This is a genomic window from Fructobacillus sp. ESL1117 (assembly GCF_058508565.1).
In genome coordinates this window covers 1300207-1357877 of sequence record NZ_CP196385.1, presented here as the reverse complement: position 1 = coordinate 1357877, position 57671 = coordinate 1300207, and the positions used below count along the sequence as shown (strand labels likewise).

Sequence of the window (57671 nt, the reverse complement as noted above, 5' to 3'; positions counted from 1 at the left end):
AAGAAGCTCAGTTGTGGGCTTCTTCTATTGAATCGGGTGTTATTGAATCAAAAAAAATAAATACGAAGATATGTTGTTATCTGATTATTTTGAAAACTGGGTCGATACTTACAAAAATGATTTGGAAAGTTCAACCGTGTACCAATACAAAAATACACTAGATAATATCAAAAAGTATTTACCACATGCTTTGTTGATTAATTTTATTCGTTCAGATTTTCAAAACTTTATTAACGAATTTGGTGAAACACATTCAAAAGAAACAGTTGCGAAGCGAAAAAATCACATCAGTTAGTCGCTAAAAGATGCATATGCTGAAGGTATTATCGACAAAGACCCGACTATAAGAATTAAATTGGTTGGTCTAAATGGAAAGTCAGAAGAAGAAAAATTTCTCGAAACAGATGAATTGATTAAATTAAATAATTATGTATTAGGAAAATTAGTTGAATTTCCGCATGCACGTTCCTATCTGGCTATTTATATATCTATTCACACTGGAATGAGAATTGGTGAAATAAGAGCACTTGAGTCATCTGATGTTGATTTTCAGAACAAAACAATTTCAGTCAATAAAGCATTGGATCAATACGGCCATGTTAAATCAACCCAAACAGAATATAGTAATCGTGTGATTACCGTTGATGACGATTTGTTAAATAAATTGAAAAGCATCAAAGGGAGCATTGCTAATATTAGTAACTATGGTGCTAGTAAGACACTCAAAGAAGCTATCAAAAAATTAAACATTAAAGATATTACATTCCACGCCTTGAGACATTCACATGGTAGCTTATTATTATCAAAAGGCGTTGATCTTAAATATGTCTCTAAACGTCTAGGGCACAAAAATATATCGACCACAATCGATATTTTTACTCACCTTTTGGATTCACAAAGAAAAGCAGAAGATGAAAAAGCTCTAAATATTATAAGTTCGTTTTTTTACTAAAAAAGTGTCACTCAAAAATAAAAAAAACGGCTAAAAACGTCCTAAAACGTCTGAAGAGTAAATATTAAAAAACAAAGAAAAACCGCTCTACACCAACCTTTAAGGCTGATATAGAGCGGTTTAACGAATGTTCCAATAAATGGCATAAATGCCGACTAGCGGACTCAAACCGCTGACCCCCTCATTACTAGTGAGGTGCTCTATCAACTGAGCTAAGTCGGCAAAATCAGTACCTAAATATCATATCAAAATATTTTGAATACTTCAACAATATTTTTTTTAAATATTGTGATACGGATGACAGGAATCGAACCTGCACGGATTACTCCACTGGAACCTAAATCCAGCGCGTCTGCCAATTCCGCCACATCCGCAAATCTTGACTTACCAGGCTAACTCCCGGTCTTAAACAACCGACAGACGCTTTGGCAACCATTTAATAATACTGGATTTCTTTCTCATCGTCAAGTAAAACTTTAGAAAAAACATTACTTTTTCAAAAGCACGACTACTGAGAATAACCAGAAATCTCGCCCTTTCAAAAAGCGCCACAGACAAAGTCTGTGGCGCTGATTTTTCAATAACTATTCATCAAATGTCTTCTTCGTTAATTCCGAAACCGACTGCTCTTTTCGTTGCGTCAGATGCAATTTATAAGCATACAGGATAATCGTTCGAACAATGGCATAGACCGGCACAACAATAATCATACCAACAATTCCCCAAAGGTTTCCTGCCCCTAGCAAGAGCAGCATCACCGTCAGCGGATGCATCTTCAAACTCTTACCAATTAGGGCCGGATAAATGATTGAACCGTTAACCTGCTGGACAATCGCCATCGTAATCACGATTCCAATGACCATCTTCCAAGAAAGTGACAGAGCAACAAAGATGGCCGGCACAACCCCAATAAAGGGTCCCACATAAGGAACAATATTCGCTACTCCGGCAATAAAACCAAGAAGCCAAATATATGGCAAGCCGGTCATCCAGTAACCAATACTCATCGCAAAACCAACAAAGACCATCTGAATGGCCTGACCTGAAATATAGCGTTCAATAGTCTTATCAAGTTGTCCGCCGAGTTCAAAGACATCCTGCGCCTTGCTCTTCGGGAAGAAATTTTTGACCGTTGGCAAAAAGTGATCCGCATCGTTTAGCATATAAAAGAGGATGATCGGTACCAGCAAAACATTGATAGTAAAAGAAGTTGCTCCCGCAATCACTGCTTGAAGAGTCCCAGCAGTAATTGAGAGAACCGAAGTCCCATATTTGGTTACAGATGTCCTAATATCAGTATCTGAAACCGAGATATTCATGCGTTTAAACCAAGGCTCCTTGACCATCTCATTCACCAGATCCTGTACATGCCTGATAAATGAAGGAATGGCATTAATCATATTCGTGATTTCATTTAAAATCAGTGGAACAAAAATAATGAAGGCCCCGCCAATAACAAATAAGAACAGGGCAAAAGTAATCCAGACTGCCAAAAATCGGGGCATCTGCCAGTTTTTGATTCTGATTTTTTCAATTAGCTTTAAAATTGGCTTCAAAACATAGTAAAAGAAGCCAGCGACCAATAACGGCATAAAAACCGTGTTGGCAAAGACTGCAATCGGATGCATTAAAAAGTCAAAACGAAAGACTAAGAAAATTAAGCAGGCTAAGGCCAGTGCCTCGATTGTCCAAAAAAAGATGGTCTTTAATTTATCATTTGGAAACATCATCAATCTCCCTTAATTGATCTAATAGTTTATATTGTACCTTCGGCAAGGCTAGTCCCTCTTGCTCTACTGGCGAGAGAAAAGCCATGTTGGTGGGTAGGTTTTGCTGCTTTTTAACTGGCAGATCGACTAACCAAATTTCCCAGCGTCGGTGGGAAAAGACGTGCACAACCGGTTTTAAGGTCAGCTGCTTCCCTGCTAATTCTTCGATTGATTCAACTTGCTTCAGTGGCAAGGTCCAAAAATTAGCGAGCAGACCGGTTTTTGGTCGGTGTTCATACAACAACCGGCCCTGAGCATCATAGGCCACTTGAGCTTGATAAATTTGTCGCAACGGCTTTTTCTTTTTTGTTTTGACCGGATACTGGTCCTCAACCCCATCACGAAAGGCCGCATTATACTTTTTGACAGGCGAATGCAGGGTGTCCGGATTATCCGTTTTCATATAAGTTGTACCCAAGTCCATAATTGCCTGATTAAAGTCACCAGGCCTTTCTGGGTCAACGATTGGTTCAATTGCTTGATAAAAAACCTTGCGGGTTTTTGGTTGAGCAATATCATCATCAATCTTCAGCAACCGGGAAAAAACTCGAAAAAAGTTTCCGTCAATGGCTGGCACTACCTGATCAAAGGCAATTGAGGCAATCGCTGCCGCTGTGTAAGGGCCAACCCCAGGTAAATTCTGAAGGTCGTCGGATGACTCTGGCCATTGGCCCTGCAAGTCATTAACTACATACTTAGCCGCCTTATGCAGGTTTCTAGCCCGAGAGTAATAACCGAGCCCTTCCCAAAGTTTTAACACTAAATCTTCATCGGCAGCAGCCAAATCAGCCACCGTTGGTAAAGCTTCCATAAAGCGGTTAAAATAGGTAATGACCGTATCCACTCTGGTCTGTTGGAGCATTAACTCCGAAACTAAAATTCGATAAGGATCTGTGTTTTGTCGCCAAGGCAAAGCCGCTCGACCTTCTTGGTCATACCAGGCAAGCAAGTCTTTGCGAAAGGCATTGATTGTCGTTTGATTCCAATTCTCCATAACCATTATTATAGCACTTGAAAACCAATCTCTTATCAGGTATAATTGTTTTCTGTACGATACATTTATTTTATCTAATATAAGGAGTTACACCATGGCAGTTAAGACACCATTGAATTCATTTGCCCGCGGCCGTAAGGTCGGACACGACTCTTCTAAGAAGAAGCGTCAGGCTGCTGTTGCTCAATTGCAACAATGGGCTAAGGGAAAGACAACTGAAATCCCTAACACAAGCACTAAGTAAGGAAAACTAGCATTCAGCTAGTTTTTTTCTTTATTTTTTCATAAATCTGAAGAAAACTCCTTGTCTTGCCTGGTGTCCATGCTTATACTAAGTCTTGAGCAATCACTTTTTTGGAGACCAAACCTATGATTATTTCCGTCGAAAATAAACAACGCCGCCGAGCAGTCTTTGCCGCCCTGCTCTTTATCGTTCTGGCCGTTTTAATTGGCACCAATGCGTCTTTTTTGTCTGAAATGAATGAATCAGTTCGCTTCTTTATGACTGGGATTCAAACGAGTTACGGTAATGCCATTATGTCGGCTGCAACCTTCTTAGGTTCCCCACTCATGTGTCTAATTTATGCCGTTCTCTTAGCAAGCGTCTTACTATTGGCAAACTTAAAAATTCCAGCATTTTGGGTAATCTTTACCGCCTTTGGTCAAGTGATTTTAGCCCAAATCATCAAGTTCTTGATTCATGCACCGCGGCCCGTTGGTCATCTCTTAACAGATACCGGCTACTCATTTCCGTCACAGCACGTCGTTGCCATTTGGTCAATCGTTTTTATCCTGTTCTTGTTGGTAACACCAAACATTAATTCGATGATTTTACGAATTTTGCTTGACTGGCTTTTAATTACTCTTGCGCTGATGGTGATGCTCTCACGGCTTTATTTTTCTTCGCAATTTGTTTCAGACGTCGTTGCCGGCTACCTATTGGCTTACGCTTGGGTCGTCCTCTGTGCTAGCCTTTATCCGGCAGTTGCAACAACATTGAAAAAAAGCTTTTGGCGTTTCAAGGAACAAGAAATTTAACATTGAACAGGCTCGGTCACTAGTGACTGAGTCTTTTTTATTTGTCATTCAAACATGACCAACTAAAAAATCAGCTTTCCGCCAAACAAAAAATGCCTACTGCACAAAGCAGTAGGCATTCTATTTTATTAGCAGTTTAGTCTTCCTTGTAATCCTCGTCAGACATGGCTTCGACTTGTCCCAACAAGTAACCATTCCCAACCCCTGAGAAAAAGTCGTGGTTTGATGTTGAAGTTGAAATACCATTCATAACAACCGGATTAACCTGGTCAGCGTTGTCTGGGAACAACGGTTCCTGTCCTAAGTTCATCAAGGCCTTGTTCGCGTTATAGCGCAAGAAAACCAAAACGTCGTCGCTCCAACCAATTTGATCGTAAATTTCGTGAGTAAACTTTTCTTCGTTGTCGTACAAGTCATACAACAAGTCATACATCCAAGTCTTCATCTCTTCTTGTTCCGCTTCTGAAAGCTTATTAAAGCCGATTTGGAACTTGTAACCGATGTAAGTACCATGAACAGACTCATCACGCAAAATCAGCTTAATAATTTCGGCAACGTTGAGCATGCGGTTGTGGCCCAAGTAGTACAAAGGCGTGTAGAAACCTGAATAGAACAAGAAAGTTTCCAAGAAGACCGAAGCAACCTTCTTTTGCAATGGTGTGCCATTTTGGTAAACATCATTAATCTTGTTGGCCTTGTACTGCAAAAATTCATCGTGATCAGCCCATTCAAAGGTCGCATCGATTTCAGACTTATCGTTCAACGTTTCAAAGATAGAAGAATATGACTTAGCATGAACAGATTCCATAAATTGGATATTGTTCAAAACCGCTTCTTCTTTTTGGTTAACAGCATCGCGACGCAATGAAGCCATTCCATCTTGTGACTGTAAAGTATCCAAGGTTGTCAAACCACCGAAGACCAAGTTGTAAACCCGGCGTTCCGTATCATTCAAATCACCACGCCAGTTGCGCAAGTCGTTTGAAATTGGGACACGGGTGTCTAACCAGAATTGTTGGGTCAACTTTTCCCAGGTAGCCTTGTCCAAGGCGTCTTCAATATCGTTCCAGTTAATGGCAGTATATGAGCCGTTATTCACGTGTTCAACCATGTTATTCTCCTAATGTTTCCGTGATGCTTTGGTAAATTTTTTCTGCGTCATAAGAAGTCCCACGTAACTCGTAGTCTCCAATCACCGGCACCTGATACGTTTTAGCGTAGCGCTTAGCGGTCAAAATATATTGATCGTTAAAGTTACGGTTCCCCGATCCAACTACTCCCTTTATCAGGGTAGCATTGTCTTTAAAATCAATATAGTCCGCTAGGGCATTCGTAAAGATTTCAACAACCGCAGGACCGGTGCCAGTCCCGCCCGTCAAGTAGGTTGGTACAATTGCTACAAAAGGTTGGTGTTCCTCTTCATAATCGGTTTCATCACCAACCACTTTCGCGTCAATCGCGTCACCCTTTTCTTCAGCAACTGCTTGCAGTTTATTAATAAACGACTGGGTATTACCCTCAATGCTGGCATATAAGAGTCGGTATGTTGCCATCGACCTTTCCTTTCTAAACAGCATAGGCTGCTTGTCAGAGCTTTGAATCAGAATTATTTGATAATTTTTGAACAAAGCCCATGCAACGTATTCAATTTAACAGCTGGGTTGACAGCCGTCAACCCCTAAATATGTACGACTGAGCAGTGCTCAATCATTTGTGAACCCGGTAAACAAGACCAGGCCAACAATTGAACACTTATTCACAATCGCATTTTGCTAGAAAAATTTTCTAGCTTAAATTCTTGTAAGCGTATCCAATTAGAATTAAACCGTCATTAAATTGAGCAAGACTCACATTCGTTGATGCCAGCCTCTTGGTTATCATCCGTATATGTTCGGACATAATACAAAGACTTGATTCCCTGCTTGTACGCATAATTACGCAACTTGGACAAATCGCGCGTGGTCATCTTTTCTGTTCGACCATTCTTCCAGTCATACAGGCCTTCCGGAATGGTTGAACGCATAAAGAATGTCAAAGACATTCCCTGGTCGACGTGAGGCTGAGCGGCTGCATAGATATCAATTACCTTTTTCATGTTCGTGTCATAGGCAGAAACATAGTAAGGTAACGTCTCATTTGACAGGCCAGGTGCTGGATAGTAAACCTTCCCAATCATTCCTTCCTGTCGTTCCTCAATTTTGTTAACGATTGGCAACAAAGAGGCCGTGGTGTTATTAACGTATGAGATTGAACCGGTTGGTGCTACCGCGTGACGGTAAGCGTTGTACAAGCCGTTCTTTTGAACTTGATCACGCAATTCCACCCAATCTTCCTTCGTTGGCACGGGAAGATTGGCAAACAAGGCTTTCACCTTATCCGTTTTTGGACCCCAATCTTGACCTACATACTTTTCAAAGTATGTGCCGTCAGCATATGCTGATTTATCAAAGTCTTTAAAGGTTTCTTGGCGGTCCAAGGCAATATTCATCGAAGCCTTCAATGAATAAAAGTTTAATGTCATGAAGAAGACCTTGGTAAAGTCCAGAGATTCTTCGTCACCATACATCATCTTGTTCTGAGCAAAAAAGGCTGCCAGACCCATGGCGCCCAAACCAACAGCGTGGTTTTGTTGGTTACCATTTTGCACGGATGGGACCACATTCAAATCAGACTGCTCGGAAACAAAGGACAAAGCTCGGATCATCGCATCAACAGAGCCGGCAAAATCGTCCGTTTTCATCATATTGACGATGTTGATTGAACCCAAGTTACATGAGATATCTTCACCTAACGTTGTATATTCTTGTTCATCGTCAATGGTTGAAGGTGTTTGCACCTGCAAAATTTCAGAACAAAGGTTGGATGAAATGACCTTTCCGGCAACTGGATTGGCGCGGTTAACTGTATCGATATTAATGATGTAAGGATAACCAGATTCTTGCTGAAGCTTTGAAATTTCTTCTTCAACCGTCCGGGCAGGAATCATCTTCTTCGTGATCTTGTCGTTCTTCAACATGTTGTCATATTCAGCTGTAATATCAACATAATTGAATGGCATGCCGTACTCACGTTCGACATCAACTGGTGAGAACAAGGCCATTTCTTGACCCTTTTCAATCAAGTCGTAGTACTTATCGGGCACAATCAAGCCCAATGATAGAGTCTTCACGCGGACCTTTTCGTCGGCGTTTTCCTTCTTGGTTGCCAAGAAGGTCATCAAATCAGGGTGGAAGATGTTCAGATAAACAACTCCGGCTCCCTGACGGGCCCCAACCTGTGATGAAAAAGTAAAGGAATCTTCCAATAACTTCATCACTGGCACAATACCACCAGCAGAATTTGCAATGCCCATTACTGGCGCGCCGGCTTCACGAAGGTTTGACAAGTTAATGCCAACTCCCCCACCCATCTTTGACAACTGCAAAGCAGAATTGATTGTTCGGCCGATAGAGTTCATGTCATCGCTTGTTTGCAAAACGAAACAAGAAACCAATTCACCTCGACGAGCACGACCAGCATTCAAGAATGATGGTGTTGCTGGTTGGTAGCGTTGGTGAATCATTTCGTTGGCCAAGGCCATTGCTAAGTCCTCGTCGCCGTTAGCATAAAACAAAGCATTCAAAGCCACGCGGTCTAAGTAAGACTCAACGTAGTAAGCCTTATCATTCGTCTTTTGTGCATATTGGTTGTAGAACTTAAAGGCCGCCATAAAGGAACTAAAGTGGAAGTCTTGTTCCTCTAAGAAGGCATACATCTTATTGATGAAGGCCATGTCATATTTTTTGACCAGGTCCTTATCCAAAAAGTCGTTTTCAATCAACCAGTCATAATGAGCTTTAACAGAGTCAAACCGTTTTAAGTTTGGTTCAACATTTTCCTTCATAAAGGCTGCCAAAGCTTCCTGATCCTTGTTCAACTGAATCTGGTTGTCCTTTGGAATATTGATTTCGTTATTTAAATCAAAATAGGTGACCTGGGTGAGGTCAAGGTCCAATAATGACATATAATTCTCCTCGTTTTTTATAATTTGTTCGTTTCCTCTGTAAGAAGAAAAATTCCGCATAGACCAATCAGGACTAAGCGGAAAAAATTCGTGACGCTAAAAAACTTAGGCCGTCAAAGACTTCAAGGCATCAGGCTGAAAACCAGAGAAGGCTTCCTGACCAGCAATTTGAACAACGGGTGTCTGCTTAAAGCCAGCATCCTTCAATTGAGCAAGATACTCTGGTTGTTCTTCGATATTAATTTCTTCGTAGCCAACCCCCATGCTGTCGAGGTAGCGTTTTGTCATTTTGCACTGTACACAATTATTTTTGGTAAAGACCGTTACTTGAGCCATACTTTTTGCTCCCACTTTCTTTTATATTTTTCAAGCAATTCCCTGTTGCACCCGCATTTACAAACACTAACAAGCAATTGAGCTAATTACTAGTTTAGCCGATTTTCCTTAGAGTTCAAGGCCTAAAACTGTCCGCACAAACATTTGTTCGCCCGAAGGCCTTTCTAATAGGCTTTTGATTTTGCATATTTTTTAATTCACAATATTCACTGTCTTTTTGAAAGTGCAATCTAATCACTTTTGTTCCGACACATACGTTTACTTGAGCCCATATTAACGCCTTTTTTTGTTCAACACCAAGAATTTCGCTTGTGAAATCAGTCTGGGCGAGAACACTAGACCAATTCTAACGTTAATAAAGATTATCTTCTTTGCTTCATAAAGTTTGCTATAATGGAGGAAATATCTAAATTATATAAGTGAGGTAATAACTGTGGATTCTGGTCCCTCGTTCTTGTTGAATGCGTTCGTCATCATCTTTATTTTGTTGTTGGCGGTTTTGTTTACACTAACGGAATATTCTCTTGTTAAGGTGCGTTTGTCTGCCTTGGAGGCCCTTCAGGCTGATCGCGAAAAGCCATCAAAAAACATTGCACACGCCATTCATATGGTGTCACACCTAACGGAGTTCTTATCGACTGCTCAAGTCGGAATTACATTAACATCATTGATTTTAGGTTGGATTGGTGAGGAAACCGTTGCCGATTTGATTTTAGCAACCCATATCCTGCCAGCTGACTATGCCAAGCCTGTCGCTTCTGTTGCGGCCATCGTTATCTTTACGATTATTCACGCCGTCTTCACCGACTTGGTGCCAAAAAACATTGCCATTCAAGAACCAATCAAGGTCTTGTTGTTAATTGTGCGTCCAGTCCGCTTCTTTCATGTTGCCCTCTTCCCATTCATTTGGATTCTAGATCACTTATCAAATTGGTTAACCCATTTGATTGGTTTCCAGGTCACTAATGATGATGATATCTATTCACAGACGGAAATTCTTTCCTTGTCAAAGAGTGCTGCTGAAGCTGGTGAATTGGATACCGAAGATTTGACCTTTATGCAACGAGCCTTTGAAATGAATGATAAGGTCGCTGCTGACGTCATGATCGATCGCACATCAATGGATGTTATCGATGTTCATGACACGATTGCCAAGGGGCTAGATGAGTATTTGCAAAAGCGTCACTCTCGTTTCCCAGTTGTCGCTGACAACGATAAAGACAAGGTTTTAGGTTATGTTTTTAACTACGACCTTGTTCGCCAAAATCGAATTTCTGGGAAAAACCCCGTTGCTCAGATTATGCGTGACATTCCTGCCGTCCCTGAAAACATGGACCTACACGATGTCATGGATGAAATGACCATTAAGCGGTCGCCAATTGCCGTGGTCGTCGATGAATACGGTGGTACAGCCGGAATCATTACTGATAAAGACATCTATGAAGAACTGTTTGGTTCTGTTCGGGATGAAATCAACGATGAATCCGATGAATACATCGAAAAGCTTGGAAATCAACGCTACAAGGTTTCTGGTAAGACGACCTTGTACGATTTCCAACGTTACTTCCAAATTCATGTGAAGGAATTTGACGACGATGAGGCCGTTACCTTGACCGGTTACGTTTTGAAACGCGATCCTGATTTCCGAACTGGCGACTCCTTACGCATTGACAACTATCAAATTACGGCACTTGATTACGAAAATGCCTTTATCCCTGAATTTGCCGTCAAAGAGCTTGAAACCAAACCGGAACCTGACAACACAGATTCTGATGATGAGGATAACAAAAGCACTTCTGAAAGCAAACCGTCCATGTCTGAAAAAGACCGTGAGCGCTTAAAGTTTCAGCTTAAGGGTAAAGATAACGACCCCGAATAATGTTTAAAAAGTCGACGAATTTTCGCCGGCTTTTTTAATTAAAAAATCAGTCCGAAAGGTCAGCAAAGCATTTGGCTCGCCTGCCTTTCGTGGTACACTAGAAACAAGAAATCTTCCAACAAAAGAAGAAAAAATAGATTTGAAGGAGTCTTATTTCATGGCAGGAATTGATGTTTATATGGTCCGCCACGGCCAAACTTACTTTAACCTTTTACGCCGTTTCCAAGGATTTTCCGACGCACCGTTAACGGATGCTGGCATCCAAGATGGACACAAAGCCGGTCAACGCCTCGCCAAGATTCACTTTGATGGTGCTTACTCTTCTGATTTAACACGGGCCATCCACACTGCTCGCTATGCCTTGAGTGAAAATCAAGCACAGTCACCAGTTGAGCCAACTACTCTGCCCAACTTCCGTGAAGAAAATTTTGGTTCTTATGAAGGACGCGACTCTCAGGTTACATTAACTGACCTGAATGCTCGGGTTCCAAAAGTCTATAATGCTTATGCCGACATGGTTGGAGACCTCGGTATGCCGGCTGTAATGGATATTTTCCATGATGCAGACCCCTACCACCTAGCCGAATCCTACCAAGAATTTGTCAACCGCATTGAGGCTGGCTTTCAAGACCTTAAAAGTCGCCACCAAGACGGCGATAAGGTTCTGCTTGTTTCCCATGGGACAACAATTCGGGCAATCGCCGATTACTTTGGTCACCCTGAAATGGCTGCCCAATCGGTGCATAACGGTGCCGTCATGCACCTGCGCCTAAGCGATGAAGGTGCCGATATTTTGGCCTTCAACGACATCACGACCATTTTTGACTAAAACATTTCTTATTCGATTATTCCCAGACCGCTACTGAAAACAGGGCGGTTTTATTTCACAGAAAGGCCTGTGTATGCCTAAAACCTTTAAAGAAACATCACAAAAACCAAGCCGACCTGTCCTTTTGGCCGGCCTACGCACAGATCAAAAACAAAACCTAGAATATGAGTTAACAGAGTTGGAAAACTTGGCCTTAGCCAATAACTTACAACCAGTTGAAACCTTTCTCCAATCCTTGGACCGTCCCAATCCAGCTACTTACTTCGGTAAGGGTAAGGTAGATGAGCTCAAGATGGCTGTTGAAACCTATGAGGCTGATTTAATCGTCACCAATGATGAGTTATCCCCATCACAAATCAGAAATTTAGAAGCCGAAACTGGTGCAACAGTTGTTGACCGGACTGGCTTAATCCTTGATATTTTTGCCGAACGAGCTCAAACTAAGGTGGCTAAACTGCAAGTTCAACTAGCCCGCCTACAATATCAGCTCCCCCGGTTACGGACTTCAATGTCTGTTTCATTAGACCAGCAGACTGGGGCCGGTGGAGCCGGTTTTACAAGCCGTGGTTCCGGTGAAACAAAGCTTGAACAATCCCGTCGGCGACTGACCAACGAAATGGTCGCCATCAAGAAGGAGTTGGCAGAATTACAAAAGGATGCCTCAACGCAAGCCAAGCAACGGCAGGAATCAGAACTACCAACTGTTGCCCTGGTTGGTTATACCAATGCCGGTAAATCAACATTAATGAACCAACTCTTAGCCCGTTTCGGCCAAGGCGCCGGTAGTGACCAAAGCAAGCAAGTTTTCGAAAAAGACATGCTCTTTGCCACCCTAAACACCACCATCCGCCAGTTGACACTCCCCGATAAGACACAATTCCTGCTTTCAGATACCGTTGGTTTTGTTTCCAAGTTACCCCACCACTTGGTCGCTGCCTTTGAGTCAACTTTGCAAGAAGCCGCTCAAGCCGATTTACTCTTGCAAGTAGTCGATATTTCTGACGCCCATTATCAAGACATGATGACGACAACAAAGGAAACACTGACCCGTCTGGGCATCACAGATAAGCCGATGATTACCATCTATAACAAGGCGGATGTAGCCGAAATGGCCTTTCCACTAGTCGATGGTGATCAGTCGATTACCATTTCTGCCCGAGACCGAACTTCGCAAGACGAGGTTTTGACGCTTATTAAGAAGACGCTCTTTGCCAACATGGCTGAAGTCAGCCTCCACGTGCCCTTTGCAGACTCAAAAATTGTGGCTGAAATCTTAGACAAGCATGCCCTTTTAGCGCAAGACTTCAACGAATCCGGGACAACCATTCGTGTTTCCTTGAAACCAAAAGAAATCGAACAATACAAACAATACCTAGACTAAAAAAACGGCCTGACAATGACGTCAGGCCGTTTTTTAGCTGTTTGTTGCAAGTAGGCCTAAATTAATGATTTAATTTAGAAATCAGTATTAAGTAACTAAAAATAGCATACCCCTGCAAAGCCTATTTAAGCTTTTCTTTTATCTCCAAGAGGAGGCTGCGGCAAAAAATAGATACTACTAGTGAGAACAAAAATACGAACAGCAGCACCACAAATCAGACCTAACTGATAGCTAGGACTTCCATGTAAATTCTTAAAGACCCCAAAGCTAAAAAAGTACAATAGTGCAAATAGAATCAGTACCAAAGCCCAACGGTTTTTTAACAGATTGACCGGATGTTTAATTGTTGTGTACATCGCTACAATAGCTGAAATTCCCATAATCATTAATCCAATGCGAATTGCCGTTGCCAATTGAAAATAGTTGTTCATCACTGAAAGCCCCAGAAAAATAATATTAACAATATAGGAAACGGCATACAGTTTCTTTTGCCGATTAAACTGACTGTCAATCACTTCATAATGTTGAATCAATTCCATATCCTCTTTCAATAATTCATCCAAAGAAACGGCAAACTGATTACTAATTGCCACAATTTCGGCTATTCCTGGATAACTTTTCCCATTTTCCCAATTCGAGATCGTTTGCCTGGTTAAATGTAACTGTTCTCCTAATTGCTCTTGAGTCATCTTCGCAGACTCTCGTACCATCTTTATTTTTTCACCAATTAACATGCTATACTAATCTCCTTTGTTTACAATATAACGAGACACCGTCAAATTTTCTAGCAATTCTTTTTAACATTTTCTCCGTTCACCATGTCAAAAACTTTTTGCATCGAAAATAAGGCGTCAGTAGCCTAGCTAATCGCCCTTCATCAACCGACTACCGCTAAATAACCATAATGATTGTAATGATTGGTCCATACAAAAAGGACTAACAAGAGTCTTCTTGTTAGTCCTTTTGATCATGATTGCCCCTGCTGGGATCGAACCAGCGCATGGAGGTACCAAAAACCTCTGCCTTACCACTTGGCCAAGGGGCAGTCGTTAAGCAGTGGCTGTCACAAGGGCAGCAATGGGAGCGGTAGGATTCGAACCTACGAACCCGAAGGAACGGAGTTACAGTCCGTCGCGTTTAGCCAGACTTCGCTACACTCCCGTATATCTTTACGACCATAATAGTATACCAAGGTGACATGATTTGCGCAAGCTTTTTCTTTGCTTTCACTGGCCAAAAAATTGCTCAATTTGTTCCACTGGTTACCTCAGAAGTGTCTGACCAACTTGTCAGTTGCCACCAATACAACCAATATTAGTCACTATCTGACATGCCCACTAAAAAAATTCACTCTTCAAAAAATCGTTTTCTTGATAGGCTCAGCAAAGTCATCCGTTGACAATAACAATCAAATAACTAAGATTATTTTTTTGATGCTCGTCTCTCACCTTCTACTAACAGAGATCAGAAAAAAGCGGTATCGAACTCCGTCACAGTGTGGCTGTTGTTCGCAGCAAATGGCAGTCAAAAAAGCCAGTCCTTAAGGACTGGCTTCTGAGCATTACTAATTTTTAAGCAGAAAAATCAAAAATTCTTACTTGTGCTTGTTACCTGGGAAAACCCAGTTCCACTTACCAAAGATTTTCATCATGGCTGGCACAAAGAGCAAACGGACGATAAAGGCATCAAAGAAAATTCCAAATGAAAGTGCCAAACCAACTGATTTGATTGTTGGGTCAGGATCCAAAGCAAATGACCCGAAGACAGCAATCATAATCAATGCGGCCGTCACAACGATTGGACCTGATGACTGCATCGCCACCGTCACTGCCCGGTCGTTATCACCGGTCTTTGCATATTCTTCCCGGGCACGTGAGACCATAAAGACCTCATAATCCATTGCCAGACCGAAAATCAAGGCCGTTGCAATGATTGGCAAGAAAGAAATAATTGGTGCCCCCTTAGCAACACCGAAGAGTCCCTTCATAAAGCCTTCTTGGATGACCAACGTTGTAAAGCCAAAGGATGCCAACAATGACAAACCAAAGCCAACCATGGCCACCGCAGGCACGATAAATGAACGGAAAACAACCATTAATAAGATGAAAGCCAAAACAATAATCGTAAACGCAAAGAGTGGTGTGGCATCGTTAAGCTTCTTGGTGATATCCAAGTTCACGGCATTAATTCCTGTCATGGTAATCTGCGCAGAGTACTTTGACTCCGTGGTGGCAGAGTAATCCTTGATCTTATTAACCAAATCAGTCGTTTGCTTAGCCGCTGATCCCTTAGTTGGAATCACGACCATCATGGCATACTTGCCATCAGCACTAACTTGGTAAGGCTTAGATGCCTGAGCAATAATCGCTTGCTTAATTTGTGCAGCAGCTTGATCCTGTTGAGCTTGGGTTGGTGCCTGGCCTGTTGCTTGGGCTTGGGCCATCATCTTTTGCTGAGCTTCTTGGGTCAATTGCGTCTGCAATGTTGCCGCCTTTTGCTGGTCTACCGTCAATGGGGTCATCATCTTGACCCCATTCAGATCGCTAATATGTTTAGCAATCTTGACCAAGTTCGCTTCGTTGTTCGCTTGACCCTTATCAGTATCCAGCTTAACGACAGCAATCAAAGGTGAGTTAACTCCCTCCCCAAACTTATCAGAAATCATGTCATAGGCCTGACGCTCTGTTCGATTATCAGGCAGTGAGCCGTTATAAGGCATTCCCAAGCGCATGTTTTGCGCTGGTAGGGCAATTGCAGCCAAGGCCAAGATTGCTAGAATTGAAACTGTCCAAGGGTGGCCAGTAATCAATTTTGTAATCTTGGATGGGTGCTGAGCCATATGGTCAACAGTCTTATTATTGGGCTTAACGAACTTCGCACAAACGGCAATCAAGGCTGGCAAGAATGTCAATGCTGAAACAACTGCCACAGCAACGGCGGCAGCGGTTGCCAAGCCCATCGTTGTTACAAACTCAATCCCCGCAAAGGCCAAACCACAAACGGCAATAATCACTGTCACACCAGCGAAAATAACTGAACTACCAGCCTCAGACAGGGCCAAACCAAGCGCCGTCTTCTTATCGCCATTGGTATCAGCCAAATCAGTCCGATACCGGTTCAAGATAAAGAGTGAGTAGTCAATACCGACCGCCAATGACAACATCACTGCCAACGTTTGACTAACACTGGCCAATGTAATGACGTTTGTTCCGATAGTAATCAATAATATCCCGGAAATTAAGCCGACAAGCGCTGAAATAATTGGCATTCCAGCCGTCACAAAGGACCGGAACAAGACTAACAAGAGGACGAAGGCAATCGCAATTCCAATTAATTCGGACTTGCCTCCCAATTCCATCGGAGTAACCTTTACTGATCCGGTAAAGGCAACCTTGGTGTTGGAACTCTTCACCTTGTCGTTAAAGGTCTTCTTCACACCGTCGATGGCGTCTTGAGAAACGTTGGTTGAATCGGCCTTAAAGGTGATATCAACATATGTCGTCGTCTTATCAGCACTAATCACTCCCGTTGTATAGGGGTTTGAAATCGACTTAATGTCTGAAGAATACTTCTTTTGTAGCTGATCAATAGCAGAAGCCACTTCGGTCTTCGTATTGTCGTCAGCAACACCAGTCTTCTTATTCTGAATAACGGCCTTCATGGTTCCGCTATTCGGGTTCATCTTAAACTCTTTTTCAAGAGTACTTTGAATGTTGGTTGATGGAATACCAGTAATTGTTAAATTCGTGGTGTAATGAGAACCAAGTCCCACGGCCCCACCAATTAAAACAGCCACGGCAACCAACCAAACCAGGAAAGTTTTGAACTTATTTTCATAAATCCATTCCCCTAGACGTTTGAGCATGATGCTCCTCCTTTTAATGAATCATTGTCTATATTTTAGTCGTGATAAGTATATTATGAAAGGGATAAAATTGTTATACTGTCCCTTAGAGTGACAAATTTAAGAAAGTGTCTCATTTTCAATTCCAATGGCTAATAAAAATTACGACTTAATGCACAACCACATCATGGAAACAGCGGCTGCACTATTCGTAACCGTCCCTTTTTCCAAATTAACGATCAAGCAAATCTGTGAGGCCGCCAATATTAATCGCAACACCTTTTACAGGCACTTTGTTGATAAATATGCCCTGCTAGAGGTGATGCTCACAGAATCAATCACCCGTCTTTTTAATCAAGTAGACTTAGATGATTTTCGTCAACATCCATTTCAAGTTATCGCGACCATGAAATTTTCGGCAGAGATGTCAATCCTTGATTTTCAACTCAACGATTCATTGTTTCAGGATATTTTTGATAGTCTGATTTTTAAAATATTACAAGAATTTACCACTGACCAGGATTTTTTGTGGAGCCTTGGTAACATGTATATTATCCGTCTTTGGAACCATAGCTTAGCCAAACCGTATACGCTTCATGAGGGATACCCGATTTTTGACCAAATGTTCAATGAGAGAAAGTTCCCTGACAATCTCGACCATTAAGCAACAATACCATTCGTTGACCAAGAAAAAAGCCAGCTCACTTGAGCTGGCTTTTTCTTTATCTTTAACTTTTATCAGCAGAAAAAATTTGAAAGATGTCAGTTTTTCTTTTTATTACCCGGAAAGGCCCAGTTGGTTTTGCCAAAAATCTTCAGCATTGCTGGCACGAAGAGCAAACGGATAATAAAGGCATCAAAGAAGATACCAAAGGCTAAGGCCAAGGCCAAAGACTTGATGGTTGGACTAGAATTCAAAGCAAATGATCCAAAGACCGCCATCATAATCAAAGCTGCCGTGACCACAATTGGACCAGAATCCTGCATGGCAACGGTCACTGCTCGGTCGTTATCACCTGTTTTCAGATACTCCTCACGAGCTCGTGAAACCATAAAGACTTCGTAATCCATCGCCAAACCAAAGAGAATGGCCGTGACGATAATTGGTAAGAAGGAAAGGATGGGTGCTGCCTTGGCGACACCAAAGACTTCCTTTAAGAATCCTTCCTGAATAACCAATGTAGTAAAGCCAAAGGAAGCCAAGAGCGATAGACCAAAACCAGCCATCGCTACCGCTGGAACAATGAAAGAGCGGAAGACAACCATTAACAAGATAAAGGCCAAAACAATAATCGTGAAGACAAAGATTGGTGTCGCGTTATTCAGCTTTTTGGTAATATCCAAATTGACGGCGTTTACTCCAGTCAAGGTAATCTGAGCACCGTACTTTGCTTTCGTCGTGTTGTCTGAATAATCCTGAATCTTGTGGACTAGATTAGTTGTCTCAACTGCTTCAGACCCCTTCTTTGGAATAACGACTAACAGCGCATACTTGCCATCTGCAGAAATCTGATAAGGCTTAGTTGCCTGCGCCATAATCACTTGCTTGATTTGAGCGGCTGTCTGATCCTTTTGCGCCTGAGTTGGCAGTTGTCCAGTTGTTTGAGCCTGCAAGGCCATCTTTTGTTGGGCCTCTTGTGTCAGCTGCGTCTGCAAGGTCGCTGCCTTTTGCTGGTCAACTGACAAAGGTGACAATGTCTTTGTACCAGAGAGGCCAGTCAAATGACTGGCAATCTTGGCAACATTGGCCTCGTTAACCGCAGCTGATTGGTCGGTGTCTAATTTAACAACAGCAATCAATGGTGAATTAATCCCCTCACCAAACTTATCAGAAATCATGTCATAAGCCTGACGTTCCGTTTGCTTTTCTGGCAAAGAGCCGTTGTAAGGCATTCCCAAACGCATATTTTGCGCCGGCAAACCAATACCAATCAAAACCAATACGGCAACAATTACCACCAGCCATGGGTGGCTCGTCAAAAACTTCGTCAACTTGGCTGGGCTCTTGGCCATGTGATCGACCGTCTTGGTATTTGGTCGAATAAACTTAGCACAGGCCGCAATCAAAGCTGGCAAGAAAGTCAACGCTGACAACACGGCAATGGCCACCGCAACAGCAGCAGCAAAGCCCATGGTTGTCACGAATTCAATGCCAGCAAAGGACAAGCCACAAACAGCGATAATAACCGTCACACCGGCAAAAATAACGGACTTGCCGGCTTCTGACAAGGCATTTCCTAAGGCCAGTTTTTGGTCACCGTTTGTCTCGGCCAAATCAGTCCGGTAGCGGTTCAAGATAAAGAGCGCATAATCGATTCCAACTGCTAAGGCCAACATCACAGACAAAGTCTCAGCTACATTGGCAAGGGTTGCAAAATTCGTTCCAATGATCACGAGGAACAAGCCAGTCACCAAGCCAACCAGGGCAGAGACAATTGGCATTCCAGCAGTAATAAAGGAGCGGAATAGTACGAACAACAAGGCAAAGGCGATCACAACCCCAATGATTTCGGAAGAACCACCGATTTCAAACGGCTTTAGCTGGACGGTGCCAGTGTAAGCAACCTTTGTCCCACTGGTCTTCACTCGATCATCAAAGATAGAACGAATACCGGTAATCGTGCTATGGGACACTGATGTTGAGTTTGCTTTGAAGGTAATATCGACATAGGTAGTCGTATTATCAGAACTAACAGTATTGTTGGTATAAGGGTTGGCAATCGTCTTAATATCAGCAGCATACTTGTCCTGAACCTTGGCAATGGCCTTGGCAACATCCGCCTTGGTCTTTTCATCAGTGATCCCCTGCTGATTTTGAACGACAACCTTTAACGTACCACTGTTAGGATTCTGATGAAATTCCCGTTCCAGGGTACTTTGGATATTTGTTGATGGGACGCCACTAATCGTCAAATTTTCTGAAAAATGCGAACCGAGACCGATGGCACCGCCACCGACAACGATAATGGCCGCCAACCAAATCAGGAAGGTCTTCACTTTATTTTCATAAATCCATTCCCCAAGTTTTTTGAGCATTACTTCTCCTCCTTTTTAATCATCATGAACATTTTAGTGATTAATTTAGAAGATTTGAAGAGTCAAAAAATGTTACACTGTTTTAAAATGCAACAAAAATAAAAAAATGTTGCTTTTAGCGGGGGTGGGAAACTTTTATGGAAAATAAACGATACGATTTAATGCATCGCCACCTATTGCTGACTACTGGCGAATTGCTCCATGACATCCCCTTTTCCAAAATAAAAGTGAAGGAAATTTGTGATGCTGCAGAGGTCAATCGCAACACATTTTACCGTCATTTTGTGGATAAGTATGTACTTTTGGATGAATTATTAAATACAAGTGTTCAATCAATCTATGCGACACTCGACCTTGACCAGTTTAAAAAGTTTCCGTTTGAAACCATTAAAACCTTCCACTTTGATGGTACTATCGAAGTTTTAGAATTCCAACTACAGGACCGTGCCTTTGAGGACTTATTTTATAAGTCAATTTTTAAAGCCCTTTCCACTGTCACAACAGATCAAGAGTTACTCTGGTTAATCGGCAACCTCTACGTTGTCCAGCTATGGAATACCAGTCGCGATACTCCATATGATTTGCGTCGTGACTACCATCTTCTCGATCAAATTGTAGCCAACAAGCAGTTTCCGACAGCGAATGCTAGCAGCCATAGCAAGTAAAAAACGCCCAACAGGTACCGTTCATTTGAAAGTTAACTTTTCTTTCAGCTGAACGGCAAAACTGTTGGGTGTTTTTTTAACACCAATAGGAAATGAGAGCCAGTGTAAAAAATATAGCACCAATCAGCATAATAGCGACCACAACGATTAGTTCAATTAAAAATCTACTATAATTTTTATCGTCATCCGACATCCGGTCCCCCTACTTTGTCTATCTCAATCCATTTTTACCAGCAGATATTACTCAAAAAGTTAGCAATCACTCTTTCAATATTTTAACAATTTCTCTCAAATACAACAACAAAGTTACGTGATGAGCGAACTCGTGCAATAAACGAAAGACTTATGCCGATTAATTTTTGCCGTTCTCATGAGAATACCAGTTGCAGTTGCTAAACCAGCTTATCAGTATCAAGCTCGACTAATGCCAGACATTCTGCCAATTTTCTGACCGTTCTGGCGGTTTTTATATCTTTTAAAATGGAAACCTGCTACAATATTAGTACCGTATTGGAGTTATATCCGGCTTTTAACGCTAGCCGAGTCTCTACCGCCCGGCAAAAAGGGCGACTATCACCAAGGGTTTTTTGAGCACGCTTGGGTACTGCGTGCTTTTTTTGTTGTCTGTGGGATGGGGCTGCTCCAATATTTTTGTTTTTTTATCATAACTTTTGACCAACTGAGAATGATTGGTCAAACACAGGAGATCTCATGGAAACACCCAACCACCCCCTTCCAAAGTTTCAGGCCCTACTCTTAGGGCTGCAACACGTGCTGGCTATGTACGCCGGTTCCATCCTGGTACCACTGCTAATTGGAACGGCCTTGCACTTTAATAGTACGCAACTGGCTTACTTGATTTCAGTGGATATTTTCTGTACCGGTTTAGCAACACTCTTCCAATTGAAGCAAACTCCCATCACCGGTATCGCTTTGCCCGTTGTTTTGGGTTCATCAATTCAAGCAGTTTCACCATTAATTAACATCGGCTCAAGCCTCGGTTGGGGTGCCATGTATGGGGCCACAATCGTGGCTGGCCTTTTCGTTATCTTGATTGCCGGAACCTTCGCCCGCCTGCGCGCCTTCTTCCCACCAGTCGTTACTGGTTCATTGATTACCGTTATTGGTTTAAGTTTGATTCCAATCGCCCTGCAAAACTGGGGTGGCGGTAGCTTAACGGCCAAATCATTCGGTGAATGGCAAAACCTTCTAATTGGTTTTGTGACCATCGTTTTAACATTGCTCTTAATGAAGCTGGCAAAGGGCTTCTTAAAGGCCATTGCCGTCTTGATGGGCATTATTTTAGGAACCCTTTTTGCAGCCGTCCTCGGCCGTGTGTCATTGACACCAGTTGCTGACGCTGCCTGGTTCCACCTTCCCCAACCATTTTTCTTGGGAACACCAACTTTCTCATGGTCGGCCTCATTGACGATGATAATCATCGTCTTAACTGCTATGGTCGAAGCTACCGGCGTTTACTTTGCCTTGGCTGATTTGACTGGTAAAAAATTAGAACAAAAGGACTTGGCCCGTGGTTACCGCGCCGAAGGGTTCGCCGTTGTCCTTTCTGGAATTTTCAATACCTTCCCTTACTCCACCTTCTCACAAAACGTAGCGGTCGTTCGCCTTTCAGGTGTGAAGACCAAGCAACCCATTTACTATGCCGCTTGCTTGCTCTTGGTTTTGGGACTGTTACCAAAGTTTGGTGCCCTGGCTACCATCATTCCCTCAGCCGTTCTAGGTGGGGCCATGATGGTCATGTTCTCAACGATTGCCATTCAAGGTTTGCAAATCCTCGGTAAGGTCAACTTGAACAAGGAAGGCAACCTTTTGACGGCCGGCTTATCAATCGGTGCTGGCTTGGGCATTAGTTCAGTGCCAACCCTCTTGGCTCACTTGCCAGAGCAATTGCAGATGGTGATGACCAACGGCGTCGTCATGACGACTGTTGTGGCCGTTGTCCTTAACTTGCTTTTAAACGGTTGGCCGAAGGCTGCTCAAGCCGATAACGCTTAAGTTTACCATCTAAAAAATCTGCTGTTCCCCCAGGCGAAAAATCAGTCTCACTGATAACCAAACTGGGTACAAGGACAACAGATTTTTTCTTTTTTCCACACTCCTTTGATTGGTCCTACCTATTCTGGCGTCCAAGAAAAAAGGCCTGCGGGTAGGCAGGCCTGATTTGATCAAAGATAAAATTAGTGTTGAAGTAGGGTAATAATCGAGATGACTTGGATCCAGCCATTGTGGAAAACGTGCATGATAATCGAGGATGACAACTTATCCGTTTTCTTGTATACGTAAGCCAACGAAAACCCGACAATGGCATACGGTGGCAGGTCTAAAAGTGAGACCCAAGTGTAGGAACTCAGGTGATAAAAACCAAAGGACAAGGCCGACAGCACAACAACCAGCCAGGGAAATTTCACTGACTTGAAATAGCGGAAAAAGAGTCCACGGAACAGGATTTCTTCCATCACCGGTCCTAAGAAGACAATAATCAGTGAAAACATTACCAATGAATAATGGCCACCGACCTGCATGATATTATCAATGGCGGCTTGATTTTCCGTCGTCCCATGGGTCAACTTATAAAAGAACAAAATTTCAATTTCGTTCCAGATGACCATCCCCGACCAACCTAGGAGATAAGCTGCAATGATCGTCCCAAATTCTGACTTGGTGGGCCAGGCAATCGTTTTCAAAGAAAAAGATAATTTGGCCTTGTTCGCTTTCATGGCCTGCAGCCCAAAGCGTACAAAACAGTAGGCTAAACCAAGACCCAGTATCAGAACCGCATAGCGGTGCTGACCAGAAAAATAGACCGACCCCTGGATAAAGACCATTGCCGCATATTCCAGGGCAAAGAAGCCCAAAAAGGCCGCCAAATTTAATAGAAAGGTTTTGGTAAGCCTCATCCACTTGATGAGCTTGTCTTGCTGATTGGGCATCCACTTCATCAACTTGACATGTCTGTCTTGCTGATTTGGTAGCCACCTCATCAACTTGATGAGCTTATTTTGCTGATTTCGCATCCACGTAATCCTCATTTCATTAGTTTTTAATGTACCATATCTCTTGCAGAATGCCAACTTTTGCCCTTGTAGCAAGCTTTTCCCCTTGGTAAAATATTAATTAGATTGCCGCTTGTAAGCGGCCTTGAAAAAGGAGTCCTCATGAAGGAATTAGAAGCACGAATTAAAGAAGACGGCCGCGTCTTGGGCGCTGATATTTTGAAGGTTGATTCCTTTTTAAACCATCAAATCGATCCTAAGCTGATGCAGGCCATGGGTGCCGAATTTGCCCGCCTCTTCAAAGACCAGGACATTACGAAGGTGATCACAGTCGAAGCCTCTGGCATCGCCCCAGCCGTGATGGCGGGCTTGAGTCTTGGCGTCCCCGTCGTCTTTGCACGCAAATCAAAGTCGCGCATTCTCTCAGATGATGCCTACACCGCTGACGTCTACTCATATACAAAGCAAAGCAGCAACCAAATCAGAATTGATAAGCGTTTCTTATCAGCCGCGGACAACGTCTTACTAATCGACGACTTCCTCGCCAACGGCCAGGCATTGTTAGGCATGAAGGCTTTAGCTGATGAGGCGGGTGCGACAATCGTCGGGGCCGGCATTGTAATTGAAAAGTCATTCCAACCTGGACGCCAAGCTGCCATCGAAGCCGGCTTAACGAATATTCACTCTTTGGCTAAGATTGCCGCCTTTGAAGACGGCCAAGTCATTTTTGACGACCTGGACTAAGCCTAGGTCATGTCAACACAATTCAAACTGGACCGTCCTTGCGCCCTTTGACAATGCTTGGTACCGTTAATTAATCTGTTTGATTAGTCATCGGTACTTTTTTATTATCACTACAATCACTCTGTATCGCAAAAATTCCTATCGAAAAATCAATTTTCATAGAAGAAATAAAGCCATTGGCCAGATAACTGGCCAATGGCTTTTTAAATTTTATTAAAAGTCCCCGTCGGCAAAATTTTAATCAAAAAATCTGCCAATATCAACACTAGTAAGGCTGGAATTAGCCACAGGGGCATACTGATATTACTTTCATAGACCTTCGTTTGATAGTAGTAATCGACTAAAGATAGAAAAATTGCTACTGGTTCAATAATAAAAGCCCAGGAGGGTAAGCCCGTATCCCGATAACGTCGATAAGAAATTGACAAAAAAGGAATAAGGTTAAGCAGCCAAAAAACCGTTAATAGGAAGGTTACCAGGACTAACGTCACTAGGACGACCCAATAGGCCTTCGAGTTGTCAGCAACGGACGCAACTGTTTGCACCAAGTTGCTCAACAAGTACAAGACCAACGAATAACCCAGCAGACTAATCGCTGAGTTAATGAACATGACCGACCAATACTCCGAGCGAGAAGTCTGACCCCTAAAATGAAAATAATCTTCCCAGTATTTTTTGTATGATTGTATCAACCTTCTCACCCCCTCTCTGTGCCAATCAACCTCGACATTATACCATCAAGAAGCAATCTTAAAAATCCTGATGGCCGCCTTAACACTAAAAAACAGCCCAGCCGGGCTGCTTTGCATACCAATCAAGAACGGTGCCGACCGAAGGCATCGGTTGGTGTTAAGTTAATCACCAAGATGACAATTTCAACAATGGCCCAAAGAATCATGAGCCAAAGAGAATTTAAGGTACCACTGCCGCCAGCAGCATTATAGGCATCATTTAGTAAAGCTACTAGCGAAGCCCCTGGCAAGAGATAGGCTAAAACAACCAGAATAAACCACCAGCCACTTAGGCCAGTGTCAATAATTCGTCGACTTTGCAAAGACAAATTAGGAATAATTGTTAGCAACTGATACAAAACAACAAAAACAATCACAAAACCAGCTAAACCAGTCGCTGCTTGTGACTGACTGCCATCATTCAAGGCAGAGTCCAGTGCAGAAAAAATCGAACTGCCGCCAATAGCCGTTGCCACAATGCCAATTAGAATGTTGGCCAAAACAACCCACCAAAAATCAGACCGGGTTGATCGACCAGAAAAACTGAAGTACTTCTTCCAATAATCTTTATAAGCAGATAACATATCCATCCCCCATTTTACTTTTCTCTCAATCGCTTTTATCTTACCACTCTTCTTCAATAAGAACTACCAAAAAATGACTGATTTTTAAGTGTTTACCATCGTAAGTTAACTTGTCTCAAACGTTATTGCCAGATGAAAAGCCCGACCAACGGCCAGGCTTCAAAAAATTAACGTTTTCGTGCAAAGCGATTGGTTCCGGCTAAGTTAATGACCAAGAGAACCAATTCAACCACCGCCAAGGCCAAAAGCAAGAGGACATTTTGAACAATCGCGTAAGCAATGACTAATGCCCAAGCCACGACCGGAAGGACAAACCAACGGGCGCTCAGTCCAGTATCCAAGATACGGCGGTATTGCAAGGACAAGTTGGGAATAACGGTTGCTAAACCATAAAACAGTGAAAAAATTAAAGCCAAAGCTGCAATTCCCACAACCCCGAAACCAATGCCGGAAACACCATCATATAGGAATTGTTGTGCCAATCCCCAAATGGATCCTCCGGTTAGCAAAAGAACTACAACAGTCAAAAGGAGATTATCAAGGACCACTAGCCAAAAATCAGCTAGACAAGCCCGCCCAGAAAAGTCCAAATACTTACGCCAATAATTTTTATATGCTTGTACCATCATCATTGCTATCCGACCTTTCGAGCCCTCTATTGCTCATTGTAGCACCAGGGTTACCGAATGTTTAGCATGAACAAAAAAGGACCCACTTCCATGAGTCCTTTTCTGCAACTAACTTTTGTACGATGATCTTATTTTTCTTTCTTGAAGGCATCTGTCTTAGACACGCTGATGACAAAAACAGCTAAGTTTAAGAAGAAGATAGCAGCTGTAATAGCGCTGTTTTGTGCCGCAGCACTAATTGACAAAAACTTGCCAATCACAACTAAGAGAAACCACCATGGGCTAAGACCTGTATCAACGATTCGTCGGTACTGCAATGATAATCTGGGAATGAAGGTCGCTAAGGCATAAAAGAGAGCCAATAAGAGCAAAACGATTAGTAAGCCTAACATTGGCGTATCGGCTTGCGTAAAATGCCCATAATCAACATACTTCATGATGGGCCCAACAGCAACACCAGCAAAGACCGCTATCCAAAGCAACCAAATAATGGTATTGGCCAGGATAAACCACCAATAATCAGCTCGCGTTGTCCGACCGTTAAAGTTAACGTAATTCTGCCAAAACTTTTTGTACGCTTTAAACATTTTTTCTCCTTATCGCGTTACTCAAGTTAAAACCGCTTTGACTATTTTAGCATAAGACTTGGTATGATGACCACCGGGCTTGGTGAACTCCTAAAGGAGAAAAGCTCAGATAGAGGTAAGTCGTGCTATCCCTGATACCGTTTTTGAAAGTGATGAATGGGCTGGGAAACTGCTTTTGCTCAAGGCGCCGTCGACGACATCGTAAATGCTGATAGTTTAATCTCGGGGATACGATTTTTTTGACATAGTAAACTTGATTTAACCGGATCATTCGTTGCGCCTCATTAACACAATAATAATTAAAGTAATTTATTACGCCTATTTGAACCACTCGGGCGCCTGTGTTTTGGCGCTGTTGCATTTTGATTGATTGTGATGTTGCCGCATTGCCATTGTTCATAACAGTTAACCTCCTTTTGTACTAGGTTAGTGACATGGAGCTGCACTCGAAAATTATCCGTGTGCCGCCCCAAAAAAGTATTGGTTAAGTGCTTGAAACCATATTTGATGCAAATGACCACCAACCGAATCAAGCCACTCATATTCGGCCTCCTTTCGTTTTGATACCTCATTTATAAGGTAAAAAGCAAAGGTGCGCTAGCGTTTCCCCACACATTGTCAGCTCACTTCCCTAACTCGCAACATACCGAACAAACCAGTAACATTAGTCCGCAGCAAAAGTATAAAAACTATTTTCTCCCAGGGTAATTTCAGCAAAAATCAGCAAAAAAGGACAAACCACTCGTGGTTTGTCCAGAAATCATAGCTATCGCTGTCAAGCTTTTTTAAGTTAATGAGAAAAGTCCCCCATGCTTCGCATAAAGAAAACTTGGGAAAACCTATATATTGTCAAAGGCTTATTCACAGGTTGATGCCTTTGACTTTGAAAACTTCCTTATTCAAAATAAAAATCACCAAGTTCGTAAGTTTCAACTCGTTTAACAAAGAGTTGATGTTTTTCGACTAAATCAACGACGTCATCTAAATCTAACAAGGTAATTGGTGTTGACTTTGAAGGGTCCTTCGCTTCTTTGACCGCTGCCGGCGTAAAGTAATCAGTCGTAATCAAAATACCATAATCTGTTCCGTTTTGAATCGATCCACGAAAATCGCGAATATATTTATCACCCACCTGATTATTATAACGTTTCGATTGAATTGCCACTCGAGTAGTCCGCAATTCATCACTAACGAAATAAGCATAGCCATCTAAGCCGTGGTCCTGTGAAAGCTTCATGCCAATCTCATCATCAATTTGAGCACCCATTTCCTGAATTAGGCGTCGGCTAAACTTTTCGAATTTACTTGGATCCATCTTACGTAATCGGACCTTCAGTTCTTCTTTCCAGCTTTCGGTACTATCACTAATATCATCAGAATCATCCTCTTCAGGTTCAGGATCGGCTATCCGATTTTTAGGATCTTCAATGAGCTTTTGTGTTTCTTTTTTCGTTTTATTCTTCTTTGATAATTCCTTCATCAATTCGTCTGTTGCTGAACGAATTTTTTCACCAGTAGTTTGGCTTAAATCGAATTCCATCCCCTTTTCGGTTAAAACCAGAAATCTCGCTTTAGAATTTTCAATGCAGCCAAATAATTGCAAACGCTTCACTGCAAAATTAAAAGTGAAATCAAATGGACGATATGCAGTACCGGTTTTTTTAGAAACCTTTTCTTCCTGAATCATTGCATCAGAAATTCGTTCGTCTGTTTGCGGCAACATGTTTTTTGCCGTCTTCTTTTCCATCTTGCCACCTGCATTTTGCAGAATTTGAAGCAATGCCATCATGACAATTCCTTCTTTTGCTGCATTTTTAAAGTGTTTTTTTGCTTTTACGTCGTCTTTCATCCATTTTTACCTTTACATTGTTGTCAAATACAAAGTATTTTTTTCACATATAACCATGATAACATTTCTTGAATAGATAAGGTAAATTAGAATTATTTGCAACACTTGGGAACAGCGTAAGTTGGGGGAGGTGCTGCAATACGAACAGCCATCTAAATATATTGTTAAATCGACAGAATACGACAATAGCTTTTTAATCCCCGTTTTAACTGCTGGCCAGTCTTTCATATTGGGTTACACCAACGAAAATAATGGGATTAAAGAAGCAAGTAAAAAGAGGCCTATTATAATTTTTGATGACTTTACAACAAGTTCTCATTTTGTTGATTTTCCCTTTAAAATAAAGAGTTCTGCTATGAAACTGCTTAGCCTAAAAAATGAAAGTAGTGATTTTTATTTTATTTATCACATTTTAAAAAATGTTCAATACACGCCTAAGGATCATTCTCGGCAGTGGATTTCAGAATTTTCTAAATTTCATATTTTGATACCGAATAATGTTGAACAACAAAAAATAGGTTTATTATTCAAACACTTTGACAACCTTATCACCCTTCATCAGCGTAAAGATGATTTTTATCATGGTGAAAAATTATCACTCCATAAATTTTTTCACAAGTGAAAAATGAATTTTTTTCTTTTTAAAACCAATACTTGGGAACAGCGTAAGTTGGGGGAGGTTGCTGATATTGTTGGAGGTGGAACACCCAGTACTACGGAAGAAGATTATTGGAACGGTGATATTGATTGGTATACTCCCGCTGAAATTGGTGATAGTATTTATGTTTCTCACAGTGAGAAAACCATCACCAAATTGGGATTATCAAAAAGTTCAGCAAAGTTATTACCCGTTGGAACAATTTTATTCACCTCAAGGGCTGGGATTGGAAATACAGCGATACTAGGCAAAAGCAGTACAACGAATCAGGGTTTCCAGTCAATCGTTCCTGATGAAAATAGACTCGATACTTATTTTATTTTTTCACTTTCAAAGATGCTAAAAAAATACGGTGAAAAAATGGGAGCAGGTTCTACATTCCTAGAAGTATCAGGGAAAACGATGTCTAAAATGACAATATATTTACCTGATGTAGTTGAACAACATCAAATAGGTACATTCTTCAAACACTTTGACAACCTCATCACCCTTCATCAGCGTAGGTCACTTTCCCTTGTGAATTTAGCTTAATCCTGACAATGATCGCATAACCAAGTCAACGTCCTTATTTTCTAATTCTTGAATGATATGCAAATAGGTTTTCTGTGTAGTTGTCATACTTGCATGGCCCAATCGTCTCGCTACACTCGCAATTGATACCCCGGCAAATAGCAAAAGTGATGCATGCGTATGTCGCAAACCGTGGATTGATATCACTGGCACCTCGGACTTTTCACAAATACGGGCTAAAATATTATTAATTGTTGAATTATAAATTTTTTCGCCTGGGGCAACAAATATTGGCTTTTCATCTGGAAGTTCTTTTACCAATTCCGAAAATTGAATCACTGTCTGCCAGTCTAATTGAATTTTTCGCACAGAAGAATGATTTTTTGTCGGTGAAAATCCTCCATGACCTTTATAATTCCACGTTTTGTTAACAGAGAGCATCTGATGTGGAAAATCAAAATCCTTTGGCGTTAATGCTAGGGCTTCTGAAAAACGCATTCCAGTTTTAGCAACCAGTAGGATAAACCAATCCCAATTAATTTCTTGATCTAATTGCAAATTACTTAACATCGTCCGCAATTCAAACTGATTTAAATATTTAGGTTTCTTATCTCTGGGATGCTTTCCTTTGATGATAGCTTTTCTTGTCGGATCCCGTTCAACAAGACCCTCATCCACCGCATCAAGAATCGCTCCCTTTAATTGGTGATGAAAATCCATTGTTGTCTGTCGCTCATGTTCTTCTGCATAATTATTTAACAATTGTTGATAAGAAATTCTTGTTAAATCTTTAAGTTTCAAATCAGGCATTAATTTGACCAACCACTGGTGCGACATAATATATTTATCCATAGTCACCTCACGTATTGCTCCTTCCTTATAAACCGTGATCCATTGTTTATAGTACACATGAAATTTTTCGTCTTTAGCTATTTTTTCTAGCATCATCTAATCCTCCATAAATTACGTAATAATTTGTATTCACATTTTAAAAATACCTATGTGAACTAAGATTATTGTGCCAAATAAAATCCAAAAGACAAAAAAACAGGCCAATAGCCTGTTTCACTAATTTATTTATACAAACATTTTTTGCAACAACCCTTTTTTCTGTTCTTGCAAAGCATCAAGTTTACGCTGATGAAGGGTGATGAGGTTGTCTAGTTTGTCTATCAAACCGGATAGTTTTTGCTGTTCACTTATTTTTGTAGGAATTTCAATTTTTATATCACTCATAACATTATTCATGAGTTTAGGATTTCCTACATGCGAAACATATTTCCAAGCAGATTTATTTAGTATTTCTGCTAAAGCTTTATTTATATATCCATCATTGGATAATAAAACACCGTTAACATTAGTGCTGTAAAACCTACCCTTACGGTACTTCACAGTTCCTGCATTGGCACCATCGGTTGTCCATGTTATTCCCCCATCAAATAAATAGTCATGATAATAACCAAGTAAACCATTATTTTTAGTTTGAGATGAATAAACAGGATATGGGTTCACTAATGTTTTAATACTACTAACTTCTGAAACTGCTAATACTTGACCGCGTGTTACAATAAATAACTCTCTTACTTTACGCTGTTCCCAATCGTCAGTAAATCCATTAAAACGAATTTCTGGAATTTTTTCGTCTTTTTTCGGAAACATTTTTTGTAGTAAACTTTTTTTCTGTTCTTTCAGTAAATTTAACTTACGCTGATGAAGGGTGATAAGGTTGTCAAAGTGTTTGAATAATAAACCTATTTTTTGTTGTTCAACATTATTCGGTATCAAAATATGAAATTTAGAAAATTCTGAAATCCACTGCCGAGAATGATCCTTAGGCGTGTATTGAACATTTTTTAAAATGTGATAAATAAAATAAAAATCACTACTTTCATTTTTTAGGCTAAGCAGTTTCATAGCAGAACTCTTTATTTTAAAGGGAAAATCAACAAAATGAGAACTTGTTGTAAAGTCATCAAAAATTATAATAGGCCTCTTTTTACTTGCTTCTTTAATCCCATTATTTTCGTTGGTGTAACCCAATATGAAAGACTGGCCAGCAGTTAAAACGGGGATTAAAAAGCTATTGTCGTATTCTGTCGATTTAACAATATATTTAGATGGCTGTTCGTATTGCAGCACCTCCCCCAACTTACGCTGTTCCCAATCGTCATGAAACCCCTGAAAACGGATTACCGGCGCATTTTTATTCATGGCTGCCTCCCGCTAATAAGCTCTTTAATGAGTCAATCACCGCCTTGCTATCATCGTTTACGGCCAGTTGGTTAACCAGTTCTAGCAATTCCGCTTCTTCTTTCTTGATGTCAGCCTCAACTGACACGATGTCTTGATTGACTTTAACCAAATCAATTGGCTCTTCTTCTTCAAAAGTATCAACATAGCGTGGAATATTGAGATTAAAGTCGTTTTCGCGAATTTCGTCCATCGTTGCGACATGGGCATACTTTTCGACATCTTCGCGCTTCAAATACGTATCAACAATCTTTTCAATATCTTCTTGTCGCAGCTTGTTGCTGTTCTTTTGTTTTTCAAATCCCTTAGAAGCATCAATAAAGAGTACGTCGTCAGTGGCTCGGTTCTTTTCCAAAACCATGATGATCGTTGGGATACTTGTATTAGTAAAGATATTGGCAGGTAGCCCAATCACTGCACTAATATTACGGTTTTCCAGCAAAGCCTTTCGAATTCGTCCTTCAGCTGCTCCTCGGAACAAAATGCCGTGAGGTAAGACAATGGCCATTCGACCGTTATTATTCAAGTGGTACAAACCGTGCAGTAAGAAGGCGTAATCTGCCTTGCCCTTTGGAGCGACACCAAATTTAAAACGAGGATCATCTTCACGATTCTCGGCATCCCACTTTTGAGAATATGGTGGGTTTGCCATCACGGCATCAAACATTCGCGGTGAATCAACCCCATCAATGGTTCCGTCTGGCCAATCACCAGCTAGTGTGTCGCTGTTACGTAGATTAATATCGTTGTACTCAACACCATGCATCATCAAGTTCATCCGTGCCAAATTATAAGTTGTTGTAATTAATTCTTGCCCATAGTACTTGATGGCCCCCTGGACACCCGCATTCTTCATGTATGAAGCAGTAGTGATCAGCAAAGACCCTGAACCCATTGTTGGGTCATAGAGAGTATACGTTTCCTGATTTTCACGACCAGCAGTCAAAATTCGAGCCATGATATCCGAAACTTGGTGAGGGGTATAAAATTCTCCTGCTTTAGCACCAGAGTTAGCAGCAAACATGCCGATCAAGTATTCATAAAGGTCACCTAAGACGTCAGCATCAGTATCTAACTCAATTTCGTCCATCAAGTTAATCCAATCCATCATGGTCGCGGCACGAGTCTGAGCATTGGCCCCTAACCGTGAAGAGCCAAGATCAATATCTGAAAAAATACCAGCATAATCTGATTTTGCTTCCGGACTAACACCATTATCAAAGCGAGTTAAAGCATCTTTGACCATCATAATATTGAACTTATCAGTGTTAATGGCTTCCTTCCAATCGGAAAACATGTCCCCGGGCTCAATCACATATCCCAAAGTTCCCTGCATGAAGCTCTTTGCCTTTTCAGGGTCTTGTGCCCAAATATTGGCCCATTTTTCACCTTGTAGCACACCATCAAGCCAAAGTTGGGCCTTCTCTGACAAAAACTTATAAAACATAATCCCAAAGATGTAGTTCTTATATTCTGACGGCTCAATTTTTCCCCGTGTCTCATTCAATGTTTTCCAAATCAACGCTTGTCTATCTGCTGTTAATGCCATTATCTACTCCCAGTTAAAATTTTATAGTTTTGCAAAAAAGTTTAGGACATCATCTTCAAAATCAGCGATTGCAAAGAACCCTAATTTTTCTTCTTTTTCAATCTGCTTCAATTTTGTCTTTAATTTTGGATTATCGTTTAACCCGACTCCCGGCAAAAAGGCTTCATACGCTTCAATAATCGCATTGCCACTCAGGTGGTAGTCATCCGCCCAGCGGCGAATTGTCAATTCCTGTTGGTCAGACCTGACGGCTTTTCGTGTCTTATCCAACGTTTCAGTATTAAATGCTACACGGTACTTCCCGGAAACGATGCCATCTAAAATGTCGAGGATTTCATTGCGCTCGACATCAGTCATTGTCGCAATATGCTTTTCAATCTCCGCACGCTTTGTATCAACCGTTTCCTTCATGTATTCATTGATTAACTCAACCAATCGATCATAATCAATAATTTCACGACCATACAAATCAATTGCAATCTGGATATTCGTTAAATCAATCTGTTTTTTAGCTGGTAATTTATCGTTGACTACGTTCAAACGGGCCTGTAAAGCACTAAAATGACTATCATCTTTCAAATTCAGTGCAATCTTTTGACCATTCAACTCTCCTTGTGCATCAACATCAGCGATTTCATCACCGATTTTGTAGCCCTGCTGCACCAGTCGTTGGACTGAATGGTTGACTTCGGCGGCTAGTTGAACAAAGTGCTCACGCTCTTTTTCAGATGGCGGCGTTACACTAAAATCTTCGCCGGCCATGGTCTTTAATTCTTCAATTTGTGGAATCAAATTTTGGATTTGCTTAGCCTTTTTTGGAGCTAGGATATCATCAGTAATTAAGACCTTTTCCATTTCACTTTGATCTTGATTCAGCTGATCATGATCAGGCTGAGTATCGTTACCGCCTTGCGTATAAATCACGAGTGCGTTCTGCACCCGTTCCTCCATCATCTCCCCTTTACGGAAGAAACGAATCTTTCCATGCGGCTTCGCATTGCGGTCAATCGTTCGGTTGGTTCGTGACATGGCCTGAATCAGCAAACCTTCTTTCAGAATTTTATCCATATAAATCGTATTGACATATTTCGAGTCAAATCCTGTTAGCAATTGATCGGAAACGATAATCAAATCGAGTCTTTGGGGTGTTGCTGTCTCCTGGTCTTCCGTCAACTTTCTGTTATAAGGCTTTTTGTGGGCGATCCTCTTGGTAACATCCGTTAAGTAGGCGCGCTCAGGGTCATGATTACTAAAAAAATCATGCGTTCCATAAAACGTGGAATAGTCCTGCATGGCTGTCTTGAGCGACTCTTGTAAGTCGGAAGAGCCTTGTCCATTATCTTCATCACGAGAATAGGTCATTGCTACTCGCAAATTTGGCGCTAATTTTTTAAATAAGTTATAGTAAGCCACTACCGCCTGCTTACCGGAAACTGCTAACATTCCGTGAAATTGGTTTGGCTGCCGAACACCCATTTCAATCGGACCAGAGTGATTTTCGTTCCAAAGGTCACGAATATCTTCTACCACAGCCTCGCGGAATGGCAAAGAAGTGTAAACGGCTTTTTCCAATTCTTGCTCTGTGAAATCACTATCCGCTTCCTTTTCAATCGCAGGCGTGTAGTAAGAGACATCAAAACCAAGGACATTTTGATCGCTAATGGCATCTTTGATTGTGTAACGGTGTAAACGTTGACCAAAAACGTCATATGTTGAAACAGATCGTGTCGTCTTGACATCATTGACGTCATCACTATAAAAATTAGGTGTTCCCGTGAAAGCAAACCAAGTTGTTTTTGAAAAGGCCTTTTTAATATGGGCAACTGCATCACCACTAGCAGACCGATGCGCTTCATCCATCAAAATCACCATTCGTTCATCCGACTCCAGGCCGCCCTTGACAGCCTTATCCAATCCCTGGACGGTTGTTAAGAAAATATTTGACGGACCATTCTTTTGCTTTAGGGCTTTTCGTAGAGCCCCACCGTTGACAACTTGAATCCGTTTTTCAAACGTTTCATAAGCAAATGATTTAAAGTTTTCCGCCGTTTGATTCACCAAGTCAACCCGGTCCACGATAAACAAAACGTGACGGACACGTGGCAAGGCAGCCAGTAGCTGAGCAACCTTAAACGATGTGACCGTCTTACCACTTCCCGTCGTATGCCAGACGTAACCCCCCTCTTTTTCTACAAGATGATTATTCTCCATGACCCGCATCCGATCCATAATAGCCCGAGTGGCTTGAATTTGATAGGAGCGCATCACCATCAAATTATCATTATCAGCATCTGGAATCATATTCACAGTGACCAAGCGGTGCAGTGCCGGTATTCCCATTACCTGATGAATGAAAACCATCGCATCAGAGATATCTTTCCCGTCATCATCTCGCCAACCAAACAAAAATTCTCGGTTGTACTCCATGGAATTTTTCGGCCGCGCAAAATAGTGGGCTGAATGCTGGGACAGAATAAACATGACCTGCACGAATGAAAAAAGACCCTCATACATGCCATCTGAATCATATTTTTGGAATTGCTCGAAGGCACTCAGCTGATTAGCCCGTGACTCATCCTTTTCTTCTATATGTCCAACTGGCAAACCATTAATCAACAGCATAATGTCGATTCGTCGGTTATGGCCAAGCGTCCTTGGCAATTTGTCAAAAGTAACCTGGTTAACAATTTCATAGCGAGAATGACCACCAGCTACTTCATCACCATAAAAAATTTCAATTTCGAGTTGGCTACCATCGTCACGCGTTAGTGGCAGCGTACCAACCCCACCTGCACCTGCTAATAGCAACTGTGCGTCGTAAGGCGTTTTATTGTGCGTCAGTTCCAACTTTAAATTATCAAATTCATTATCAGAAAGGGGTTTATCTTTTAATTTGATTCGATTATTATCGTTGAGTATTTCACGCCAGTTTTGCTCTAATACTTCTGCTTTTTTATTAGAAAGATCTTCTCGGTAAGTCCAACCTTCCTTTTTCAGTTTTTCAATTACCGCTTGTTCAAATTTTTCTTCAGACATCGTTCTTCCATCTCCAATAAACCTAATCCAAAAACTGTATCCAGCACTGCAAATTAATCTATTTTTTCACATATGCTCTATATTTTACCTGATATAAGCATGATTTGCAGCGAACAATTCTGTTTAAGCATATGCTTAAATGAAAAAAATCAGTCAGCACGTTTCAGTTTAACTATGGTCAGCAAACCCACAGAACAGACTACACCAACAATTTTAATGATTGGTGATCCCATCATGAACGGCAGTGATTAGATTTGAACCAGTATTTCCTCTTTTTGTCTATTAAGCCGGCTTTTACTAGCAAAGCCACTACGAAAAACCAAAAAAGCAGGACCCACTTTATGGGCCCTGCTTATTCTTTTATTCATACACGAATAGGTTAATTAATATTGGTAATCGTCTGGTTTGCTACCAAATTTTTTCATATAACTAGCCGATTTATTCAAATCCTCTTTCGTAAATGTATATTGCTTCTTATTGTTAAAATACAAAAATAGTGGCGAACGGAAGCCAATCCAGTAATTCAATCCAATCCAGCAAAAGGCCATGAGCAAATCAAGCCAGTTAAACATTCCTGATGGAATCGTTTCTACTAAAAAGACAGTTGCAACCACTGACAAGATAATCGCGGTCAACAAACCGGGGTTGTAATAGCTCTTGAGTCCCACATTAAAGATAATTAGATGTCCGAATAGCTCAACAAAAGCAAAAATAACAGCGGCGAGAACTAACCAATGCCATTGGGGCAAGAATAGCGTTGGCAAATACACTGTAATCGCAAACCATTCGTTACCAAACAACGAGCTACTTTGGTTCAACTGCCATCGCGAAACAACGCGATTGACATTTCTCATTTCAACTTTAATTCCACCCCAAGCAAAGCCACCTGGGAGGCCAAATTCTTCAAAGAAATGTAAATGAATAAAAATTAAGCCCAATAACAGCATTCGTTGGTTGAAATCCCAGACAAACAATCCAAGTGCTAGGGCGTAGAACCCAGCTATAAATGGCATAAAATCATACCACTTCATAATCCATTTTTTCATTATTTTGACCTTGTTAACTGACAAAAATCCATAATTTCGTTATATCTTTTAATTTGCCAATGATTTATTGGGTACTTAGTATGCTTGTTCTTTAATAGCTGAACCGGAGCCACAATACCCAATAAGATACATACAATTAACACCAAGAAAGCTAGAAAAATGGTTCCCCAGTTTAATTTCCCTAAACTCGATAATTTATTAATATAAATTACACCGAGGGGCAAAAAAAGACCAACCGTCGTCACCATACCCGGGTTATACCATGCACGCAATTTAAGAGGCATTTGAATACAATGACCTAAAATTTGGAAAAGACTAAAGAAAATCACCCCCAGTCCTAACCAATAATAGTTAGGCAATAAAATCGCGACTAAGTAGATAACCCAAGCAATTGTATTAACTAACATGATGGAAAGGCCATTACCAGGATAATGATCAGCTAGAGTAGTTTCATCGTATACAACTTTATTGATGATGATTGGAGCACCACCGGGAAACTGGTATTCTTCAAACTGATGGGCGAATAGAGCAATCAAATTCCAAATCAGTAATATCTGAACTGCACTCAACGTTATCAAGTGGAATGCCAAAAAAGTCATTAAAATCAGACCAAGCACCGCTCCCAATCGATACCAATTATTTATTAAAAATTTCATTGTTAATCTCCTACAAATGACTCAGTTGTGTAATTTACATACTAATATTATAATTCTGATAACTAATAATAAATAGTGCCCGATTAGGACTTATACACAAATGAAGCAAATTGAGACATTTACCACCCAACATCGTCGTCAAAAGCAGATTGAAGAAACAAAAAATAACATCAAAATAGCCATGTTAGCGCTCATGCAAAATCAGGATATCAAAAAAATCAAGATTGCGGATCTGATGCAAAAAGCTGGTTATACTCGTCGAACTTTTTATCGTCATTTTTATTCCTCAGAGGATGTTTTAAAAAGCATTATAACGGACATCGTGTTTGAACTTTTTGCTTACTTAGATAATAAAGATACGGAACAAAATTTCGCTCAAACCGTTACCTTATTTTTTAACTTCTGGACGCAATACACAGCTATATTAAAAAAACTAAAACAGCAAAACTTGTCCTATTTACTGCAAAGTATTGCCTTTGAAAATATACAACAGAGTCAGCTAGCAGTTGTTTTAAAGCAACAGCAGAATCAAGTATATATTGAGTATTTCGCCTTGTCAGGTATGTTTTCACTCCTAACTATTTGGGTAGATGATAATTGCCAAAAATCAGTTGAGGAAATGGGCCAAATTGCCCAGGAAATTAAAGATGCAATCAAATAAAAAAGAACACCAGCAGGTGTTCTTTTCAACATTACGATTTACTTAACATTGTCTGTTTCAGAGAGCTTCTTTTGGTCAGAATCGATGCTATCAATCAACCACTTTGAGGCATCATCGTCATACTTCACATGGGCTTTCAACAAGAAGACCTGTGACAATGTACCAGAGCTATGCTTGTCGGGATCCGTGTCAGCCGAGTAGTTAAAGTCTTCCTTAATTTTAAAGGTGACATCAGCAGTCTGCTTTCCCGTCGCGTTCACATCTTGAATATCAATCGAACCGAAGTTAATTGATTCAGCTGTCCGCTTTGCAGTCGTCTTGTTGTTCTGAATCATTTCCATGAAGTCTGAGTAAGCTTTGTTGTTGCTACCATTCACGAAAACGTCAGATGCCGTCAAGTCACTAGTATCGAAACTGCTGTCTGACGACCCAGCTTGGGAGAGCAGCGACGTTAGATTTGCTAGCAAGGCATCGGCCCCAGTCTTGGTCAACTTTGACTTCGAACTAGACGAAGACGACGACTTATAAGCGTGCAAATCGATTTCAGCTGCTGCCTTATTCAAAACGGTAGCAGTCATCGTTCCCTTGAAGCTGTCACCATCACTCTCACCCTGGGCAACCATGTCATAGTTACCTGGTGCCTGATGTTTCACAGTAGCGACTTCATCTTCGTCAGAATCATCCACAATGACCTGATCGTTAGCCGTTACCTTCAAATCTGAGTGGTTTGTGTAGACTTGCAAATCAATCGGGGTCACCACCATTTGATACTTCGGGAAAATGAAAAACTGGTTGCCCGTTTTCTTTAAGTTAACGTTAAAGGAGTCGGTTTTCAAAAGTGATTCAACCCTCGTCTTTGTCATCCCAGTCTTCATATATTTAACTAGGGGAACCACTTCGCTCTTGCTAAGGTGCTTGTCAGTATCAGACCAAGTCAAATTCTGGCTGTACTGATCAGCATTATGGCTGTTCAAAACCTTGACCGCACGCTTCATTGATGAATCATATGAGTAATAGTGTTGTCCATAAAAGTAACCGGCCAGCAAAGCCAACACGATGATAATAATTGGCAACCGAAAACCATGTTTTTTGCTGACCGCTCGACTCTGACGATGGGGGGCAGTCGGCGCCTCTCCATTCGTAGCCGTGACTGATTTGGCAGTAGACGTCGGCGCTGCATATTGACGTTTCTTGACTTCATCAATTGATGGCTTCCGTCCGTACTTGTTTTCAAAATCTGCCACCCAGGCTTGCAAGCGTTCCCTTTCGGAACGTTCCTGCTGGTCAGTCGTCAAGGCAAAGCCGTTTGCCTTAGCGGCTTTAAATTCATCCAAGGAAGGTTCACGACCGTTTTCTTTTTTAAAGGCAGCCAGCCATTCTTGTTGTGTCATGAATAGGTCCCTCCTAGATTAATAATTAAAGTTGGCAATTGTACTGATCAATGACTTGAACATTGGTGTGATAATTACGATGTAACCGATATAAACGACGATTGCTGTCATGATTGCTTGAGAAATTTGCCACCAGATTAAGTCCAATTTCTGATCGTTTTCACGGTATTTTTGAACAAAATAAACAGCCGCAAGGTTGACAACAGCAAAGGATAACATTGGCAGCATAATTAAGATACCAACGTTAATCATAATTTCTTGAAGAACACTGCTAATATTATCAACACTTACCTTTGGCACCTGGGCAATAAACGAGTAGATAAAGCCAATAATAGCAAAGATGGCAGCGGCTGGTTGGAAAACCAAAAACTGGTTTACCAAATCCTTGAATTTTTCCTGTTCCTTAGTCACCAATGCCAATCCTGGCAACGCAGCAAGGAACAAGATAACAAAGACAAAGAAAAAGTTAAAGAAAACCGATGGTAAAATCCGGCCAGCAAAGCTCGCAATACTGCGACCATAAGAGTTGTCGTTTCCCACGACGTTTGCCAACGAAACAAAGATGCGGCGAACGAAGTTCCAGAAAATGCCAGCAGAACAAACCGTTGTCAAGGCAAAAGTCAACCAAAGGTAAAGCTGATTTGGATTTTCTTCATTGACATACTTCATTGGACGCAAGGCCCGGTTTTTAAACCAAGAAAAGTAGTTCCCGGCGTGCTGCTTGACTGTATTAAAGGCTTTCCCCGCTTGTTCCTTGGTTTCTTCTACTCCCTTGCTGATTTGCTGACTATCGATCTTGATTTCAGGGCGATCACTTTGAGCTTGGCCATCTGTAAATTCACCCTTTTGCAAAGCAGCGGTAATTTCATCTGCATTTGGCTTGCGATTATTAATGAGTTCGAAATATTCTTCCCATTCATTACGACTTGTCATACTTTCTCTCCTTTATCACATTTAAATTAAATGAATATAATTTGATTGTAACACAAATCGGGTGCATTAAATCTGACACCACTGCACTTATACGACAAATCATTGCTTGCGTGTCTTTTTATTGCTTGATCCCAAGTATAGTGAATCTCAAAAAATAATCATTTGAACAAATGAACAAAAAATTTACCGGTAACTCGTGAACAATGGCCAAAAGAAATCAGCGTGTAATCTTTGACCGCAACCACCACCCTGTTGAAAATTTATTCTAACCAATTGATAAACTGTGGATTGCCTGCTCTCTTTCTTTATCTTTTCCGCCGCTTTGTTTCGTTACGCGAACGTAAAAAAACGCCCCTCCTCACCAACTTTTAGTCGACGAAGAGGAGCGCTTGCTCAATCATTGGTTATTTTGCTATCTTTTTGATGCACAGTCGGTACAGCTCTGGACGTAGTGTGCCTAAACTGCCCCTAACCTATGCCTTGACCAACTCCTTGATAAAAATCATCAACTTATAGGTTTCATCTGCTGAAAGGTAGGCCGTCTTGTAGCATTCAACTGCTTCAGCTGGGCTAGTTGGCTGTTCGCCCTCAATGTACCACCTTTCAATTTGTGGTTTTAATTCCTTAACCAATTCGGCATAGCCAAACTCCTGCTTACTTTCAATGGCAATCAAAGCATGCAAGATCGCGTGCTCGATTAAATTACAGTAAACCAAGCGGGTCTTTTGTTGACTGGCATACGGATACTGTTGAACCTTAATCATCGCCGGATCGGCCAAGTTGAGATACCGACTTTCATCAATATGGTGGCAATAAAGCCCCTCTGCCGTCCGGTCAATCGCTGCATTTTTGGGCAAAGAATACGTTTTGCCAACCAAAAAAGCCTGGTAGTTATCTTCAGCAAAGTAACTGTCCTTGGCCGGGCCATACTTTTGTAGAAGTTCCGCCACGGCATCAGAATAGGATAGTTTCAGCAATTGCATATATTGGTCGAGTTGTTCTGTCATGGCATGTCTCCTTTTGAACTCTTGAGTAACTTTCTTCCCCCCATCTTACCGCAACAACTACAAAATTTCTGGTCAATCACTCCTTTCAGTAAAATTTTTCATTGAAAAATCAGCCTCATCTTAAATATTTTTGCTAGTGCTCAAAAATTCGCCAACTGCGCACCCAGACTGCTTTTCTAGATGAACTTTACCCAAGAAAGAACTCACTATTTTCTCACTTTTCTCTAATTAATCCTTGACAGGTGAAAAAATATTCTTTATGCTGTTGTCAACAAGTTGGCGAAAAGCCAATGTTAATCAAAAAACGATGATCGGAAATTTTAGTTGACTTTGTTTTCACAGAAAAGCTGGATGTTAATTCGTGAGAACCGGCCAAACAAAACAACTAAATCGTGCCCGTGAGTTATCTTTCGAAATGAGTAGAAAGAATCGGTCAATGGCCCGTTACCGCCAAAGTCTTTTTTGACTTGCTGAGCTAGGAGTGTGCAAACCTTCTAGGAACTTGAGGTGGTACCGCGCAAAAACGCCCTCTGACAGACTAATCATCTGTCAGAGGGCGTTTTTTTGATTTATAGACTAGAGGAGAACAGATTATGACCACAACAACATTTTTTCAAAACCAATTTTACGGTAAGAGCATTTTGAAAGAAACTGATTTATCAGTCAACGAACTAAACTACTTAGTTGATTACGGTTTGCACTTAAAGGGGCTTGCCAAGCAAAATATCCACACCAAGCTACTGGCTGACAAGAACATCGCCCTGATTTTTGAAAAAAACTCAACACGAACCCTATCAGCTTTTACTACGGCTGCCAACGAACTAGGTGCCCACCCCGTTTTTTTGGGCAAGGATGAAATCCACTTATTCCACAAAGAATCGATTGAAGATACAGCGAAGGTCTTGGGTTCAATGTACGACGCGATTGAATTCCGCGGTTTTCGTCAATCAAGCGTTGAAGCCTTGGCTAAGTACTCTGGCGTTCCCGTCTGGAACGGGCTGACGGATGACTGGCACCCAACGCAAACAATTCCTGATCTGATGACCATCAAGGAAAACTTCGGTCACTTAGCTGGCTTAAAGGTCGCCTACCTCGGTGATGGTCGCAACAACGTTGCCCACTCATTACTAGTCGGTTGCGCCATGGCCGGTATCAACGTTGCCATCGTTAGTCCGGAATCATTGCAACCGGCTGCCGAAGTCGTAGAAATTGCCCAAGGTTATGCCAAGGAAACTGGTACCGAAATCACCATCACTGCTGATTTGGCCACCGGTTTACAGGATGCCAACGTTGTCACAACCGACGTTTGGGTTTCCATGGGTGAAGATAACTGGAAGGAACGAATCGACTTGCTCCTGCCCTACCAGGTCAACATGAACGCTTTGGCCATGACCGGTCACCTCGAGGACGGTCAGTTGATTACCCTTCACTGCTTACCAGCCTTCCACGACCTGCGCACTGAAGTTGGTAAGGAAGTTTATGTCAAGTACGGTCTCAAGGAAATGGAAATCACCGACGAGGTCTTCCAAAGCCAATACGGACGCCAATTCGATGAGGCCGAAAACCGTAAACACGGTATTAAGGCGATGATGGCCGCCACGCTTGGGACCCACTTTATTCCAAAGATTTAATGGTACCAGCCAAGCCAGAAATTGATCTTCACGGCCAGAACCAAAACCTAGTAATACAGAAAGGACACTTGCTATGAATGCCGCAATTACAGGCGTTACCGGTTATGCCGGCATGCAACTTTACGCCCTCTTACAAGAACACCCCGAAGTTGAAACCATCAACGTCTACCAACACGATTTGGACGATGCTATTCCACTTGTCGACCTCAACTCTCGTTTGAACCTGCCACATCCCCAACTAGCTTACCCATATGATAGCCAAGAAATCATGGCCAACAACGACCTGATTTTTCTTGCAACACCGGCCGGGGTCGCCATCAACTTAGCCGCCCCCTTCTTGAAGGCCAATTTCCCAGTCATTGATCTTTCAGGTGACTTCCGCCTCAAGGACCCAGCCGAATATGAAAAGTGGTATCATCTCAGCCCAGCTAAGGAAACTGATTTGCAAAACGCCTACTACGGCCTGGCCGACATTTACGAAAATCCGGGGGCCGCATACATCGCCAACCCCGGCTGCTATGCAACGGCAACCCTTTTAGGATTAGCACCTGCCGTCATGGGCGATTTGATTGAACCCGACTCGATTGTCGTCGATGCTAAATCAGGATTGTCCGGTGCTGGCAAGTCCCTGAGCTCATCATCACACTTTAGCCGATCAAACGAAAACTTACAGATTTATAAGGCTAACCAGCACAAGCATATTCCAGAAATCTTAGCTGAACTTAGGAAGTGGAACCCAAAGGTACAACACCTACAATTCATGACGACCCTGGTCCCAATTGACCGCGGTATTATGGCCACGATTTATACCAAGGTAAAGCCCGGCATCGACGAAATGGCTATCCTCAACTACTACCATGACCTCTACGACGAAGATCCATTCGTTCAAATCTGTGATGATTACCTCCCAGATATCAAGTCCGTCATCGGGACCAATAACTGCAAAATTGGTCTGACCTTTAATCCCGTGACGGGTTACCTGACCATCGACGCCGTCATTGACAATATGCTCAAGGGGGCCGCCGGTCAAGCTATTCAAAACATGAACCAGTTGCTGAACTATCCGGTGACTACTGGACTGGAATTAACAGCCTTGGCCTTTTAAAGACCGAGAATACCGTCAGACTTGTTAAGATTTCTGGCGGGATTGCTTCTGTGCTCCACTAGCTTCACAGCATGGTCCAATCAATGGCCACAAAGCCCTTGATTAACCGACTAACCTTGCCGGCACTTAGACCAACAACAGCAAAGACAAAAGTCCCTCTTTATATAGTAGAAAAGGAGAACTGCTCATGCAAGCAATTGACTTTACCTGGCCCAAAGGTTTCCAAACGGGCACAGCCCATGCGGGCTTTAAAGAAGACGACCAACTTGATATGGCCTGGATCGTTTCAGATGTTCCAGCCGTTGCCGCTGGTGTTTATACCAAAAACCAATTTCAAGCTGCTCCGGTGCAGTTCACTAAAAATTTGATTAACCAGAACCACAAGCTCCAAGCCGTCGTGATTAATTCTGGTAATGCCAATTCCTTCACCGGCCAAGAAGGACTGGACCACGCAGACGAAACCCACCAACTGGCAGCCAATCAGTTAGCTATCAATCCCGACCTCGTGGCCGTCGCTTCCACCGGTGTCATTGGCAAACAACTAGAAATGGAAAAAATCAAAGGGGGCCTAAATCAATTAAGTTTGACCCAAAAATCAGACATTGCCCATGCCATTTTGACAACTGATTCTTGCGAAAAGAAAATAACGGTTGCCGTCATGGTTGCCGGCCAGCCCGTTACCATTACAGGGATTGCCAAGGGCTCTGGGATGATCCATCCAAACATGGGCACCACCCTGGGCTTCGTTACCACGGATGCCAACATCGCCAGTGAGACCCTCCAGGACCTTCTTTCTGACTTAATTCAATCTTCTTTCAACCAAATCACGGTTGATGGCTGCATGTCCACCAATGACATGGTCCTCGTCCTTGCTAATGGTCAAGCAGAAAACGAACTGCTTGACCAAAGCTCAGCGCAAACCGACGCTTTGGCTGATTTCAAAGAAGGACTAAAGGTAGTGCTGGTTGCTTTGGCCAAGATGGTCGCCAAAGATGGCGAGGGGTCAAACAAGTTTGTGCAAGCAACCGTCGTCAACGCCGCTTCAGTGGTTGAGGCCAACCAGGTTGCCCGGGCAATTGTCGGTTCCAACCTCATCAAGGCCATGCTCTTTGGCGAAGAAAACAATTGGGGCCGAATTGTCCAAGCGATTGGCCAAACCCAAGCACAAATCAACCCCACCCATCTCGATATTTACTTAGCTGATATGCCTCTCGTCAAGGACAGCCAAAAAGTCTTGGCTGACAGAGACCAAGTAGCAGCCATCCTCGCCGAAGATGACATCAATTTGACCATTGACTTGCATGTTGGCGAGGCAACTGGTCAGGCCTGGGGTTGTGACTTGACTTATAAATATGTTGAAATCAACGCCGCCTACGAAGGTTAAGAGCATGATTGTCATTAAAATCGGTGGCAATGCCATCAGCCAACTAAAAGACGATTTCTTCCACCAAGTTAAGGAATGGACCAAGGAGGGCCAGCAAGTGGTCATCCTGCACGGTGGTGGGCAATTGATTTCTTCGACCTGTGTTTTCTTTGACTTGCCAACCGAAAAAATTAACGGGATTCGGGTCACACCACCAAGTGTTCTGACCCTAACCAGCCATCTGTTAACCAACGTCATCCAGCCTCATTTTCAAAATCAGTTGGTCCAAGAAGGTCTTCCAACCCTCGCCGTTAACCAGGAAGCTGGCCCCCTCTTTACTGCCGACTACCTTGATCAAGAAGTCTATGGCGAGGTCGGCCAGGTCACCGGCATTGATGAAGCGGTGCTAGCAAGGGTTAGCCAAAATGCAAGTTACCACCATCCGATCTTATTGGTCAATTCACTCGCTAGTGGTCCAAATGGCCTTCTTAACGTAAATGCCGATTCAGCGGCTCAAGCGTTGGCGACGGTGACATCAGCCGACCAGTTAATCCTCTTGACTGATGTCCCCGGTGTCTTAGTCAATGAAGAGGTTGTCACAGCCCTCAACCCGCTGTCAGCCAACCAATTAATTGACCAGAATTTGATTACCGCTGGCATGGTGCCCAAACTTCAAGCCGCATTTTCTGCCCTGCACCACGGTGTCCACAAGATTACCATCACCAATCGCCTTGGCCAAGGAACAAAGTTAGAACTATGATTCAGACAAAAAATCGACAACCTGATCACGCTTTTTGGGAGACTGCAAGCTTAAGCTTTTTTAAGTGCGCCTTCTTGACCACTTAGCAGTAAAAAAACAGCAAACAAGTTTCTGATTTTTCTAATCCTAAAACAGACAGTAGAACCAATAGGAGGCTTTACCATGACGACCACCATGCACACTTACGACCAATTCCCCTTTGACATCGTGGCTGGACACGATTCGTATCTAATCGATGACCAGGGAAAGGAATACCTCGACCTGACTGCCGGTATCGGTGTCTGTAACTTTGGTTACAGCAATCAACAAATTAAACAGGCCGTGGCCGACCAAGTGGAAAAGGTCTGGCATATTTCCAACTTATACCAAAACCAGCTCGCAGAAGAAGTTGCAAAAGACCTCTGTCCAGATGGTTACCAGGCCTTCTTCTGTAACTCAGGGACCGAGGCCAACGAGGCTGCGATTAAGTTAGCCCACAAGGCGACTGGCAAGCACGAACTCCTGGCCTTTAACTATGGTTTCCATGGCCGGACCACCGGTTCCTTGTCTGTTACTGGTTATCCCCACATCCAGGAAGGTTTTGCACCGCTGATGCCAGCAGTTAAGATGGTGCCTTTTAATGATTCAACTGCCCTCGCTGCGATTACCGAAGACACTGCTGCCGTGATTCTAGAAGTCATCCAGGGTGAAGGTGGGGTTAATGTTGGGCAGGCCGACTGGCTCCACCAAGTCCAAGACAAATGCCATGCAACCGGTACTCTTTTCATCATTGACGAAGTGCAAAGTGGCATGGGTCGGACTGGTTACCGTTTTGCCTTTGAACACGACGGTTTGGAACCAGACATGATAACCGTTGCCAAGGGACTGGCCAACGGTTTGCCGGTTGGAGCCCTTCTCGCTAAAAAAAGTATCGCCGAGTACTTCCAACCAGGTGACCACGGCACGACATTTGGTGGCAATAAAGTCGTAATGTCCGCCGCTAAAGCAGTGCTTAAGCAGCTGAATCCAGACTTCCTTGCGACTGTTCAAGCAAAGGGCAACTGGCTTTTTGACCAGCTGGAACAAAAACTTAGTCCGTTAGAAGGCGTAGCCGGCATCAGCGGTGCCGGTTTAATGGTTGGTATTCACTTAGCTGATTCTCTGCCTGTTAACCAAGTCATCCAGGCCCTCCACCAAAAAAGTCTCTTAACCCTTTCTGCCCGTGGCAACACACTACGTCTTCTGCCACCATTGATTGTTGATCAAATTGCTTTAGCCCAAGCCATCGATCAAATCGGTCAAACAATTCAACAACTGAGCACTGCTGACCAAGCCGTTGCCGTTCAATGACCTTAATGGTCATTTTTTATTTTTGAAAATTTTTGAATAGACTTAACGATGAAAATTTTCATCCGTCACGATTTGATTAGCTGATTAGGTTTCAATTTTTCCTAAAAAGCGTCAAGTTATTTTTGAAACAAGATAAAAAACACCCCTTTTTTATCTCTTTGACTAATTTTTTTAGAATCATTTTTTCTTTCATAAAAATCGCTAAAACGCCAAATTTCCGCCTTTTTTCTGAACACTGCCCCTTGGCTAACCCCAGAGTAAATGTCATCTTTCCTAACAAAAAATATTTTCCCATAATTTTTTCATCCTATGATAGACGAAATTACAGTGAAACACATACTTATATTAGTGATTTATGATAATTGTTCGTTTGAATCGATGATTCAAAGTAGAAGGAGGATGCTTATGGCACAACCTATTCAAGAGACTGAGATCAACCAAGACGGCACTAAGCGCTCTCTGAGCAACCGCCACGTGCAAATGATTGCCATCGGCGGTACCATTGGCACCGGACTTTTTTTGGGAGCAGGCTCAACGATTTCAAAATCAGGCCCGACAATTTTACTTCTTTACGCCGTATTGGGCACGCTCTTTTTCTTTATGATGCGCGCAATCGGTGAAATGCTTTATTCACAACCCGACCAACACACCTTCGTTGGCTTCATTTCTAAGTATTTGGGTAAGGGGCCCGGGGTCTTTGCCGGTTTGACTTACTGGTTGGCTCTGATTTTTGCTGGAATGTCCGAATTGACTGCCATCGCAACTTATGTCAAGTTTTGGTTCCCGACCTGGAATACGACTGCAATTGAAATCTCTTTTCTCGCCGTCTTGGTTGTGCTGAACATTTTGGCAGCCAGAGCCTTCGGTGAAACGGAATTCTGGTTTGCAATGATCAAAATCATTGCCATCATTTCCTTGATTGTGACCGGGATTTTCATGGTCATGACCGGCTTTAAGAGTCCCGGTGGAGCGACAGCCAGTTTTGGAAACATTTTCCATAACTTTAGCCTCTTCCCTAACGGCTTTAAAGCCTTCCTTGGCTCCATTCCAATGGTCTTCTTCGCGATGGCCGGGATGGAATTCGTTGGCATCACTATTGGTGAAACAAAGAACCCTCGCAAGGTGTTGAAGAAGGCAATTAACGAAACTGTTTACCGTGTCTTGTTGTTTTATATCGGCGCTTTGATCATCATCATGTCCATCATGCCCTGGACAAGTATTACCGCCGGTAATAGTCCATTCGTGCAAGTCTTCAAGTTGGCTGGTTTGCCAGCAGCCGCAGCCGTGATTAACTTCGTGGTTTTGACTTCTGCTTCCTCAGCCTTGAATAGTGTCCTTTTCTCTAGTGGTCGGCACCTCTACCAGCTTTCTCGTGAATTAGACTGGAAGCCCTTAGCTAAGATTGCTAAGGCCGGTATCCCAACGCCGGCCATTCTCTTCTCTAGTGCACTCTTACTCTTTGCACCGGTGATTGCTTCCATCCCATCTATCAACGATGCTTTCCAGTTCGTTGCTGGTGGTGCCAGTGACCTCTACTTAGTGGTTTACTTGTTGACGATGGTCGCTCACCGACGTTTCCGCGTTTCACCGGAATTCATGCCGGATGGTTTCAAGATGCCTTGGTACCGTTACACAAGCCCAATCACCATTGGGGCATTCGTTCTCGTCTTCTTGTCACTCTTTGCTAATCCAAACGATGTTATCCCGGCGACCGGGGCCATCATTTGGGTCATCGTCTTCGGTGGTTACTGTTACTTACGCTTCCGCAACCAAGAAGTAGCAACCATTTAATTTGCTGTGTTTCGTCCATTCAAGTGCCCGTGTGAACACGGGCACTTTTTAATGCGTTTCAATCAGCTTCCTTCTATTTATATGAGTGCATTCTATCAACCTCCTCTTTGGTACGTTCTTGGTAATTCCCGAATAAATCGAATCAAGCCGTCCAAATCAGTCCGGCCTTTCCTAACCCGGTCCCCGTAGCGCAATCACCGTCAACCGCTCTCCCTCTCTTTCTCCAGTCTAAGTTCAAGTCCCTCTTGACTTTATCTGTTAATCAAAACTGATTCTAGATTTCATATCATGCTTTGGCACATTTAATAAAAACTGTTTAAGTTTATCCAAAACTCAGGTTTGAACACCAGGCTTTGTGGTAAACTGATTTTGACGATGAATTCTAACCTATTAAGGCTAAAGCACCGCCAGATGTCGCCTGACCCTTCTTTTGTGAGAAACGGGCGGCTCTTGTTTGTTATTACAAACCGTAACCGAATGTCTGTGGGCATTCGGTTGCGTTTTGCATTCCAGAAATACTAGGAGATATTATGCTTGACATTTTTAAAGCCATTATTATTGGTATTGTCGAAGGATTAACAGAGTTCTTGCCAGTCAGTTCGACTGGGCACATTGATTTGGTTAGCCAATTCGTCCAAATCAGCCAGGGTAAAGATTTTGAAAACATGTTTGAATACGTGATTCAATTTGGTGCCATCATGGCTGTTGTAATTTTGTACTTCAGTAAGCTGAACCCATTTAGCGCAAAGAAGACTGTGCGGGAACGCCAGGATACCTGGGTGCTCTGGTTCAAGGTAATCATTGCTTGCCTCCCATCAATCGTGATTGGTTTGCCATTAAACGATTTCATGGATGAGCACTTGCACAAGCCAGCCGTTGTTGCGACCGCTTTGATTGTCTATGGTATCTTGTTCATTGTGATTGAAAACATCTACAAGAACAAGGCCCCTAAAATTAGCAGCCTGGCAACCATCGGTTACAGTACAGCGCTTTACATCGGTTTGTTCCAAGCCTTGTCAATCGTACCTGGTACCAGCCGTTCAGGGGCAACCATCTTGGGTGCCATTATCTTAGGTGCCAGCCGCTACGTGGCCACCGAATTTAGTTTCTTCCTCGCCATTCCAACCATGGTTGGCGTCACAATCCTCAAGGTTGGTTCATACCTCCTGAAGGGCAACACCTTCACGGGTGAACAGTGGGCCGTCTTGGCAACTGGAACCTTCGTTTCCTTCATTGTTGCAGTTATCGCTATCAAGTGGCTGTTGAAGTTCGTGCAAACCCACGATTTCAAGGCCTTCGGTTGGTACCGAATCGTTGTTGGTTTGATTGTCTTCGCCGTGATGTTTATGTAATTTCATCAAAAAAAGTCCCCGCTGAGGGGGCTTTTTTGATGCATAGAAAAAGACGAACCTGGCCGCAATTGCAGCTGAGTTCGTCTTTTCTTCTTGAGATATGGAAACTGATTTTTCAGCTTATCGACCAGCCTTTGACTGGTTAACGATTTGTTGGTAACGCTTAGAGGTTAGCCAGTAAATCACCAGGTAAATCAAGATCACAATCACCGTCATCGTGACCATGACTGGGATAAAAATTGTTGGGTCAAACAGTCCCAAGGTTTTGAAGACCGTCTTCAAAATTGGGAAGGCAAAGGCTGCGTTCAACATCAGCAACACAAGCGGCAAACCAAAGAGCAAGCGAATTTGGCGGTTAATCATTTGCTTGGTTTCCGCCAGGCTGAGACCAATTCGTTGCATCTTCTTGAAGTTTTGTCGGTCAACCAAGCCTTCAGCAACCTGCTTGTAGTAAACAATCAAAACCGTGGTAAAGGTCAACACAACAGCAGTCAAGACCCCGACAAAGACCAAACTACCAAAGACAGTTTCGATGCTTTGCACAGCATCGGCTCGGTCCGTAACCTGACCACCCGCCTGCTGGAAAATCTCGCTTAAGTCCTTGCTAAAAGCAATTTCGTTTTTCTTCGTGCCCTTCACATCGTAGGCATAGATGTGGGTCACCGCATCCGGCATGTCCGAGATTTCCACCTGGAAGCCACTATCGTTCGTGGCCGGTGCCTGAACATCCTTTAAGAAGGCGTTCAGCTGGCTTTGCTGGTTCACAACCAAGTAATCATAACTTGGGCCGGATGGTGCGGTTGAATCAGGTGCAGTAAATTGGTCGATGGTCTTCACCTTGTAGGTCTGGCCACCAATTTGCAATTTTGCTGGTACCTGCTGCTGATGTGTTGCGTAGATTCCGACCTCATCGCTGGCCAATGAAACAGACTGTCCCTGCCATTTCTTCAAGCTCTCGGTCGTCATGGCCCGGAATACAGGAGCAGACATGACATCCCCCGTTCCAGTAAAGCGGCTGATTCGACCCCCGCCACTAACCTTTACCAAGATAGCGTTAGTCGCTTCCAGTTCATGACTAGCGCTCAAAGTTAAGTTGTGCTTTTGGGCGCTTTGCTGGACCTGATTTAACTGGTCCTTTGTCAACGATTGTGGGCTCGTAATCGTTGTATCATATGGCAGGTACTGACCAAATTTGCTAGTTACCTGCTGCATTGAAATCGCTGCCGTCAAGGCCACGACGATGGTTGTAAACAGCAAAGCAACAGTGGCCAGGCCGGCCCCGTTATTCTTCACGCGGAATAAGAGTCCCGAAACGGGCACAAAATGCTTATCCTGATAGTAGTACTTTTGGTTCTTACGCAAGCGCTTTAGGAGCCAGCCAATCCCGACAATCATCACCAGATAAGTTCCGACAATCACCAAGCCGACCGCCCAGATAAAGGAGACAAGGGCATTCAAGCTTGGCTTAGTGGTCAAAGCCAACCAATAACCAGCAATTAGGATCACAAAGCCCATGATGCCCAAGAAGGCCTTCGCCTTTGGTTCTTTGGCCACCTTTTGGTCGGACTTGGTTAAATCAATCAAGCTTGTTCGACCAATTTTAAACCATTCAATCAGTGCCATCAGGAAAAACAACGCTGCGTAAATCAGCCCAACCGTGACCACCGTATTCCAGTCAAAAGAAACCCGATAATCCTGGTCCCCGGCCAACTGATTTAACACGGGAAAGGCAATAAACAGGGCACCGAATGAAGCCACCAGGCCAATGACCGTCGTGATCAACCAGAGGCCAAGCGATTGCCAGGCCACCACCATGGCGCCTTGAAAGCGCGACATCCCCAACATCGAAAGCGTCCCAATTTGTCGTTGCCGCCGACCGGAGACAAAGGAATTGGCATAAAAAATAAAGACTGCCCCGACCAAAAGTGAAAGGACTAAGCCCAAGACCATTACGGCCTTGATAATCTTGCCATATTCGGAAGTAGCAATACTGTGGTTGTTCCGAATGGCAAAGAACATGGCGTTAACCATCAACAAGAAGGCGTTAGCAAAAATAAAGAGGGCGTAATGGCGAAAATCTTTTTTGAGCGTCTGCAGTGCGAAGCGAAGACTCAACATCTTATTCACCTACTTTCGTCAACTCCGTTAGCTGGTTGGAGATGGCTGACAGGTATTCTTCCTGGGTCATCTCGCCCCGGTCTAAGGCAGTTTGAATCCGACCATCCTTGATAAAGAGGGTCTTCTTGGCATAGGATGCGGACAATGATGAATGGGTGACCATCACGATGGTCTGTCCCGCTGCATTCACATCCTGAAAAATCGACAACATTTCTTGAGCCGTTTTGGAATCCAAGGCTCCTGTCGGTTCATCGGCCAAAATCAATGCTGGCTGCGTAATCAAAGCACGAGCAGCGGTGACTCGTTGCCGCTGTCCACCAGAAATCTGACTGGGATACTTATCCAAAAGTTCTTGAATCCCCAAACGTGGGGCCAATTCGTTCAAGCGGCTATCCATTTCGGCCTTAGGGGCCTTAGTCAAAACCAATGGCAAATAGATGTTGTCGCGGTTGTTGAAAATGTCCAAAAGATCAAAGGACTGGAAGATAAAGCCGAGATTTTCGCGCCGGAAAACCGCCTTCTTTCCGTCTGATAAATCAGTGGTTTCCACCCCATTGAGCTTAATGGAACCCTCGGTTGGGTTATCAAGGGTGGCCATAATGTTTAACAGTGTCGTCTTACCAGCACCGGACTCGCCCATGATTGCAACATAGTCCCCTTGATTGATGGTCAGTGAAATATCTTGTAAGACCCGCTTGTTTTGGCTATCCGAATAGGACTTCTGTACGTGGGTTAGTTCTAGTAATGCCATTGTTCTTCTCCTTTAGTTCAAATCAATATCGCCGGACTGATTCAGCAAATGCAAATTAGCACCAGCGCCGTAACCGACATGGTAAGCCCGTTTCATTGAAAGCGCGCCGGACTTCGTTTCGGCCTCAACGATTGGCAACTGACTTTGCTCAACTTCAATATCGCCATTTTCGTTGGTGACTTTACCACCGCCGGTAACTGTCACTTGCTGCAATGTAATGTCACCATTTGTATTCCTTACTTGCACTTGATTAACGTTGATGCCTGTTAACTGAATATCACCATTTTCAGTTTGGATCGTCAGTTTTTGTAAATTCGCATTCTCTGGGATAGTAATCTCTAATCGTGTTTCACCTGATTGGAAAATCCTGTTTCTTCCTGATTTTTGACTCACAACCAACTGCTGATTTTCAACCTTCGACTCAAATAATGGCTGACCAGCAGAATCCAGTTCCTGGACAGCATAGTTGTCACCGCTTTTAACCACGATATCAAAGCTATTCGTGTTGACCTTTATTCCTTGAATATGGTCATTTGTCAGCTGGGTCTTGTCTGGACTAATATCGTGCGTTTCCGTTTTGACCCTGGTCAAATAGCGCGCCAAGGTAAAATCAATTTCCCCGGGCTTGGCTAAGACAAAGGAAACACTTGAGAGCACTACCCCCACACTCATCAAAAAGACACCTAATTTCAACGATTTTTTCATTAGCCTAAATCCTTTCCCAAAGTTCTACAAGCCAGCGACTTAGGGCAACAATTCCCTGAATAACCTTTTTCGTGACAAAGATAATACCTGGAATTACCAGGAACATCAGGCCAATAAAGATGATACCCAAGCCAGTAAAGAACAGTCCCGACCAAAGAGTATGGAACAATGTGAAGAGGCCGTAAATAAAGAAGGCGACACCAGCCGCCGTGGCCAATAACATCAAAATCGAGAAGACGAAGATGAGCATAAAGAGTGAAAAGAAGATACCACCAAAGAATGGTAGGGTTAGTGGTAACGTGATAATAATCAAGGCTAAAATCAAAACCCGATAAGCCGTTGTGTGCTGCGTTCCATAAGGCGGTACTTGTTCACCGTTCTCGGTATAATAATCTGTCTTAATTTTTGTTGCTAACTCTTCCGGTTGGCCCAGGCTCTTAATCGCCTCTGCATCCGATAAGCCACCGTCCTCAAGGTATTCACGATAATACTCTAAGATATCGTCCTTTTCTTTTGTTGGTAATCCTTTAAGTGCTGCTGCTAATTTTTCTAAATAGTTCATATTACTCTCCCAAAATGCCGTTCACCTGCTCAACAAAGGTCTGCCACTCTTTTTTAGCGTCAGCCAGCTGTTCCTCTCCCGTTTGCGTTAACTGATAGTATTTACGGGTTCGTTCATCAAAGATTGCCGACCGGGTGGTGACAAAGCCTTTTTGTTCGAGCCGTCGTAAGATGGGATAGGTTGTCGAATCAGAAATTGGAATAACTTCCTGTATTTTTTTTGTAATTACGTAGCCATAAAGTTCTTCTTCGGACAATGTCTGTAAAACAACCGCCTCGAGAACTAGATTCGGAATCTTTATTTTCATCATCATACTCCTTAACATCTAATACTATATGTCATATGATATAGTTTGTCAAATAGGATAAAACCCTCTTGAAACCCATATTTTTTTAATTTTAAAGAAAAAAAACTGTCAATCGCCACTTATCCGGTATCGCCAATCCGGTCGTTACCATCATGGCAGCACAAAAAAAGCCAATACCATTAATAACGGTGTTGACTACTAGCAAGAAAGATAATTCAACAACCAATTATCTGACTTTTATATCGTACTGATAAATCTGTTCCTGTCGATGACAATCCAAGGCAACAGGTCAGGCCAAAATACACAGCCATGATAAAGAAGCTGGCCACATCCTATTCTGATTTTGAATCATCGCCATTCAATAAAAAATTATAGGATTGTTTGATCTTATCCTAACGGATTTTTCCAATCCTTTGGTCGGCCCAACGCCCCATACTGCAAAAACAATTGAAGGCCCTCAATTTCTTCCTTACTGAGATCTTCTTCCATCTCGGCCAAATAGGTAAAGGCCCACGAAATCACCATCAACATTATGTTATCACTAGCCGGCGTATTAATTTCACCACTTGCTCGTCCCTTTTTAATCAGGGTCGATATCAAGGACATTTGCGTATTATATAAGTAATCATAAACAATCCTGGAATGCTTAATCACCCGTTGAAATTCAACAAAAATATTCTCACCTAAGAGCTCTTCACACTCTTCCTGCTCCTGTTTAAAAGCATTAATAATTTTGGCAAAGTTCGTCTCTGGGCCTTCTGCCATCATGACAATCGGCTCAAATCGTTTATGGTAAAAGTCCAAAACAACTTGTTCGGTTAGCTCCTCTTTGGTCGGAAAGTACTTATACATGGTGACAATTGAAATATCTGCTTTTGAGCTAACGTCCTTCATACTAGTTGCCCGAATCCCCTGATGTGTCATCAGTTCTGTGGCGGCAGCTAAGATCTTCTGCCGGTTTAATTGTTTTAATTCTTCTCTTTTCACAGGGTTTTGTCTCCTTGGTCGATAATTTATTTTATTATAGGTTGACTTTATTTTCAATAAAAGGTTTAATATGACTTAACAATATTAAAGTTTATTGTGAAAGGACACGTATGGCATATTTAGAATTAAAGAACATTAGGAAATCCTATTTCCTCGGGAAGGAAGAATTTCCCGTTCTCAAAGGCATCGATTTAAACTTCGATCTTGGCGACTTCGTTTCCATCCTGGGTGAATCCGGTGGTGGTAAGTCAACACTGATGAACATTATTGGTGGGCTTGACCGTAACTTCTCTGGTGAAGTTTTGGTCAAGGGCAAGTTGCTAGACCACAAGCAAGAAAAGGAATTAGA

The 57671-nt window shown here is 42.5% G+C and carries 52 protein-coding genes, 4 tRNA genes and 2 pseudogenes (2 of these 58 only partly in view); 23 read left to right on the top strand and 35 right to left on the bottom strand.

The annotated features are described in order from the left end of the window. The 3 genes and pseudogenes from ACSYSH_RS06430 to ACSYSH_RS06420 form a co-directional block, all read left to right on the top strand. A pseudogene (locus ACSYSH_RS06430) lies at positions 1–161 on the top strand (Arm DNA-binding domain-containing protein); its annotated part reaches 31 nt to the left of the window's first position; the annotation flags it as partial. Then, on the top strand, positions 71–295 hold the full coding sequence (locus tag ACSYSH_RS06425) for a tyrosine-type recombinase/integrase (protein ID WP_491702157.1): 225 nt from the start codon (positions 71–73) through the stop codon (positions 293–295). The pseudogene ACSYSH_RS06430 and the gene ACSYSH_RS06425, both read left to right, overlap by 91 nt. A 60-nt stretch (positions 296–355) precedes the next feature. Beyond that, a complete protein-coding gene (locus tag ACSYSH_RS06420) occupies positions 356–952 on the top strand; it encodes a site-specific integrase (protein WP_491702158.1) in 597 nt (198 codons plus the stop codon). Between the two features lie 149 nt (positions 953–1101). Here ACSYSH_RS06420 and ACSYSH_RS06415 read toward each other — a convergent pair. The 4 genes from ACSYSH_RS06415 to mutY form a co-directional block, all read right to left on the bottom strand. After that, a tRNA-Thr gene (locus tag ACSYSH_RS06415) sits at positions 1102–1174 on the bottom strand. A 70-nt stretch (positions 1175–1244) separates the two neighbouring features. After that, a tRNA-Leu gene (locus ACSYSH_RS06410) sits at positions 1245–1326 on the bottom strand. Positions 1327–1536: 210 nt separating this feature from the next. Beyond that, entirely contained in the window at positions 1537–2679 is a 1143-nt protein-coding gene (locus tag ACSYSH_RS06405; protein WP_489816272.1) for an AI-2E family transporter, read from the bottom strand. After that, a complete protein-coding gene (gene mutY / locus ACSYSH_RS06400; protein ID WP_491702159.1) occupies positions 2666–3715 on the bottom strand; it encodes an A/G-specific adenine glycosylase in 1050 nt (349 codons plus the stop codon). The genes ACSYSH_RS06405 and mutY overlap by 14 nt, the downstream gene beginning before the upstream one ends. A 94-nt stretch (positions 3716–3809) precedes the next feature. On the opposite strand from mutY, the gene ACSYSH_RS06395 reads away from it, so the two are divergent. Both ACSYSH_RS06395 and ACSYSH_RS06390 read left to right on the top strand, forming a co-directional pair. Then, positions 3810–3959, top strand: a complete 150-nt coding sequence (locus ACSYSH_RS06395; protein WP_168779053.1) for a hypothetical protein — start codon at positions 3810–3812, stop codon at positions 3957–3959. Positions 3960–4084: 125 nt separating this feature from the next. Further along, on the top strand, positions 4085–4753 hold the full coding sequence (locus ACSYSH_RS06390) for a phosphatase PAP2 family protein (protein ID WP_489816271.1): 669 nt from the start codon (positions 4085–4087) through the stop codon (positions 4751–4753). A gap of 136 nt (positions 4754–4889) precedes the next feature. Here the strand turns inward: ACSYSH_RS06390 and nrdF are convergent, their stop codons facing one another. From nrdF to nrdH, 4 genes are all read right to left on the bottom strand, one after another. Continuing rightward, positions 4890–5864, bottom strand: coding sequence for a class 1b ribonucleoside-diphosphate reductase subunit beta (nrdF, locus tag ACSYSH_RS06385; protein WP_489816270.1), 975 nt, complete (start codon positions 5862–5864; stop codon positions 4890–4892). Between the two features lies 1 nt (position 5865). Next, a complete protein-coding gene (nrdI, locus tag ACSYSH_RS06380; protein WP_252774305.1) occupies positions 5866–6306 on the bottom strand; it encodes a class Ib ribonucleoside-diphosphate reductase assembly flavoprotein NrdI in 441 nt (146 codons plus the stop codon). A 278-nt stretch (positions 6307–6584) separates the two neighbouring features. Continuing rightward, positions 6585–8756: a class 1b ribonucleoside-diphosphate reductase subunit alpha gene (nrdE, locus tag ACSYSH_RS06375; RefSeq protein WP_491702160.1), complete on the bottom strand. Its 2172-nt coding sequence runs from the start codon at positions 8754–8756 to the stop codon at positions 6585–6587. 105 nt (positions 8757–8861) lie between these two features. Further along, the gene (gene nrdH / locus ACSYSH_RS06370; RefSeq protein ID WP_059394000.1) at positions 8862–9092 is read right to left on the bottom strand and encodes a glutaredoxin-like protein NrdH; all 231 of its coding nucleotides are present in this window, start codon (positions 9090–9092) and stop codon (positions 8862–8864) included. A gap of 433 nt (positions 9093–9525) precedes the next feature. Here nrdH and ACSYSH_RS06365 point away from each other — a divergent pair, with 433 nt between their 5' ends. From ACSYSH_RS06365 to hflX, 3 genes are all read left to right on the top strand, one after another. Further along, on the top strand, positions 9526–10971 hold the full coding sequence (locus ACSYSH_RS06365) for a hemolysin family protein (protein WP_491702161.1): 1446 nt from the start codon (positions 9526–9528) through the stop codon (positions 10969–10971). Positions 10972–11128: 157 nt separating this feature from the next. Continuing rightward, on the top strand, positions 11129–11800 hold the full coding sequence (locus tag ACSYSH_RS06360) for a histidine phosphatase family protein (RefSeq protein WP_489816268.1): 672 nt from the start codon (positions 11129–11131) through the stop codon (positions 11798–11800). A gap of 73 nt (positions 11801–11873) precedes the next feature. Beyond that, on the top strand, positions 11874–13181 hold the full coding sequence (gene hflX / locus ACSYSH_RS06355) for a GTPase HflX (RefSeq protein WP_491702162.1): 1308 nt from the start codon (positions 11874–11876) through the stop codon (positions 13179–13181). Between the two features lie 125 nt (positions 13182–13306). On the opposite strand, the gene ACSYSH_RS06350 is transcribed toward hflX, so the two are convergent. The 4 genes from ACSYSH_RS06350 to ACSYSH_RS06335 all read right to left on the bottom strand — a co-directional run bounded on the left by ACSYSH_RS06350 (position 13307) and on the right by ACSYSH_RS06335 (position 17046). Beyond that, positions 13307–13915, bottom strand: coding sequence for a helix-turn-helix domain-containing protein (locus tag ACSYSH_RS06350; RefSeq protein ID WP_491702163.1), 609 nt, complete (start codon positions 13913–13915; stop codon positions 13307–13309). A 239-nt stretch (positions 13916–14154) separates the two neighbouring features. Further along, positions 14155–14226, bottom strand: a tRNA-Gln gene (locus ACSYSH_RS06345). A 33-nt stretch (positions 14227–14259) separates the two neighbouring features. After that, positions 14260–14342 (bottom strand) — tRNA-Tyr (locus ACSYSH_RS06340). 433 nt (positions 14343–14775) lie between these two features. Further along, positions 14776–17046, bottom strand: a complete 2271-nt coding sequence (locus ACSYSH_RS06335) for an MMPL family transporter (protein ID WP_489816265.1) — start codon at positions 17044–17046, stop codon at positions 14776–14778. A 166-nt stretch (positions 17047–17212) separates the two neighbouring features. Between ACSYSH_RS06335 and ACSYSH_RS06330 the strand changes: the two genes are divergently transcribed. Then, the gene (locus ACSYSH_RS06330; protein WP_252774312.1) at positions 17213–17689 is read left to right on the top strand and encodes a TetR/AcrR family transcriptional regulator; all 477 of its coding nucleotides are present in this window, start codon (positions 17213–17215) and stop codon (positions 17687–17689) included. 98 nt (positions 17690–17787) lie between these two features. On the opposite strand, the gene ACSYSH_RS06325 is transcribed toward ACSYSH_RS06330, so the two are convergent. Further along, on the bottom strand, positions 17788–20061 hold the full coding sequence (locus ACSYSH_RS06325) for an MMPL family transporter (RefSeq protein ID WP_252774313.1): 2274 nt from the start codon (positions 20059–20061) through the stop codon (positions 17788–17790). A gap of 137 nt (positions 20062–20198) precedes the next feature. On the opposite strand from ACSYSH_RS06325, the gene ACSYSH_RS06320 reads away from it, so the two are divergent. Together ACSYSH_RS06320 and ACSYSH_RS06315 are read left to right on the top strand one after the other, a co-directional pair. Further along, positions 20199–20726: a TetR/AcrR family transcriptional regulator gene (locus ACSYSH_RS06320; RefSeq protein ID WP_252774314.1), complete on the top strand. Its 528-nt coding sequence runs from the start codon at positions 20199–20201 to the stop codon at positions 20724–20726. A 711-nt stretch (positions 20727–21437) separates the two neighbouring features. After that, positions 21438–22742: a nucleobase:cation symporter-2 family protein gene (locus tag ACSYSH_RS06315; RefSeq protein ID WP_489816264.1), complete on the top strand. Its 1305-nt coding sequence runs from the start codon at positions 21438–21440 to the stop codon at positions 22740–22742. 182 nt (positions 22743–22924) lie between these two features. Here ACSYSH_RS06315 and ACSYSH_RS06310 read toward each other — a convergent pair whose 3' ends face one another. Continuing rightward, positions 22925–23761 (bottom strand): CPBP family intramembrane glutamic endopeptidase, encoded by an 837-nt coding sequence (locus ACSYSH_RS06310; RefSeq protein WP_491702165.1) that lies wholly within the window; start codon positions 23759–23761, stop codon positions 22925–22927. Between the two features lie 141 nt (positions 23762–23902). Here ACSYSH_RS06310 and ACSYSH_RS06305 point away from each other — a divergent pair, with 141 nt between their 5' ends. Next, a complete protein-coding gene (locus ACSYSH_RS06305) occupies positions 23903–24484 on the top strand; it encodes a xanthine phosphoribosyltransferase (RefSeq protein ID WP_489816262.1) in 582 nt (193 codons plus the stop codon). A 203-nt stretch (positions 24485–24687) separates the two neighbouring features. Here ACSYSH_RS06305 and ACSYSH_RS06300 read toward each other — a convergent pair whose 3' ends face one another. From ACSYSH_RS06300 to ACSYSH_RS06280, 5 genes are all read right to left on the bottom strand, one after another. Further along, on the bottom strand, positions 24688–25185 hold the full coding sequence (locus ACSYSH_RS06300) for a DUF805 domain-containing protein (RefSeq protein WP_491702166.1): 498 nt from the start codon (positions 25183–25185) through the stop codon (positions 24688–24690). A 113-nt stretch (positions 25186–25298) separates the two neighbouring features. Next, complete coding sequence (locus ACSYSH_RS06295; protein ID WP_491706149.1) at positions 25299–25805, bottom strand: DUF805 domain-containing protein; 507 nt, start codon at positions 25803–25805, stop codon at positions 25299–25301. A gap of 161 nt (positions 25806–25966) precedes the next feature. Further along, positions 25967–26431 (bottom strand): DUF805 domain-containing protein, encoded by a 465-nt coding sequence (locus ACSYSH_RS06290; protein WP_491702168.1) that lies wholly within the window; start codon positions 26429–26431, stop codon positions 25967–25969. A gap of 125 nt (positions 26432–26556) precedes the next feature. Further along, the gene (locus ACSYSH_RS06285) at positions 26557–27015 is read right to left on the bottom strand and encodes a DUF805 domain-containing protein (protein WP_252774321.1); all 459 of its coding nucleotides are present in this window, start codon (positions 27013–27015) and stop codon (positions 26557–26559) included. A gap of 895 nt (positions 27016–27910) precedes the next feature. Next, positions 27911–28864, bottom strand: a complete 954-nt coding sequence (locus ACSYSH_RS06280; protein WP_491702169.1) for a restriction endonuclease — start codon at positions 28862–28864, stop codon at positions 27911–27913. Between the two features lie 85 nt (positions 28865–28949). Between ACSYSH_RS06280 and ACSYSH_RS06275 the strand changes: the two genes are divergently transcribed. Next, a complete protein-coding gene (locus ACSYSH_RS06275; protein WP_491706156.1) occupies positions 28950–29486 on the top strand; it encodes a restriction endonuclease subunit S in 537 nt (178 codons plus the stop codon). 3 nt (positions 29487–29489) lie between these two features. Beyond that, a pseudogene (locus ACSYSH_RS06270) lies at positions 29490–30026 on the top strand (restriction endonuclease subunit S); the annotation flags it as partial. 18 nt (positions 30027–30044) lie between these two features. On the opposite strand, the gene ACSYSH_RS06265 reads toward ACSYSH_RS06270, so the two are convergent. The 6 genes from ACSYSH_RS06265 to ACSYSH_RS06240 all read right to left on the bottom strand — a co-directional run bounded on the left by ACSYSH_RS06265 (position 30045) and on the right by ACSYSH_RS06240 (position 38569). After that, positions 30045–30977: a site-specific integrase gene (locus tag ACSYSH_RS06265; RefSeq protein WP_491702644.1), complete on the bottom strand. Its 933-nt coding sequence runs from the start codon at positions 30975–30977 to the stop codon at positions 30045–30047. Positions 30978–31109: 132 nt separating this feature from the next. After that, complete coding sequence (locus tag ACSYSH_RS06260; RefSeq protein WP_491702170.1) at positions 31110–32243, bottom strand: restriction endonuclease subunit S; 1134 nt, start codon at positions 32241–32243, stop codon at positions 31110–31112. Further along, positions 32236–33831, bottom strand: a complete 1596-nt coding sequence (locus ACSYSH_RS06255; protein ID WP_491702171.1) for a type I restriction-modification system subunit M — start codon at positions 33829–33831, stop codon at positions 32236–32238. The genes ACSYSH_RS06260 and ACSYSH_RS06255 overlap by 8 nt, the downstream gene beginning before the upstream one ends. A 21-nt stretch (positions 33832–33852) precedes the next feature. Continuing rightward, on the bottom strand, positions 33853–36867 hold the full coding sequence (locus ACSYSH_RS06250) for a type I restriction endonuclease subunit R (RefSeq protein ID WP_491702172.1): 3015 nt from the start codon (positions 36865–36867) through the stop codon (positions 33853–33855). 383 nt (positions 36868–37250) lie between these two features. Then, entirely contained in the window at positions 37251–37913 is a 663-nt protein-coding gene (locus ACSYSH_RS06245) for an HXXEE domain-containing protein (RefSeq protein ID WP_491702173.1), read from the bottom strand. Next, positions 37913–38569 (bottom strand): HXXEE domain-containing protein, encoded by a 657-nt coding sequence (locus ACSYSH_RS06240; protein ID WP_491702174.1) that lies wholly within the window; start codon positions 38567–38569, stop codon positions 37913–37915. The genes ACSYSH_RS06245 and ACSYSH_RS06240 overlap by 1 nt, the downstream gene beginning before the upstream one ends. A 100-nt stretch (positions 38570–38669) precedes the next feature. On the opposite strand from ACSYSH_RS06240, the gene ACSYSH_RS06235 reads away from it, so the two are divergent. After that, positions 38670–39230: a TetR/AcrR family transcriptional regulator gene (locus ACSYSH_RS06235; RefSeq protein WP_252774329.1), complete on the top strand. Its 561-nt coding sequence runs from the start codon at positions 38670–38672 to the stop codon at positions 39228–39230. Between the two features lie 38 nt (positions 39231–39268). On the opposite strand, the gene ACSYSH_RS06230 is transcribed toward ACSYSH_RS06235, so the two are convergent. From ACSYSH_RS06230 to ACSYSH_RS06220, 3 genes are all read right to left on the bottom strand, one after another. After that, positions 39269–40621: a zinc ribbon domain-containing protein gene (locus ACSYSH_RS06230; RefSeq protein ID WP_491702175.1), complete on the bottom strand. Its 1353-nt coding sequence runs from the start codon at positions 40619–40621 to the stop codon at positions 39269–39271. An 18-nt stretch (positions 40622–40639) separates the two neighbouring features. Then, positions 40640–41554 carry a hypothetical protein gene (locus ACSYSH_RS06225; RefSeq protein WP_252774331.1) on the bottom strand — a complete coding sequence of 305 codons (915 nt, stop codon included), beginning with the start codon at positions 41552–41554 and terminating at the stop codon, positions 40640–40642. Between the two features lie 473 nt (positions 41555–42027). After that, complete coding sequence (locus ACSYSH_RS06220) at positions 42028–42561, bottom strand: SAV1803-related protein (RefSeq protein WP_491702176.1); 534 nt, start codon at positions 42559–42561, stop codon at positions 42028–42030. A gap of 593 nt (positions 42562–43154) precedes the next feature. Here ACSYSH_RS06220 and argF point away from each other — a divergent pair. The 5 genes from argF to argD all read left to right on the top strand — a co-directional run bounded on the left by argF (position 43155) and on the right by argD (position 48749). Beyond that, positions 43155–44192 (top strand): ornithine carbamoyltransferase, encoded by a 1038-nt coding sequence (argF, locus tag ACSYSH_RS06215; RefSeq protein WP_252774333.1) that lies wholly within the window; start codon positions 43155–43157, stop codon positions 44190–44192. A 73-nt stretch (positions 44193–44265) separates the two neighbouring features. Then, complete coding sequence (gene argC, locus ACSYSH_RS06210; RefSeq protein ID WP_491702177.1) at positions 44266–45297, top strand: N-acetyl-gamma-glutamyl-phosphate reductase; 1032 nt, start codon at positions 44266–44268, stop codon at positions 45295–45297. 187 nt (positions 45298–45484) lie between these two features. After that, positions 45485–46681: a bifunctional glutamate N-acetyltransferase/amino-acid acetyltransferase ArgJ gene (gene argJ, locus ACSYSH_RS06205; RefSeq protein WP_491702178.1), complete on the top strand. Its 1197-nt coding sequence runs from the start codon at positions 45485–45487 to the stop codon at positions 46679–46681. 4 nt (positions 46682–46685) lie between these two features. Beyond that, entirely contained in the window at positions 46686–47420 is a 735-nt protein-coding gene (gene argB / locus ACSYSH_RS06200; protein WP_491702179.1) for an acetylglutamate kinase, read from the top strand. 162 nt (positions 47421–47582) lie between these two features. Beyond that, on the top strand, positions 47583–48749 hold the full coding sequence (gene argD, locus ACSYSH_RS06195; RefSeq protein WP_491702180.1) for an acetylornithine transaminase: 1167 nt from the start codon (positions 47583–47585) through the stop codon (positions 48747–48749). Between the two features lie 91 nt (positions 48750–48840). Here the strand turns inward: argD and ACSYSH_RS06190 are convergent, their stop codons facing one another. Continuing rightward, complete coding sequence (locus tag ACSYSH_RS06190) at positions 48841–49044, bottom strand: hypothetical protein (RefSeq protein ID WP_491702181.1); 204 nt, start codon at positions 49042–49044, stop codon at positions 48841–48843. A 110-nt stretch (positions 49045–49154) separates the two neighbouring features. On the opposite strand from ACSYSH_RS06190, the gene ACSYSH_RS06185 reads away from it, so the two are divergent. Continuing rightward, positions 49155–50540 (top strand): amino acid permease, encoded by a 1386-nt coding sequence (locus tag ACSYSH_RS06185; RefSeq protein WP_491702182.1) that lies wholly within the window; start codon positions 49155–49157, stop codon positions 50538–50540. 530 nt (positions 50541–51070) lie between these two features. Continuing rightward, positions 51071–51892 (top strand): undecaprenyl-diphosphate phosphatase, encoded by an 822-nt coding sequence (locus tag ACSYSH_RS06180; RefSeq protein WP_252774339.1) that lies wholly within the window; start codon positions 51071–51073, stop codon positions 51890–51892. Positions 51893–52012: 120 nt separating this feature from the next. Here ACSYSH_RS06180 and ACSYSH_RS06175 read toward each other — a convergent pair whose 3' ends face one another. From ACSYSH_RS06175 to ACSYSH_RS06150, 6 genes are all read right to left on the bottom strand, one after another. Further along, complete coding sequence (locus ACSYSH_RS06175) at positions 52013–54010, bottom strand: FtsX-like permease family protein (RefSeq protein ID WP_491702183.1); 1998 nt, start codon at positions 54008–54010, stop codon at positions 52013–52015. A 1-nt stretch (position 54011) separates the two neighbouring features. Next, positions 54012–54761, bottom strand: coding sequence for an ABC transporter ATP-binding protein (locus ACSYSH_RS06170; RefSeq protein ID WP_491702184.1), 750 nt, complete (start codon positions 54759–54761; stop codon positions 54012–54014). Positions 54762–54773: 12 nt separating this feature from the next. Further along, positions 54774–55466, bottom strand: a complete 693-nt coding sequence (locus ACSYSH_RS06165) for a DUF4097 family beta strand repeat-containing protein (protein WP_252774342.1) — start codon at positions 55464–55466, stop codon at positions 54774–54776. 4 nt (positions 55467–55470) lie between these two features. Continuing rightward, entirely contained in the window at positions 55471–56028 is a 558-nt protein-coding gene (locus tag ACSYSH_RS06160; RefSeq protein WP_252774343.1) for a DUF1700 domain-containing protein, read from the bottom strand. Between the two features lies 1 nt (position 56029). Continuing rightward, positions 56030–56341, bottom strand: a complete 312-nt coding sequence (locus ACSYSH_RS06155; protein WP_252774344.1) for a PadR family transcriptional regulator — start codon at positions 56339–56341, stop codon at positions 56030–56032. Positions 56342–56722: 381 nt separating this feature from the next. Beyond that, entirely contained in the window at positions 56723–57322 is a 600-nt protein-coding gene (locus ACSYSH_RS06150) for a TetR/AcrR family transcriptional regulator (RefSeq protein ID WP_252774345.1), read from the bottom strand. A 110-nt stretch (positions 57323–57432) separates the two neighbouring features. Between ACSYSH_RS06150 and ACSYSH_RS06145 the strand changes: the two genes are divergently transcribed. After that, a protein-coding gene (locus ACSYSH_RS06145; RefSeq protein WP_489816245.1) for an ABC transporter ATP-binding protein/permease crosses the window boundary here: on the top strand, positions 57433–57671 show its beginning. 1729 nt of this gene lie beyond the right edge of the window; 239 of the gene's 1968 nt are visible here — the first part of the coding sequence; its start codon is at positions 57433–57435; the stop codon falls past the right edge of the window.

Bases quoted from the DNA above. Each gene is read 5' to 3' on its own strand.
- ACSYSH_RS06425 (WP_491702157.1), top strand. From the start codon at position 71: ATGTTGTTATCTGATTATTTTGAAAACTGGGTCGATACTTACAAAAAT.
- ACSYSH_RS06405 (WP_489816272.1), bottom strand. From the start codon at position 2,679: ATGTTTCCAAATGATAAATTAAAGACCATCTTTTTTTGGACAATCGAG.
- mutY (WP_491702159.1), bottom strand. From the start codon at position 3,715: ATGGAGAATTGGAATCAAACGACAATCAATGCCTTTCGCAAAGACTTG.
- ACSYSH_RS06395 (WP_168779053.1), top strand. From the start codon at position 3,810: ATGGCAGTTAAGACACCATTGAATTCATTTGCCCGCGGCCGTAAGGTC.
- ACSYSH_RS06390 (WP_489816271.1), top strand. From the start codon at position 4,085: ATGATTATTTCCGTCGAAAATAAACAACGCCGCCGAGCAGTCTTTGCC.
- nrdF (WP_489816270.1), bottom strand. From the start codon at position 5,864: ATGGTTGAACACGTGAATAACGGCTCATATACTGCCATTAACTGGAAC.
- nrdI (WP_252774305.1), bottom strand. From the start codon at position 6,306: ATGGCAACATACCGACTCTTATATGCCAGCATTGAGGGTAATACCCAG.
- nrdE (WP_491702160.1), bottom strand. From the start codon at position 8,756: ATGTCATTATTGGACCTTGACCTCACCCAGGTCACCTATTTTGATTTA.
- nrdH (WP_059394000.1), bottom strand. From the start codon at position 9,092: ATGGCTCAAGTAACGGTCTTTACCAAAAATAATTGTGTACAGTGCAAA.
- ACSYSH_RS06360 (WP_489816268.1), top strand. From the start codon at position 11,129: ATGGCAGGAATTGATGTTTATATGGTCCGCCACGGCCAAACTTACTTT.
- hflX (WP_491702162.1), top strand. From the start codon at position 11,874: ATGCCTAAAACCTTTAAAGAAACATCACAAAAACCAAGCCGACCTGTC.
- ACSYSH_RS06350 (WP_491702163.1), bottom strand. From the start codon at position 13,915: ATGTTAATTGGTGAAAAAATAAAGATGGTACGAGAGTCTGCGAAGATG.
- ACSYSH_RS06335 (WP_489816265.1), bottom strand. From the start codon at position 17,046: ATGCTCAAACGTCTAGGGGAATGGATTTATGAAAATAAGTTCAAAACT.
- ACSYSH_RS06330 (WP_252774312.1), top strand. From the start codon at position 17,213: ATGGAAACAGCGGCTGCACTATTCGTAACCGTCCCTTTTTCCAAATTA.
- ACSYSH_RS06325 (WP_252774313.1), bottom strand. From the start codon at position 20,061: ATGCTCAAAAAACTTGGGGAATGGATTTATGAAAATAAAGTGAAGACC.
- ACSYSH_RS06320 (WP_252774314.1), top strand. From the start codon at position 20,199: ATGGAAAATAAACGATACGATTTAATGCATCGCCACCTATTGCTGACT.
- ACSYSH_RS06315 (WP_489816264.1), top strand. From the start codon at position 21,438: ATGGAAACACCCAACCACCCCCTTCCAAAGTTTCAGGCCCTACTCTTA.
- ACSYSH_RS06310 (WP_491702165.1), bottom strand. From the start codon at position 23,761: ATGCGAAATCAGCAAAATAAGCTCATCAAGTTGATGAGGTGGCTACCA.
- ACSYSH_RS06305 (WP_489816262.1), top strand. From the start codon at position 23,903: ATGAAGGAATTAGAAGCACGAATTAAAGAAGACGGCCGCGTCTTGGGC.
- ACSYSH_RS06295 (WP_491706149.1), bottom strand. From the start codon at position 25,805: ATGGATATGTTATCTGCTTATAAAGATTATTGGAAGAAGTACTTCAGT.
- ACSYSH_RS06290 (WP_491702168.1), bottom strand. From the start codon at position 26,431: ATGATGATGGTACAAGCATATAAAAATTATTGGCGTAAGTATTTGGAC.
- ACSYSH_RS06285 (WP_252774321.1), bottom strand. From the start codon at position 27,015: ATGTTTAAAGCGTACAAAAAGTTTTGGCAGAATTACGTTAACTTTAAC.
- ACSYSH_RS06280 (WP_491702169.1), bottom strand. From the start codon at position 28,864: ATGAAAGACGACGTAAAAGCAAAAAAACACTTTAAAAATGCAGCAAAA.
- ACSYSH_RS06265 (WP_491702644.1), bottom strand. From the start codon at position 30,977: ATGCTAGAAAAAATAGCTAAAGACGAAAAATTTCATGTGTACTATAAA.
- ACSYSH_RS06260 (WP_491702170.1), bottom strand. From the start codon at position 32,243: ATGAATAAAAATGCGCCGGTAATCCGTTTTCAGGGGTTTCATGACGAT.
- ACSYSH_RS06255 (WP_491702171.1), bottom strand. From the start codon at position 33,831: ATGGCATTAACAGCAGATAGACAAGCGTTGATTTGGAAAACATTGAAT.
- ACSYSH_RS06250 (WP_491702172.1), bottom strand. From the start codon at position 36,867: ATGTCTGAAGAAAAATTTGAACAAGCGGTAATTGAAAAACTGAAAAAG.
- ACSYSH_RS06245 (WP_491702173.1), bottom strand. From the start codon at position 37,913: ATGAAAAAATGGATTATGAAGTGGTATGATTTTATGCCATTTATAGCT.
- ACSYSH_RS06240 (WP_491702174.1), bottom strand. From the start codon at position 38,569: ATGAAATTTTTAATAAATAATTGGTATCGATTGGGAGCGGTGCTTGGT.
- ACSYSH_RS06235 (WP_252774329.1), top strand. From the start codon at position 38,670: ATGAAGCAAATTGAGACATTTACCACCCAACATCGTCGTCAAAAGCAG.
- ACSYSH_RS06230 (WP_491702175.1), bottom strand. From the start codon at position 40,621: ATGACACAACAAGAATGGCTGGCTGCCTTTAAAAAAGAAAACGGTCGT.
- ACSYSH_RS06225 (WP_252774331.1), bottom strand. From the start codon at position 41,554: ATGACAAGTCGTAATGAATGGGAAGAATATTTCGAACTCATTAATAAT.
- ACSYSH_RS06220 (WP_491702176.1), bottom strand. From the start codon at position 42,561: ATGACAGAACAACTCGACCAATATATGCAATTGCTGAAACTATCCTAT.
- argF (WP_252774333.1), top strand. From the start codon at position 43,155: ATGACCACAACAACATTTTTTCAAAACCAATTTTACGGTAAGAGCATT.
- argC (WP_491702177.1), top strand. From the start codon at position 44,266: ATGAATGCCGCAATTACAGGCGTTACCGGTTATGCCGGCATGCAACTT.
- argJ (WP_491702178.1), top strand. From the start codon at position 45,485: ATGCAAGCAATTGACTTTACCTGGCCCAAAGGTTTCCAAACGGGCACA.
- argB (WP_491702179.1), top strand. From the start codon at position 46,686: ATGATTGTCATTAAAATCGGTGGCAATGCCATCAGCCAACTAAAAGAC.
- argD (WP_491702180.1), top strand. From the start codon at position 47,583: ATGACGACCACCATGCACACTTACGACCAATTCCCCTTTGACATCGTG.
- ACSYSH_RS06190 (WP_491702181.1), bottom strand. From the start codon at position 49,044: ATGGGAAAATATTTTTTGTTAGGAAAGATGACATTTACTCTGGGGTTA.
- ACSYSH_RS06185 (WP_491702182.1), top strand. From the start codon at position 49,155: ATGGCACAACCTATTCAAGAGACTGAGATCAACCAAGACGGCACTAAG.
- ACSYSH_RS06180 (WP_252774339.1), top strand. From the start codon at position 51,071: ATGCTTGACATTTTTAAAGCCATTATTATTGGTATTGTCGAAGGATTA.
- ACSYSH_RS06175 (WP_491702183.1), bottom strand. From the start codon at position 54,010: ATGTTGAGTCTTCGCTTCGCACTGCAGACGCTCAAAAAAGATTTTCGC.
- ACSYSH_RS06170 (WP_491702184.1), bottom strand. From the start codon at position 54,761: ATGGCATTACTAGAACTAACCCACGTACAGAAGTCCTATTCGGATAGC.
- ACSYSH_RS06165 (WP_252774342.1), bottom strand. From the start codon at position 55,466: ATGAAAAAATCGTTGAAATTAGGTGTCTTTTTGATGAGTGTGGGGGTA.
- ACSYSH_RS06160 (WP_252774343.1), bottom strand. From the start codon at position 56,028: ATGAACTATTTAGAAAAATTAGCAGCAGCACTTAAAGGATTACCAACA.
- ACSYSH_RS06155 (WP_252774344.1), bottom strand. From the start codon at position 56,341: ATGATGATGAAAATAAAGATTCCGAATCTAGTTCTCGAGGCGGTTGTT.